This window comes from Streptomyces sp. RKAG290, from assembly GCF_023701695.1.
Taxonomy (GTDB): Bacteria; Actinomycetota; Actinomycetes; order Streptomycetales; family Streptomycetaceae; genus Streptomyces.
The window spans coordinates 801699-859369 of record NZ_JAJOZC010000001.1; the positions used below are offsets into that span (position 1 = coordinate 801699).

The following is a 57671-nucleotide window of genomic DNA, read 5'->3' on the forward strand; positions in this document are numbered from 1 at the left end:
TAGATCTCGTAGGCGGTGACGGCCTTGTCGTCGGTCGCGGGCTGCCACATCACGTGCGCGGAGGTGGCGCTGCTCGCCTGCACCGTCACCCCCTGCGGCGTCGTGGGTCCGCGGGTGTCGGCCTCGGCCTGGGAGCCGCAGGCGGTGAGTGCGGCGACGAGCAGGGCGGCTGAGCAGGCCAACGCGGCAGGTGCGTGGGGGCGTTGCACGGTCTTGCCTTCCGTCCGGCAGCAATGGTCCAGACCTGTATCGCACGGTGCGGGGGTCGCCGACAAGAGGACGGAGCCGAACGTTCCGCAATGTGCCGGTGTGCACCGCGCCCCGACCGGGGCCGCCTGCCCCGGTCCCTGCTCCTGCCCCTGCCCCTGTCCCTTTCCCTGTCCCGCCAGGGCGGGCTGACGTACGGTCGGCTGATGCGGTGCGTACGAGGTGTGGTGCTCCCGGAGCGTGAGGAACGTTCGTTCTGGATCGACGGGGAAGTCCTGCGGGCCGGGGCGCCGCCGGGCGGTTTCGCGGGCCGGGACGCCGAGACCCTCGTCGACGGCGGCTGGCTGCTGCCCGGCCTGGTCGACGTGCATACGCATCCGGGGACCGAGAGCCCGGACAGCCCGTTCGACGAGGGGCTGTTGCGGCAGCACCTGGGCCGGCACCGGGACGCCGGGGTGCTCGCGGTGCGCACGCCGGGAACGGCCGCGCGGATGCCGGCGTGGGTGGACGAGGACCCCGAGCTGCCGCGGGTGACGTCGGCGGGGCGGTGGCTGGCCACACCCGGCCGGTTCTTCCCCGGGTTCGGGCGCGACGTCGGCGAGGACGAGCTCGTCCTCGCCGCGGTGGAGGAGGCGGCCGCCTCCTCCGGCTGGTGCAAGGTCGTCGGTGACTGGCGCGCGGACGAACCCGCGCTGCCGCTCGGGCTGCTCACCTCGGTGGTGGCGGCGGTTCACACGGCCGGCGGCAAGGTGGCGGTGCACTGCCAGACCGCCGAAGGCAGCCGCAACGCCGTGCTGGCGGGCGCCGACAGCCTGGAGCACGGGATGCACCTGGATCCGGCGCTGCTGGACCGGATGGCCGCTCAGGGCACGGCGTTCGTGCCGACGCTGGCCGTCTTCGGCCGGGGCGTGGACGCGATGCGGGCGCGGGAGCCCAGCATGCGCCGCGATCTGTGGCTGGCCGGCTGGGACACCATGTTCAGCAATGTGCGGGCCGCCCACGAGTCGGGCGTCACCGTGCTCGCCGGCACCGACTCGTTCCCGTGCGGCACCGTGGCGGACGAGGCCTCCTGGCTGGCCCGGGCCGGGCTGTCCGCCGAGGCGGCACTGGGTGCCGCGTCCTGGACGGCGCGGGCCTGGCTGGGGCTGCCCGGCCTCGTGGACGGGGCTCCGGCCGACCTCGTCGCGTACGACAGCGACCCGACCCTCGACCCTTCGGTGGCGGCCCACCCGAGCCGGATCGTCCTGCGGGGGCGCGTGGTGCGCTGAGGGTCCGCGGCCTCTCGCACGGATCATGCCGGGCTCGCGCGTCATGCCGGGCTCGCGTGCCCTGCCGCCTCGCGGGGCTGTCGCCGGTCGCCCGCCGGTCGCCGCACTCCGCGTCGCGGGAACGCGCGGCGCGCCCGACCGATGAGTCCGGGGCTCGCAGGCAGTCTGCACAGTATGGATACCGAGACGAGCACCGCTCCCCTGCAGGATCTGGAACCCGCGGCCAAGCAGATCGCCGGCTTGCTGGACGGCGTCGACGACACGTCCCTGTCCGCCCCGACCCCCTGTCCGGGCGTCACGGTGGGCGCCCTGCTCGCGCACCTCGGCGGACTCGCCGTGGCCTTCCGCGACGCCGCGCACAAGGAGATCGGGCCGACGACGGGCACGGCTCCCGAGGTGGCGGACATGGTGCTCGAAGCGGACTGGCGCAGCACCCTGCCCCGGTCGCTCGACGAGATGGTGGCTGCCTGGCGCTCCCCCGACGCCTGGCAGGGCATGACGCAGGCGGGCAGCGTGGACCTGCCAGGTGAGGTGGCGGGGATGGTCGCGCTGAACGAGCTGGTGCTGCACGGCTGGGACCTCGCGCGGTCGACCGGGCAGCCGTTCCGGGCCGAGGAGCCGCACCTGCACTCCACGCTGGCCCTGCTGGCCGACCTGGGCGACAACCCGCCGGCCACCTCGCCGTTCGGCCCGCCCGTCCCGGTGCCGGACCGGGCGCCGCTGCTGGACCGGGCGGTCGCCCGGAGCGGCCGGCGCCCCGACTGGCAGCCGGGCGACTGATCGGCCGAATCCCGCGGACAACGGCTCCGGCGGAGCCGGCCGGCCGGCCGACGGTCCGCGGGACCAGGTGGTGGTCCGCGGGATCAGCCGGCGGATCAGCTGGTGAAGAACTCCGTGATCTGCTGGGCGACCTGGTCGGCGTGGACCTGGTGCAGCCGGTGGCCGCCGCCGAGGGTGATCAGATGGCAGTCCGGGATCAGCGAGGCCATGTCCTGCAGCCGCCCCTGGGGCATCGTGCTGGCCGGACCGCCGGCGAGGATGAGCGTCGGAGCGACGATCTCGCCGAGCCCCTCCTCCCACGCCGGGTCGGGGTCGTCCACCTGGTTCCGTACGGCCGCGAGCACGGCCTCGTCGTAGTCCACCGGCCCGTCGGGCCGGACGTCGGGGCCGGCCGCACCGGGGAACGGCGGCGGGGTCTCCACCAGCACCAGCCGCTCCACCCGGTCCGCGTGCTGCTGGGCGAACAGGTGGGCGACGACGCCGCCCATGTCGTGGCCCACCAGGCCGACGCGGTCGAGCTCGCACTCGTCCAGGAAGCCGAAGAGGTCCTCGAGCATCAGCTCGAAGTCGTACTCGTCCGGCCAGTCGCTCTCCCCGTGGCCGCGCAGGTCGAGTGCGTACACCCGCCACTGCTCGCCGAGCAGACTCCCGGCCGCCTCCCAGCTGGCAGCGGAATCGGCGAGACCGTGCAGCAGCACGACGGGCGAGCCGAACGGGTCGCCCCAGGTCCGGTACGCCAGACGCACATCGCCGACATCCACAACAGACTGATCATCCATACCCCTGACGCTACAGCCGAATGAGCGAAGATCACTCCCGCGGCCTGGCAGGCTGGGGAGGTGAAGCTCACCAAGCGTTCCCTGACCGCGTCCGCCGCGGCCCTCCTCCTGGCGGTGGCCGTGCTGTCCGGCTGTTCGGGAGCGGGGCCGGACACCGCGTACGGCAAGGGATCGGCGGGTACGGGGCTGGCGGATCCGGCGAAGAAGGACATCGCCATGCAGCTGGTCTCCAGCGCGGAGAACTCGACCCTGGACTGGAAGTCCCAGTACAAGTACATCCAGGACATCGGCGACGGCCGCGGATACACCGGGGGCATCATCGGCTTCTGCTCCGGCACCGGCGACATGCGGGAGGTCGTCGAGCGGTACGCGAGGGCCCGCCCCGGCAATCCGCTGGAACGATTCCTGCCGGCGCTGCGTGCGGTGGAGGGCACCGACGCGCACACCGGCCTCGGCCGCCCGTTCGCCGGGGCGTGGGCGAAGGCGGCCGGTGACGCGGCCTTCCGTTCGGCGCAGGACGCCGAACGGGACGCCGCGTACTTCGGCCCCGCCGTCGGACAGGCCAGGAAGGACGGGCTCGGGGCGCTCGGCCAGTTCATCTACTACGACGCCTACGTCATGCACGGGGCGGGCGACACGGACGGCACGGTCGGCTTCCGCACGATGCGCCGCCAGGCGCTCGCCGAGGCCCACGCTCCCTCGCAGGGCGGCGACGAGGTCGACTATCTCGACGCCTTCCTGGACGCCCGGGTCGCGGCGATCCGGAAGGAGCCCTCGCACACCGACACCAGCCGCGTCGAGACGGCTCAGCGGGTGTTCCTGCGCGAGGGCAAGCTCGGTCTGGAGACGCCGCTGAGCTGGAAGGTGTACGGAGACAGCTACCGGATCGGGGGCGGTAGCCCCTCGGCCCACCCGTTGCGGCAGGGCCTCGGGACGGCCCCGCACCAGGCGCCCACGCGTCCGGTGCGGGGCCGTCCGCGTGTGCCGTGGCGCCGCCAACTCGCTTGCGTCGAAGGGGTGTACGACAGTCGTTCGACTCTGATAGGAAAGCTTCCTAACAGAGCAATCGGAACGACGAACTCCCTTGGAGGACTGGTGCACGCTCCCCACAAGCGCACCGCACGTCGCAACACCCGGGCCCTGCGCGTCGCGCTCGTCGCGCTCGGGCTGACGCTCACGGCGGTGCCCGCCACCGCCTTCGCCGGCACCGGCCACGCACCCTCGGCCGTTCACCACCAGGAGGCTGCCGCGACCGGGCTCGACGATCCGGCGAAGAAGGACATCGCGATGCAGCTGGTCTCCAGTGCGGAGAACTCCTCGCTCGACTGGAAGTCCCAGTACCGCTACATCGAGGACATCGGCGACGGCCGCGGCTACACGGCGGGCATCATCGGCTTCTGCTCCGGCACCGGCGACATGCTCGACCTGGTGGAGCTGTACACCCAGCGGGAGCCGGGCAACGCGCTCGCGGAGTACCTGCCGGCGCTGCGGGAGGTGGACGGCACCGACTCGCACGAGGGACTCGACCCGGGCTTCTCCGAGGCCTGGGAGACGGCGGCGGACGACCCGGCGTTCCAGCAGGCGCAGAACGACGAGCGCGACCGGGTGTACTTCGATCCGGCGGTCAGCCGCGGCAGGAGCGACGGACTCGGCACACTCGGCCAGTTCGCCTACTACGACGCCATCGTCATGCACGGCAACGGCGGCGACAGCACGAGCTTCGGCTCCATCCGCGAGCGCGCCCTCGCCCAGGCGAAGCCGCCGGCCCAGGGCGGCGACGAGGTCACCTACCTCAACGCCTTCCTGGACGCGCGGGTCTGGGCCATGAAGCAGGAGGAGGCCCACTCGGACACCAGCCGGGTGGACACCGCCCAGCGGGTCTTCCTGGAGAACGGCAATCTGAACCTGGATCCGCCGCTCGACTGGAAGGTGTACGGCGACAGCTTCCACATCGGCTGACGTCGCCGAAAGCGGCTGTGGCGCGCAGGGCCGCCCTCGCGGGCGAAGCCTTACGCGCCACAGTACGGTGACGGGCCGTCAGTGCGCCCCGACCGAAGCCGCCTTGACCGGATCGCTGGCCTCCGGCTCCACGTCAGGCTCGGTGTCCGGCTGCCGGCCCAGGTGGTTGAAGGCCAGGTTGAGGACGATCGCCACGACGCACCCGGTGGAGATCCCGGAGTCCAGGACGACGAGCAGGTCCTTGGGGAACGCGTGGTAGAACTCCGGCGCGGCGATCGGGATCAGGCCGATGCCGACGGCGGCGGCCACGATCAGCGCGTTCTCGCCCTTCTCCAGTGCCGCACTCGCCAGCGTCTGGATGCCGCTCGCGGCGACCGAACCGAAGAGCACGATGCCCGCGCCGCCGAGCACCGGCAGCGGTACCAGCGCGATGACGGAGGCGGCCACCGGGAACAGGCCGAGCAGGATGAGGATGCCGCCGCCCGCGGCGACCACGAAGCGGCTGCGGACCTTGGTCATCGCGACCAGACCGATGTTCTGGGCGAAGGCGCTGCACATGAAGCCGTTGAAGAGCGGGCTGATGGCGCTGCCCAGCGTGTCGGCGCGCAGACCGCCCTCGATGGTCCGCTCGTCGGCGGGACGGTCCACTATCTTGCCGAGCGCCAGCATGTCGGCGGTCGACTCGGTCATGCAGACCAGCATGACGATGCACATCGAGACGATCGCGGCGACCTCGAACTGCGGCGCCCCGAAGTGGAACGGGGTGGGGAAGCCGACCATGTCGGCGTCCTTGATGGCGCCGAAGTCGGTGATGCCGACCGGGATGGCGATCAGGGTGCCGATGACGAGTCCGAGCAGGATCGCGATCTGCTGGAGGAAGCCGCGCAGCAGCTTGCGCAGGGCGAGGACGATCACCAGGGTGACCGCGGCCATGATGATGTTGGTGGTCGAACCGTAGTCGTCGGCAGTGGCGTTGCCGCCCTGGGACCAGTTGAAGGCGACCGGGAGCAGCGAGACACCGATCAGGGTGATGACCGTGCCGGTGACGACGGGCGGGAAGAACCGCACCAGTTTGCAGAAATAGGGGGCGAGGACGAAGCCGAGAAGGCTCGCGACGATGATCGCGCCGAAGATGACGGCGATGCCGTCGTGTCCGCGGTCCTTGCCGATGGCCACCATCGGGGTCACTCCGGCGAACGAGACGCCGTTGACGAACGGCAGCCGAGCGCCTATTCGCCAGAACCCGAGGGTCTGGAGCAGGGTGGCTATCCCCGCGGTGAACAGGCTCGCCCCCATCAGGAAGGCGGTCTCCTTGGGCGTGAGGCCCACGGCGGGTCCCACGATCATGGGCGGGGCCACCACGCCCGCGTACATCGCGGCCACGTGCTGCAGGCCGCTGGTGAACATCTTCAGTGGGGGGAGGGTCTCGTCGACCGGGTGGGTCCGGTCTTCCGAGGCCGGATCCGGCTCGGTGCCGGGGTCGGGTGCTGCGACTGCGTCGTTGCGAAACCTGGGCGTAGCTGCCACGGCGGTTCCTCCGGTCGGGTGCACATCTGAGGCGACGTGGGTGTCAGGGAGGTGGTGCGTTGGTGCAGGTGGGGCAGGTTGTGCAGCTGGTGCGGGCAGCTTGGGTCCGCCGGTACGGGGAGGCACGTACGTATGGGTACGTGCCCCCCGCACCGGTTGCCGTGGGCCCCGCTCGGGTCCACGGCGGCCGGCCGAGGGCCGTCCCCCTCGGTCGGCCAGTAGGGGGGTGCCGGGCCGTCAGGCTCCGGCGGCGATCTGCGCGAGGCGGCGGGCCTCGTCGCGGGTGGCGCGGGCGATGGTGTCCTCGTCCACGGTGATCAGGTGGTTGGACTCGACGACCGGCTTGCCGTCGACGAGCGAGAGGGTGACCGGGGCCGCGGCGCCGAAGACCAGGGCGGTCACCGGGTCGGAGATGGAGGCGTGGGCGAGGGTGTCCAGCTTCCAGAGCACCAGGTCCGCGAGCTTGCCGGGCTCCAGCGAGCCGATCTGCTCGGCACGGCCGAGGACCTGCGCGCCCCCGTACGTGCCCAGGCGCAGGGCCTGACGGGCGTTCAGCGCGCGTTCCCGGTGCGGGCCGAGGCGGTTGATGAGGAGGGCGTTGCGCAGCTCGGTGTGGAGCTCACCGGACTCGTTGGACGCGGTGCCGTCGACGCCGAGGCCGACGGGGACGCCCGCGGCGAGCATGTCCGGGACCCGGGCGATGCCCGCGGCCAGCCGGGCGTTGGAGGACGGGCAGTGCGCGACACCGGTGCCGGTGCGGGCGAACGCGGCGATGTCGGAGTCGTTCATGTGGACGCAGTGCGCCATCCACACGTCCTCGCCGAGCCAGCCGGTCGACTCGAAGTAGTCGGTCGGCCCCATGCCGAACAGCTCGTGGCAGAACTTCTCCTCCTCCACGGTCTCCGAGCCGTGGGTGTGCAGCCGTACCCCGCGACGGCGCGCCAACTCGGCTCCCTGTCGCATCAGTTCGGTGGACACGGAGAAGGGGGAGCAGGGGGCGACGGCGATCTGGGTCATCGCGTCGAAGGAGGCGTCGTGGTGTGCGTCGATGGTCGCCTCGGTGCCGGCCAGTGCGCCTTCGAGGCTCTCCACGGCGAAGTCCGGCGGCAGTCCGCCGTCCTTCTCGCTGCGGTCCATGGAACCGCGGGCCAGCGTGAACCGTACGCCCATGTCGCGGGCCGCGCCGATGATGGCGCCGGACAGGTCGCCGGAGCCCCGCGGGTAGACGTAGTGGTGGTCCATGGCGGTGGTGACACCGCCGCGGGCCATCATGGCGAGCGAGCCCTGCGCGGCGACGCGGGCCATCGACTCGTCGATGCGCGCCCAGGTCGGGTACAGCGCGACCAGCCACTCGAACAGGCTGTGGTCGGTGGCCAGACCGCGGGTGATCCACTGGTAGAAGTGGTGGTGCGTGTTGACCAGGCCGGGCGTGACGAGATGCCCGGTGCCGTCGATCCGGCGTACGACGTTCTCCAGGCCCTCCGGTGCCCGGCCGGCGCCGACCGACTCGATGCGATTGCCCGCGACGACGACGTGGCCCGAGGCGTACTCGGTGTCGTCGGCGTCGACGGTCGCGATCGAGCAGTTCTCGATGACGATGCGTTCCACACCGTCGGGGGCTGCCGGTGCTGCCATGGTGCTTCCTTCTCTCATCAGCGTGTCGGGCACGGCAGGACCCTAGGAGGATTTGAGTGCCACGGCCGCAGGCCTGTGGGTGCCGAGATGGTGGAAGAAGAGGTTGAGCAGGACCGCGACGAGCGCGCCGGCGCTGATCCCGGAGCCCAGCACGGTCTGCGCCCAGGGCGGGAACTGCGCGTAGAAGCCGGGCGCGGCGAGCGGGATGATGCCGGCCCCGAGTGCCACGGCGACCAGGATGATGTTGGAGCTGTCGTCGAGTCCGGCCTCGGAGAGGGTGCGGATCCCGCTGACCGCGATCGAGCCGAACAGGACGATGCCTGCACCGCCGAGCACGGGCATCGGGACGAGCGAGACGACGGCGCCGAGCACCGGGAAGACACCGAGGACCAGCAGGGCGCCGCCGGCTGCCGCGACGACGTAGCGGCTGCGCACCTTCGTCAGCGAGACCACACCGACGTTCTGCGCGAAGGCGCTCGTCGGGAAGCCGCCGAAGACCGGGCCGAGGAGGGTGGCGATGCCGTCGGTGCGCAGTCCGCGGGTGATGGTCCGGCCGTCGGTTTCCCGGTCGCAGATCTCACCCAGCGCCAGCATCCCGGCGGACGACTCGGTCATCAGGACGAGCATCACGATGCAGAGCGAGAGGATCGCGGCGGGCTGGAACTCCGGTGCGCCGAAGGCGAAGGGGGCGGGCAGCGCGGCCAGCGGCGCGGACCTGAGCGCGGAGAAGTCGGCGAGCCCGAACGGAACGGCTGCCAGGGTGCCGATCACCAGCCCCATGAGCAGAGCTACTTGACGCAGGAAGCCGCGTCCGAACCGCTGGATCAGCAGGATGACGGCCAGGGTGAAGGCGGCCAGCGCGAGGTACTTCATCGCGCCGAAGTCGGTGGCGGTCTTGTCGCCGCCCTGCGCCCAGGAGACCGGGACCGGCATCAGCGTGACACCGATGAGGGTGATGACGACGCCGGTGACGAGCGGCGGGAAGAACCGCAGCAGTCTGCCGAAGAACGGGCCGACGAGCAGGCAGAACACACCTGCCACGAGCACCGCCCCGTAGATCGCGGGGAGTTGGTGGCCCGGGGCGCTGGTCTCGGCGATGGCGAGCATCGGAGCGATTCCGGCGGAGGAGGCGGCGTTGACGAAGGGCAGCCGGTTGCCGGCGAACCCTCCGATGCCGAGCGTCTGCAGGATGGTGGCGCAGCCGGCGATCAGGAGGCTCGCCGCGATCAGCCGGGTCATGCCCGCCTGGTCGAGGCCGACGGCCTGGCCGATGATGAGCGGAGGGGTGACGACGCCCGCGTACATGGCGGCGATGTGCTGCAGCGCGGCGGGCAGGAGCCGCGACGGGGAAAGCTTCTCGTCCACCGGATGGACCGAACCGTCCGGTGGGGTGGGACATGGACCTGTCGATTCTGCCGGCTCGAGTGCAGGCTTTGCCATGGGAGTTCCCTCCGGTCCGGCCGGCCCCCGTCCGCTGTGGACGGACGGGGACCGGCGCGGCGCCGCGTCAGAGGTTGGTCATGTCGACCGGGATCTGCGGCTCGATGCCGTCCCGCAGCACGGTGGCCTCGATGAGCCCGTACGGACGGTCGGCCGCGAAGTAGACCTCGTTGTCGTTCTTGAGACCGAACGGCTCCAGGTCCACCAGGAAGTGGTGGTTGTTCGGCAGCGAGAAGCGGATCTCGTCGATCTCGCTACGGCTGTTGATGACCCGCGAACCCATCTGGTACAGGGTCTGCTGAAGCGAGAGCGAGTACGTCTCGGCGAAGGCCTGCAGGATGTGCTTCTTGGCCTGCTCGTACGACTTCTCCCAGTTGGGCATCCGGTCGTCGTCGCTGGTCCAGTTGTAGCGCCAGGCGGCGGCGACGTCGGTGCACAGGATGCGGTCGTACGCCTCCTTGAGCGTCGTGTACTTGTCCTTGACGTAGCCCCAGAACTCCGAGTTGGTGGAGTTCATGACCGTGAGGTCCTTCAGGCCGGAGATGATCTCCCACTTCTCACCGTCGTAGGTGATCTGCGTGGTGCGCAGTTCCTGGCCCTTGCGGGCGAAGGAGTGGTTGACCTCGTCCGATCCGATGAACCTGGAGTTGTTGTCCGAGGTCGCGATGCGCTCCCAGGAGTACTCCTGGATGCGGATGCGGGCGACCTTGATCGGCTCCTGCGTCGTCACGAAGTGACGGGCGAGGTGGATGCCGAACTGCTCGGCGGACTCGATTCCGTACTCCTTGGCGAACGCGAACACCGTGTTCTTGGTGGTGTCCGTCGGCAGGACGTTCGCGTTGGAGCCGGAGTAGTGGACGTCGTCCATGTCGCCGGACAGGGCGACCGAGACGTTCAGGTCCTTGATGTGGTGCGTGTCGCCGTCCCGCGTGATCTTGACGACGCGGTTCTCTGCTTTGCCGTACTGGTTCTGGCCGAGAATCGTGGGCATGTGTCTGCTAGCTCCCTCGGTATACGGAGTAGCCGAACGGGTTGAGCAGCAGCGGTACGTGATAGTGCTCGCCCGGGGTGACGGCGAATGTGATCGTCACCTCGGGGAAAAACGCACCGCTGTCCCTTACGCGGGGGGCGTCCTGCTGCGCCTCGGCTTGCTTCTTGCTGGCGAAGTACGACTCGGTCTCGAAGTCGAGCCGTACGTGGGTGGTGCCTTCCGGCAGGGCCGGCAGGTCCTTGCAGCGCCCGTCCGCGTCGGTCGCCGATCCGCCGAGCGTCACCCACTGCGCGTCGCTGCCCGTGCGGGCGGCGAGCGAGATGGCGACGGCCGCGGCGGGGCGGCCGATGCTGGTGTCCAGGATGTGGGTGGACACCGATGCGGTGGCGAAGGTGCTCAAGACCTTCACTCTCCTTCTGTGACGAGACGGGTCAGCCTGATGCGGTTGATCTTGCCCAGTTCGGTGCGCACGTGTCCGCGCTCCTGCTCGGGCGAGTTCCCGGTCCGGGCCTTCACCGCGTCGCGCATCTGCTCACCGGTGGCACCGGTGGCGCAGATCAGGAAGACATGTCCGAACCGCTCCTGGTAGGCCAGGTTCAGTTCGAGCATCTCGGCCTTGAGCTCCTCGGTGGCACCGTCCATCCCCCGCTGTTCGCGGGAGGAGGTCGGGTCCCCGGGCTTCGGGCGGCCGATCGGCGGGTGACCGGCCATCGCTTCGGCCAGGTCCTCCGCGTCGAGAGCCGCGGTGGCGGCGTCGCTCGCGGCGAACAGGGCTTCTGCGGTGGCGTACGGGCGACGGGAGAGGATCGCTCTTCCCCAGGCCGCACTGGCACACACCTCGTGCAGTGCGGTGGCCGCCTCGCGGTCCGCCAGGGTGTTGAACCGGGCGAGGCCCGGTGTGGAGCTCGAAGTCACGGGAGCCTCCGTGGCTGTTTTTCGCTGTGCGTTGTTCGGGCTGCGGATAGCTAACGCCCTCCACAACACCACGTCAACACTTTGTTGAAATTACGTTCATGTAAAAGGCCGTCGCCCGACGATCCGGACGACGGCCTTCCCCGACGCTGCGCGGCGCGCACCCGTCCGCGGGCCCGGCTACTCGGCCTTGGGCCGTTGTCCCTGTTCAGGTAGTTGTAGACGGTGAACCGGCTGACTCCCAGGGCGCCGGCCACCGTCTCGACCCCGTGCCGCACCGAGAAGGCACCGCGTGCCTCCAGGGTCCGCACGACCTCCTGCTTGGTCCTGCGGTCCAGCTCGGCGAGCGGCATGCCGTGCCGGCGCTCCATCGCGGCCAGGATGTGATCCAGCGAGTCCGAGAGCTGCGGCAGCCGGACGGCTATGACGTCCTTCCCCTCCCACGCCAGCACCACGTCGTCCGGCTGCGCCTGGTCCGGTCCGAGCAACTCGGCGCCCATGGCGTCGACGAGCGGCTTGACCGCGGTGACGAGGGGTGGTCCGCGGGCTCGGTCACTTGGAGGCCTCCCCGATGACATTGACCTGCAGGGAGACGCGGGTGGCACCCGATGCCAGGGCCTTGCGCAACAGCGAGTCCACCGCGGTGAGCACCTCGTCGGCGCCGCCTTCGGCCGTGTTGCCGAAGGGGCCGACGTCCACGCCGTCCAGCTCGGCGGACTGGATGACCTCACGGGCCACGACCGCGTGGTCGGGTGCCTCGTCGAGATCGAAGGGCTCGGTGGTGAACTCCACTCTCAAGCGCACTGTTCCTCCATGATGCGTCGCACCGCGTCCAGGAGAAACCCGCGGCTCGGGCACGACCCTAACGGACGGGCACCGCACCGTCCGGGCCCCGCGCTACAGCGGCAGCACGCAGACCGCGGCCGGGGCCGCGAAGGGGGTCCCCACGGACTCCAGGGCACCGCTCTGCGCGTCGACCCGGAACACCGTGACCGTGCCGGACTTCTGGTTGGCGGCGAGGAGCAGCGCACCGTCCGGCGAGAAGGCGATGTGCCGGGGGAAGTCGCCGCCCACCGGCACCGTGTCCAGCAGCCGCAGCGTGGCCCGCCGTCCTCGACGGCGTACCGGGTGAGGCTGTTGTGCCCCCGGTTGGCCAGGTAGGCGAAGCGGCCGTCAGCGGTGACCAGCAGCTGGGCGGGGTAGCTGGTGCCGCTGCCCGTTCCGGTGGGCTGCGGGGAGCCGGGGGTCAGGACGCCGGTGGCGGGGTCGTAGCCGCAGACCACGACCGTGTTGTCGAGCTCGCACGCCAGGTAGGCGTGGCGGCCGCCCGGATGGAAGGTGAGGTGGCGCGGTCCGGCGCCGGGGCGCAGGGCGGCGTACGAGAGCTGCTCCAGGGTGCCGTGCTCCTCGTCCAGCCGGTAGGTGTACACCGTGTCGTTGCCGAGGTCGGCGGCCAGGAGGTGGCCGCCGTCGGGGGCGGTGATGATCTGGTGGGCGTGCGGCCCGTCCTGGCCAGGACCGGGAGCGGGGGTGGTGTGGGCGACCAGGTCGGTGCGCTCCCCCAGCGAGCCGTCGGCGGCGACGGGGTGCACGGCGATGCTGCCGGAGGTGTAGTTCGCACTGAACAGCCACTGCCCGCCCGGGTGGACCGAGAGGTGGCAGGGACCGGCGCCGCCGGTGCCCCGCGTCCCCAGCACCCGGAAGGTCCCGTCGGCGGCGAGCGCCACCGCGGTCACACCGCCCTGCTCCTGCTCGTCGACGGCGTAGAGCGTGCCGCCGGTGGGGTGCAGCGCGAGGTAGGAGGGGTTCTCCACCCCGGTGACGACGGTGCCGGCGGCGATCGTCCCGTCCTCCGGGTCGTACGAGGCCACGCCGATCCCGGTTCCTCCCGGGGTGGTCGAGGTGTAGGTGCCGAGGAAGAGCGAACCGGCCTTCACCGGCGCCCCGTGCGGGGTGAGCGGCGCCCGGCTCGGGTGAACGGCGCGGGGAAGCGTGGGGGCGGCGGCCAGGGCACCGCCCGCCAGGAGTGCTCCGAGAAGCGTGCGGCGGCTTGTGGGGGTGGTCATGCGAGGCACCTCGTGGGGTCGGCGGCGTCGAATGTGTCAGTCACAGTGGCCTTCCCCGGCGGCCGCCGCAAGAGTCGCACCGGTCATTGCGTCCGGTGCAACGGCGGTTCATCCGGCGGACTGGATGTCACCGCGGGTGGACGAGGTGATGGGATCCCGCTGCGCGAAGTCGCCCGGCGGGATTCCCGGGTGATGTCCGCCCGCCACCGGCGCCACGGCGGCAGTCGGCCCGAGGGCGAGCCGGGAGACGATCCGGTAGCGGTCGCCCCGGTACAGGGAGTGCACGTACTCCACGGGGCTGCCGGTGGTGTCGGAGGTCAGCCGCTCGAAGAGCAGCGCCGGAGAGAGCTCCGGCACGTCCAGCAGCCGGGCCTCGGCCCGGGTCACCACGGTCGGCTCGATCGCCTGAACCGCCTCGTGCACGTGCACGTCGTGGCGCTCGCGCAGGTGCTCGTACAGATCGCCGTTCTCCAGCTCCTGGGCCGAGAGCCCGGGGACGAGTCCGGCCCTGATGTGCAGGTGCTCGATCGCCATCGGGGCGCCGTCGACGAGCCGGAGGCGCGCGACGTACACGATCTCCGCCGCGGGCGACATGCGCAGCTTGCGGCCGACCCGGGCGCCGGCCTGCAGGGTGGTGAACTCCAGCAGCCGGCTCGACCAGGCCCCGGCCGCCTGCGGGACCGTCAGGGCGAGGTCGGCGGAGATCAGCTCCTGGGTGATCTTCGCGGGTGCGACGAACATGCCCCGGCCGTGCTCGCGCACCAGCAGCCCGGCGGCCACCAGCTCGTCGATCGCGGCGCGCAGGGTGGGCCGCGAGACGCCGAGCAGGGCGCAGAGGGAACGCTCCGAGGGAATCGCGTCGCCGGGCCTGCGTGACTCGATCAGCTCCAGTACGGCGTCGCGGGCCCGTTCCCGTTTGAGCACCGTCCCCGATGCGTCCGCGTGCATGCGCTGCCCCTCCTGACGTTTCACTGTTTACCAGTTGAGCGACCAGTGGCCTCAACTGCGTTACTGGTCAGACGAAGTGTAGCGGCATCCACGGGTATCAGGCGTGGTCGGATTTCTTCGAGATCACGAAAACCCAGTCACACCAAGGGGGTTGACGACCTCATTGGTCTATGCCACCTTCATCCACCATCAAGAGGTGAGCTGTCCAGTGGGCTTCACTGGTCAGGTGGTCAGGTCCTGTCTCTCAGAGGTGAACCGTGAAGTACCGCTTGCTTGCCGGTGGGTCCGCGCTCGTGATGGCCGCCGTACTGAGTGCCTGCAGCTCGTCCTCCGACTCCGCCGGTGCGTCCGGTGACGGGCGGACGGACATCGACGTGTGGCTGATGCGCGACAGCGTCTCGGCCGAGTTCCAGAAGGAGTTCGTCAAGGGGTTCGAGGCCCAGCACCCCGACATCGGGGTGCGGATCCAGATCCAGGAGTGGGACGGCATCGGGGAGAAGATCACCGCCGCACTGGCCAGCAACGACGCACCGGATGTGATCGAGAGCGGCAACACCCAGGTGGCCCAGTTCGCGCAGAGCGGCGGGCTGCTCGACCTGAGCGACAAGGTCGACGAGCTGAACGGCAAGGACTGGCTCAAGGGCCTCGCCGAGCCGGGAGCCTACGAGGGCAAGCAGTACGGCATCCCGTACTACGCCGCCAACCGCGTCGTCATCTACCGCACCGACCTGTTCGAGAAGGCCGGCGTCGACGCGTCCGCGGTCAGGACCCGCGAACAGTGGGTCGCGGCCACCACGAAGCTCAACAAGGGCGGCACCCAGGGGATCTACCTGCCGGGACAGATGTGGTACGCGCTGGCCGGCTTCGTCTGGGACGAGGGCGGCGACCTGGCCACCGAGTCCGGCGGGAAGTGGAAGGGCGCCCTGGACACCCCGGCGGCGCTGCGCGGGATGGAGTTCTACGGGAAGCTCCAGGCGCTCGGCAACGGCCCGAAGGACTCCGACGAGGACGATCCGCCGCAGGCCGATGTGATGGCCCAGGGGAAGGTGGCCCAGGTGATCGCGACCCCGGGCGGCGCCAACGTCGTCGTGGAGAAGAACCCGGACCTGAAGGGCAAGCTCGGCTTCTTCCCGATCCCGGGCAAGACCGCGGACACCCCGGGGGCGGTCTTCACCGGCGGCTCCGACCTGGTCATCCCCACGGCGTCCGGCAAGCAGGACGCCGCGCTGACCTTCGTCAAGGAGCTCACCGGTGACGCCTGGCAGAAGAAGCTGGCCGTGGCCATGAGCTACGTGCCGAACCGGACCACGCTCGCCTCGGCGGTGGCCGGCGATCCGGGCGCGGCGGCGATGGCGGCCGGTGCGGCGAACGGGCACGCGACGCCGAACACCCCCGGCTGGGCGGCCGTCGAGGCCGAGAACCCGATCAAGGACTACATGGCGGCGGTCCTGACCGGTGACGACCCGGCGAAGGAGGCCGGCAAGGCCTCGCAGGACATCACCCGGGCGATGAACACCGGATCCTGACCGCGCTCCCGCCCGGTTCGCAGAACCGCCGGCCGACGGAACCACCGGCCGACGGAGCTACCGGTCCGCAGAACCGCCGGTCGACCGAACCACCGGTCCACAGCACCCCCGCTCCACATCACCACCGGTCCACGGTGCCGGCGACTCGCAGGGCCACCGATCCGCAGCACCCACCGAGAGGAGACGTGCCGTGCCGGTCATCCGGGAACGGACCGCACCCCCCAGCCCCGTGCGCCGGCCACCCCGGACCGCCGTCACCGCCGGACGGCCGCGCCGCCGGCGGTCCGGGGAGCCGCGCGGCCTGTGGCCGTACGTCCTGATCGCACCGGCGGTCGGCGGGATGCTCTACCTGCTGCTCTACCCGCTCCTGCGGGCCGTGCTGATCTCGCTCCAGGACTTCCGGCTGCGCCAGCTGATCATGGGCGACGCCGAGTTCGTCGGGCTGCGGAACTACCGGACGCTGCTGTCCGACCCGCGGTTCTGGGAGGTGGTCCGGCGCACCTTCCTGTTCATGGCGGTCAACGTCGTCCTGATCATGGTGATCGCGACGCTGGTCGCGCTGATGACCGAGCGGCTCGGCAGGTTCGGGCGTACGACGGTGCTCAGTGCGCTCGTGCTCGCCTGGGCGATGCCGGTGGTCGCGGCCACCACGGTCTTCCAGTGGCTGTTCCACTCGGAGTTCGGCATCGTCAACCGGCTGCTGACCGAGGCCGGCTTCTCCTCGTTCGACCGCTATCCATGGTTCGCGCACGGCACCGCGGCCTTCTCGATCCTGGTCCTGCTGATCGTCTGGCAGTCGGTGCCGTTCGCGGCGATCACCGTGTACTCGGCGCTCACCACCGTCCCGGCCGAGCTGTACGAGTCGGCCCGGCTGGACGGTGCGTCCGGCTCCCGGATCTTCCGCTCGGTCACTTTCCCGATGCTCCGGCCGATCTTCCTGCTGGTCTTCTCCCTCGAAGTCATCTGGACGTTCAAGGCGTTCGTCCAGATCTGGGTGATGACCCGCGGCGGTCCGGGGGACGCCACCACGATCCTGCCCGTGTACGCCGTGCAGACCGCACTCGCCGGACAGCGCTACGACCTGGGCTCGGCCGCCTCGATGGTCACGGTGGTCCTGATGTCCGGGGTGCTCGTCCTCTACTTCCGCCAGATGTTCCGTCAGGAGGACGAATCCCGATGAGCCTGCTGCGCCCGCGGCTCCGGCGGATCCCGCTGAACGCCGCCGCCGTACTGACCGTCCTGGTCTGTCTGTTCCCCGTCTACTGGATGATCTCGACGGCGTTCAAACCGTCCCGTGACATCCAGTCCGCCGACCCGAAGCTCTTCCCCCGCACCTGGACGCTCGACCACTTCCGCACGGCCGTGCAGGCCGACGGGTTCGAGCTGTTCTGGCGCAACAGCCTCCTGGTGACGCTCAGCTCGATCCTGCTGGCCCTGCTGGTCGCCATCGGCTCGGCGTACGCCGTGGCCAGGATGCGGTGGAAGGGGCGGCGGCAGTTCATGCTCATGGTCTTCATCGCCCAGATGGCGCCCTGGGAGTCGTTGATCATCCCGTTCTACATCATCTCCCGCGACACGGACATGCTGGACCGGCTGCCGACGCTCACCCTCGTCTACTTCATGGTCACGCTGCCGTTCTCGATCGTGGTGCTGCGCGGCTTCATCGCCACCATTCCGCCAGAACTGGAGGAGGCCGCGCAGGTCGACGGGTGCACCCGGACCGGCGCCTTCCGACGGGTGGCGCTGCCGCTGCTCGCACCGGGGCTGATGGCGACCTCGCTGTTCGGCTTCATCACCGCGTGGAACGAGTTCGCGTACGCCAACTTCCTGATCATCAAGCACCAGGACAGCCGCACGCTGCCGGTCTGGCTGTCGTCCTTCCAGAACACCTTCGGCACCGACTGGGGCGCCACCATGGCCGCCTCGACCCTCTTCGCCCTGCCCGCGCTGGTGGTCTTCCTGGTGCTCCAGCGCCGTGTCACCTCCGGCTTCGCGGCCGGCGCCGTCAAGGGCTGACCGCCCGAGATCCGAAACCGGAGGCCACCCGTGCCCGCATCACGCCCCGAACTCTCGCTCGTCCCCCGCCCCGCAAGGTCTCGACCCGGCCCGGCCGCTTCACCCTCGACCAGCACACCGCCGTACGGGCCTACCCCGGGGCGGAGGGCGCCGCCGACCTGTTGCGCACCCTGCTCACGCCCGCCACCGGGCTGCCGCTCAGGCCCTGCGGCACCGGCCGGATCGTGCTGGCCCTCGACCCGCAGCTGGGCGGTCTCGGCGAGGAGGGCTACGGGCTCACCATCGGCCCGGACACCCTGTTGCTGCGTGCCGCGCGCCTCCCCGGCCTGCTCTGCGGCGTCCAGACGATCCGTCAGCTGCTGCCGGCCGAGGCCCTGTCGGGCACGGCGCGGCGGGACGCGCCGTGGACGCTGCCCTGCGTCGAGATCAGCGACGTCCCCGCGCACCCCTGGCGAGGCACCATGCTGGATGTCGCCCGGCACTTCCAGCCGGTCTCCTACCTGCGGCGTTACGTGGACCTGATGGCGCTGCACAAGCTCAACACCCTCCACCTGCACCTCACCGACGACCAGGGCTGGCGGATGCCGGTCGCCGCCTACCCGAGACTCACCGGGATCGGCGGCCACCGCACGCAGTCGATGTCCGGACCGCCGGGAAGCGGCCCGGAGACGTACGACGGGATTCCGCACTCGGGGGCGTACACCCGGCAGGAACTGCGGGACCTGGTCCGCCACGCGGCGGCGCGCGGGGTGCGGATCGTGCCCGAGGTCGAGATGCCCGGCCATGTGCGCGCGGCTCTCGCCGCCCATCCCGAGCTGGGCAACGATCCCTCCCGGCGGCTGGACGTGTGGACCCGCTGGGGCGTCTGCGACACGATCTTCGGCGTCCACGAGGGGGTCTTCGACTTCTGCCGGACGGTGCTGGAGGAGGTCATGGACGTCTTTCCGTCCCCCTACATCCACATCGGTGGCGAGGAGTGCCCGACCACCGAATGGGAGACCAGCCCCGCGGCGGTGGCCAAGGCCGCTGCCGAGGGACTGCCCGACGCGGCGGCGCTGCACGGCTGGTTCATGGGCCGGATCGGATCGTTCCTGGCGGAACAGGGCCGGCGACCCATCGGCTGGGCCGAGACCGGCTCCGAACTCCCCCTCGAATTCACGGTGATGACCTGGCGGGACCCGGTCCATGCGCGGGCAGCCGCCCGCCGCGGCCACCAGGTGGTCACCGCGCACCACCGGGCCACGTACCTCGACTACGCCCAGTCGGCGGACTCCGGCGAACCGCCCGCGCAGCCGGGCCCCCTGGTGGACCTGCGGGCGGTGCACGGTCACCGGCCGGTGCCGGACGACTGGGAGCCGGCCGAGGCGGACCGGATCCTGGGCACCCAGGCCCAGTTGTGGACCGAGTACGCGAGCACGCCGGAGCGGATCGAGTACCTGACCTACCCGCGGCTGTGCGCCCTCGCGGACCGCGCCTGGTCCGGCAGCCGGAGCGACTGGGGCGGGTTCCGCTCCCGCCTCGGCGGCCACACCGCACGGCTGGACGCCCTCGGCGTGCGCTACCGCCCCCTGACCCCGGAGCCGTTCACGACCGCCTCCACCGCAGGAACAGCGCCATCCCGCTAGCGAGACATCCCCCGGCACCACTCCCCCACGACCGTTCCGGAGAGGAACAGGTTCATGAAATCACTCGCGAAGAGCCGGATCCGTGCGGCGGCCGCTGCCGCCACCACCCTGGTACTCGGCTGCGCCGCGCTCGCCGCCGTACCGTCCACGGCGAGCGCCGCCGCCGGCACGCTCGCCGTGCAGTACCGCACGAGCGCGGCGGGGGCCACCGCCGACCAGAGCGAACCCTGGCTGAAGGTGCGCAACACCGGCGGCGAAGCCGTACGGCTCAGCGACGTCAAGATCCGCTACTACTTCAAGGGCGAGGCGGCGGGCGAGGCGTACCGGTTCGCCTGCTCCTGGGCGGTGAAGGGCTGCGCGAACATCACCGGGACCTTCGGCACGCTCGCCTCACCCACCGCAACCGCCGACCGGTATCTGGAGATCGGTTTCACCGCCGGGGCGGGATCGCTCGCCCCCGGCGCCGACACCGGTGACATGCAGTTGCGCTTCTACCGGTCGAACTGGCAGCCGCTGCTGCAGAGCGACGACTACTCCTTCGCGGCCGGGCGCAGCACGTACGGCGACTGGTCGAAGGTGACCGCGCAGCTCGGCGGCGCGACGGTCTGGGGAGAGGCCCCGCAGGGCAACGACCCGACCGATCCCACGGACCCGACGGACCCCACGGATCCGCCGGACGGGGCACCCACGCTGTTCGACGACTTCAACTACAGCGGTCACACCGACCCGCAGATCGCCGCCCACGGCTGGAACGTCCGCTCCAACTCCGGCGGTCCGGGCGTACCCGGCGCCACCTGGGCCCCGGAGAACGTCACCTTCGCCACCCAGAACGGCAATTCGGTGATGAACCTGGAGACGTCGACCGCGGGCAGCGGTGAGTCGACGAAGCAGACCGAGGTGCTGACCAAGTCGATGAAGTTCCGGAACGGGACCTACGCGGCGCGGGTGAAGTTCAGCGACGCGCCCGTCTCCGGTCCCGACGGCGACCATCTCGTGCAGACCTTCTTCACCATCAACGACCTCAAGGCGCCGATGGCGGACGACTACGCGGAGTACGACTTCGAGTACCTGCCGAACGGCGGCTGGGGCGAGAGCGGCAACATCCTCTACACGACCTCGTGGGAGACCTACCGGCCCGATCCCTGGGAGGCGGTCAACCAGCACAGCGAGGCCCGGCAGAGCTATGCCGGCTGGCACGACCTGGTCGTGACCATCGACGACAGCGCGATCACGTACTACATCGACGGCCAGGTGTTCGGCACGCACGGAGCGGCGTATCTGCCGGAGCGGACGATGTCGATCAACTTCAACCAGTGGCTGATCGATCTGGCAGGTCAGACGAGCACGACACCCCGCGCGTACGACCAGCAGGTGGACTACGTCCTGCACGTGAAGGACCAGGTCCTCACCCCCGCGCAGGTGACTGCCCGGGTGAGCGCCTACCGGGCGGCGGGGACGGCCTTCCAGGACACGGTGCCCGCCGGGTAGTGCCGTGAGGGACGGCGGGAGGCGGGGCGGAGCGGCCGCAAGGCGTCCGCCCCGCCTTCCGTGTGTCCGCGGGCGCTCCGGGCCGGTCGTGACCGCCCGTGACCGGCCGAATTCCGGGCACCCCCTTGACATCCCACCCACCCGCCGGGCAATCTTCCGTTAAGCAGAAACTAACTTCCGCAATACGGAAGGAGCGCCGAAACCCTCATGGGCTACCCGGACCAGCGCTTCGATGTAAACCTTTCGATCCTCTACACGGAACTCCCGCTCCTGGAGCGACCCGCGGCAGCAGCCGCGGCAGGCTTCACGGCGGTCGAGCTGTGGTGGCCTTGGGTCGAGACCCCCACCCCTGCGCAGGCAGAGCTCGACGCCCTCAAGAAGGCGCTCGACGACGCCGGCACCCAGCTGGTGGGGCTGAACTTCTACGCCGGACAGCTGCCCGGCCCGGACCGCGGGGCACTCTCCGTGCCCGGCACGGAGTCGGACCGCTTCCGCGCCAACATCGACGTGGCGGCCGACTTCGCCGCCTCGGTGGGCTGCAAGGCGCTCAACGCGCTCTACGGCAACCGCGTCGACGGCGTGGACCCCGCGGTGCAGGACGAGCTCGCCCTGGAGAACCTGGTCGTCGCCGCCCGCGCGGCCGACCGGGTCGGGGCGATCCTGCTGATCGAGACCCTGAACGCGCCGGAGTCGCCGCGCTACCCGCTGGTGAGCGCACCGGCCGGTATCGAGGTCGTCGACCGGATCAACGCGGCGACGGGACTCGGCAACGCGAAGTTCCTCCTCGACCTGTACCACCTGTCGATGAACGGCGAGGACCTCAGTCAGGTCATCGCCGCATACGCCGACAAGACAGGTCACGTCCAGATCGCGGACAACCCCGGACGCGGCGCACCCGGCACCGGCTCGCTCCCGCTGGAGCAGCTCCTCGACGAGCTGACCAAGGCCGGTTACGACGGCTGGGTCGGCCTGGAGTACAAGCCGGGCGACCGGCCGAGCGCCGAGTCCTTCGAGTGGCTTCCGGCCACCGCGCGGGCCGCCCGCTGAGGGCGGCGGACTCCCCCTCGTACACACGCTTATCGGAAGGCACCCTCATGAGCAACAACCTCCCCAAGGTTGCGTGGATCGGTCTCGGCATCATGGGCTCGCCCATGTCCGAGAACCTGATCAAGGCCGGTTACGACGTCACCGGCTACACCCTGGAGCAGGACAAGGTCGACCGGCTGGTCGCGGCCGGCGGCACCGGCGCGTCCTCGATCGCGGAGGCGGTGAAGGACGCCGACGTGATCGTGACGATGGTGCCCGCCTCCCCGCAGGTCGAGGCCATCGCGTACGGCTCCGAGGGCATCCTGGAGAACGCCAAGCGCGGCGCGCTGCTGGTCGACATGTCCTCGATCACCCCGCAGACCTCCGTCGACCTGGCCAAGAACGCCCAGGACAAGGGCATCCGGGTACTGGACGCCCCCGTGTCCGGCGGCGAGGCCGGCGCCATCGAGGCCGTGCTGTCCATCATGGTCGGCGGCGAGCAGGCCGACTTCGACGCCGCCAAGCCGGTGCTCGACGCACTGGGCAAGACCATCGTGCTCTGCGGTCCGCACGGCTCCGGCCAGACGGTGAAGGCCGCCAACCAGCTGATCGTCGCGGTCAACATCCAGGCCTGCGCCGAGGCCGTCGTCTTCCTGGAGAAGTCCGGGGTCGACCTCGCCGCCGCGCTCGACGTCCTCAACGGCGGACTGGCCGGCTCGACCGTGCTGACCCGCAAGAAGAACAACTTCCTGAACCGGGACTTCGCCCCGGGCTTCCGGATCGACCTGCACCACAAGGACATGGGCATCGTCACGGACGCCGCCCGCAATGTCGGTGCCGCGCTGCCCGTCGGCGGCGTGGTCGCCCAGCTCGTCGCCTCGCTGCGTGCGCAGGGTGACGGCGGCTTGGACCACTCGGCGCTGCTGCGCTCGGTCGAGCGCCTGTCCGGCCAGCCCGTCAAGGACTGATCCGATGCGGCCGGGCCCCACCGCGGGCCCGGCCGGCACCACCTCCGCCGGGTGCCCACACCCCGGCCCCACAGACTTCCGGACGGCGTCGGCGCTGACACCTGTCCTGTCGCGCCCAGGCGTCGACGCCGTCCGGAACACCTCTTCACCACGAATTTCAACAAACTGTTGACGTCGGGTTCGGGGCGTACTTACGCTCCTGGAGCCAAAGGGACGTGGCAGTTCAGCAGCTCCAGTACGGAAGGTCGCCCCGACACCATGACGCAGCGTGTGCTTACGACCGAGTCAGGCGCCCCGGTCGCCGACAACCAGAATTCCGCCACCGCCGGCGTCGGTGGCCCGATCCTCCTCCAGGACGGTCACCTCCTGGAGAAGCTCGCCCGTTTCAACCGGGAGCGCATCCCGGAGCGCGTGGTGCACGCCCGGGGCTCCGGCGCGCACGGCTACTTCGAGGTGACCGACGACGTCACGGGCTTCACCCGCGCCGACTTCCTCTCCGAGGTGGGCCGCCGCACCGAGACGTTCATCCGGTTCTCCACGGTCGCCGACTCGCTCGGCGGCGCGGACGCGGTACGTGACCCGCGCGGCTTCGCCCTCAAGTTCTACACGGACGAGGGCAACTACGACCTGGTCGGCAACAACACCCCGGTGTTCTTCATCAAGGACCCGATCAAGTTCCCCGACTTCATCCACTCGCAGAAGCGCGACCCGTTCACGGGCCGTCAGGAGCCGGACAACGTCTGGGACTTCTGGGCGCACGCCCCCGAGGCGACGCACCAGGTCACCTGGCTGATGGGCGACCGCGGCATCCCCGCCTCGTACCGCCACATGAACGGCTACGGCTCGCACACCTACCAGTGGACGAACGCCGCGGGCGAGGCCTTCTTCGTCAAGTACCACTTCAAGACGAACCAGGGCGTGCGCTCGCTCTCCGCCGACCAGGCCGCCGAGCTCGTCGGCAAGGACGCCAGCTCGCACCAGACGGACCTGCTGCAGTCGATCGAGCGCGGCATGAACCCGTCCTGGACGCTGCACGTGCAGGTCATGCCGGCCGCCGAGGCCGCGGACTACCGGTTCAACCCGTTCGACCTGACCAAGGTGTGGCCGCACAGCGACTACCCGCTGCAGCGGGTGGGCCGGCTCGTCCTGGACCGCAACCCGGACAACGTCTTCGCCGAGGTCGAGCAGGCCGCGTTCTCCCCGAACAACTTCGTGCCCGGCATCGGTCCGTCCCCGGACAAGATGCTGCAGGGCCGGCTGTTCGCCTACGCGGACGCGCACCGCTACCGGCTGGGCGTCAACCACACCCAGCTGCCGGTGAACGCGCCGCGCACGGCCGTCGTCGACAACTACGGCCGCGACGGTCTGCACGCCACGCGCTACGGTGCGCGGCACGACAAGAACTACGAGCCCAACTCGTACGCCGGTCCGTCCCAGACGGACGAGGCCTTCTCCGCACCGCTGCCCGTCCAGGGCTGGACCGGGACGCACGAGGCGCCCGCCCACACCAAGGACGACGACTTCTTCCAGGCGGGCGAGCTGTACCGGCTGATGTCGGACGAGGAGCAGGGCCGGCTGATCGCCAACATCGCAGGCGGCCTGTCGCAGGTCACCCGGGACGACGTGATCGAGAAGAACCTCGCCCACTTCCACGCCGCGGATGCCGAGTACGGCAAGCGCGTGGAGGAGGCCGTCCGCGCCCTGCGCGAGGACTGAGCCTCCCACCAAGCCCTGCTCGCACCGCCGTGCCCGCCCGGATGAGGGGTCGCACGGAGGCGCGGGCAGGACGAGGCCGCGGCGGTTGTGCGATGCCAGTGCGGTGGTGTGGGCGGGGTCCCGTCTCCTGACCTGAAGGAGCCGGGGCCGTCCGCCCCCTCGCGCGCCGCCGCGGCCCCTGTCATTCCCTGAACCAGGGCGTGGAGTACGGATACGTTCCCGTACCCCACGCCCTTTTTCGCGCGCCCGGACGCGGGGGTCCTCAATCGCCGGACGGGCTGGGTGGGGGGTTCCGGCGCGGCCCGCACGTTGATTCGGAGCCTCCGCCTCGACGGTTCCGTCCTCAATCGCCGGACGGGCTGGAGTGGCCGGTCGGCAAAATCCAGCCCGTCCGGCGATTGAGGACATCGGTTCAGCCCGTCGGCGTTTGAGAACGTCCGTTCAGCCCGTCCGGCGCTTGAGGACATCGGTTCAGCCCGTCCGGCGCTTGAGGACATCGGTTCAGCCCGTCCGGCGCTTGAGGACACGGCACGGGCCGTCCGGCGCTTGAGGGCACGGCACGGGCCACACGTCGCGCACGGCCTCGCGGCACACGACCGCGGCCCCCGCCCCCCGGTGAGCGGGGAACGGGGGCCGCAGGGCCTCGCTCGGGTCAGGCGGTCGTGAGGGGGCGGATCGCCGTCGGCGCGTGGCCCGGCTCCGACGCGATGTCCTCGAACTCGTTGACCGACGCGATGTCCGAACCGCTCATCGAGATGTTCGTGACGCGCTCCAGGATCGCCTCGACCACCACCGGCACCCGGAACTCCGCCGCCAGCTTCTTGGCCTCCTCGAAGGCCGGCAGCAGCTGGTCCGGCTCGGTGACCCGGATCGCCTTGCAGCCCAGGCCCTCGACGACCTTGACGTGGTCCACGCCGTAGACGCCGAGCTCCGGGGAGTTGATGTTCTCGAACTCCAGGTTGACCTGGAAGTCGATGTCGAAGTTGCGCTGCGCCTGGCGGATCAGCCCCAGGTAGGAGTTGTTCACCAGGACGTGCACGTACGGGATGCGGTGCTGCGCACCGACCGCGAGCTCCTCCAGCATGAACTGGAAGTCGTAGTCGCCGGAGAGCGCGACGACGGAGCCCTCGGGGTCGGCCGTGGCGACACCCAGCGCGGCCGGGATGGTCCAGCCGAGCGGGCCCGCCTGGCCGGCGTTGATCCAGTGCCGCGGGCGGTAGACGTGCAGCATCTGCGCGCCGGCGATCTGGGAGAGGCCGATCGTGGTGACGTACCGGGTCTCCGGACCGAAGGCCCGGTTCATCTCCTCGTACACGCGCTGCGGCTTCAGCGGCACGTTGTCGAAGTGCGTGCGCCGCTGCAGGGTCGCCTTGCGCTCCTGCGTGGAGGCCGCCCACTGTGCGCGGTCCTTCAGCTTGCCGGCCGCCTTCAGCTCGCGCGCCACCTCGACGAACAGCTCCAGCGCCGCCTTGGCGTCGGAGGCGATGCCGAGGTCGGGGGCGAAGATCTTGCCCAGCTGGGTGGGCTCGATGTCGACGTGGACGAACTTCCGGCCCTTGGTGTAGACGTCCAGCTTGCCGGTGTGCCGGTTGGCCCAGCGGTTGCCGATGCCGAGGACGAAGTCGGACTCCAGGAAGGTCGCGTTGCCGTAGCGGTGCGAGGTCTGGAGGCCCACCATGCCGGCGTTCAGCTCGTGGTCGTCGGCGAGGATGCCCCAGCCCATCAGGGTGGGGACGACCGGGACGCCGGTCAGCTCGGCGAACTCCACCAGGAGATCGGACGCGTCGGCGTTCAGGATGCCGCCGCCCGCGACGAGCAGCGGCCGCTCGGAGGCGTTCAGCATCTCGACGGCCCGCTCGATCTGCTTACGGGTCGCGGCGGGCTTGTGCACCGGCAGCGGCTCGTACAGGTCGGGGTCGAACTCGATCTCCGTGAGCTGCACGTCGATCGGCAGGTCGATGAGGACCGGGCCGGGACGGCCGGTGCGCATCAGGTGGAAGGCCTGCTGGAAGACGCCGGGGACCTGCGCGGCCTCCAGGACGGTGGTGGCCGCCTTGGTGACCGGCTTGGCGATCGACGCGATGTCGACGGCCTGGAAGTCCTCCTTGTGGAGGGCCGCGGTCGGCGCCTGGCCGGTGATGCACAGGATCGGGATGGAGTCGGCGGTGGCGGAGTAGAGGCCGGTGATCATGTCGGTGCCGGCCGGTCCCGACGTACCGATGCAGACGCCGATGTTCCCCGGGGTGGCCCGGGTGTACCCCTCCGCCATGTGGGAGGCGCCCTCGACGTGGCGGGCGAGCGTGTGATGAACCCCGCCGGCGGCCTTGAGTGCGGCGTAGAAGGGGTTGATCGCCGCGCCCGGCACGCCGAACGCGTTGCTGACACCTTCGCGCTTGAGGATCTCAACTGCCGCTCGGGCAGCGGTCATACGAGGCATTGAGTGCTCCTGCTCGGACCTGGGCGGAGTCGGGCTCTGTCGCGCCACCTGAGAGCACCAATTCCGTATTACGGAAGTTTGATTCTGCTATACGGAAGCAAATCTAAAGCGCGTCCGCACAGCCGTCAAGGGAGGGGGCCTGGGGCACCCCCGGGGCAGACGGAACGGACGCGCTCGTGCGAAGTGGGCCAACTCTCTCCCCAGGAGCTCGCTCTTGGTGGAGCATGGGGGTACGGAGCGCAGTCGGCCCGGATTCCGGGGCGCTCACGGTCCGTGGGGCGGAAGGGGCCGCCCGCGGTCCGCGGGCCGGAGGGAGAACATGGTGGAGTCAGTGCCGGTGCGGTGCCCTGCCTGCCGCCGCGATCACGCGTACCTCACGCCCGTCTATCCGTGCCCGTGCGGCACCCCGACCGCCCCGCCGCTGCTGCGCGGCGCCCCCGTCACGACGATCACCCACCGCACCTGGAACGACGACTGGGTGACGGTGCGCTGCCGCGGCTGCGGGCGGCACGACCAGTGGCCGCAGCCCGAGCTGTGCTGCCCGTGCGGGCCGTGCTGCGGATCCCGGTGCGTCCGGTGACGGCTTCCGGCCGCGCCCAGGGTCACGCGTCCCGGCCGTCACACATCCCGCTGCCGCGCACCGCCGCGGCCCCGAGACCGACGTTCCGGCCGCTGACCATCCGTACCGCACGCGACGCGGTCGGCGCCGCGGCCCTGTACCTGAAGTGGCTGGGGTACCGGGATGTGGTGCAGCCCGCCGAACGCCCCTCGTCCAGGATCGACCTGCGGGCGGCCGGGCTGATCGCCCAGGTCGACTCCACCACCCGGCCGACCGCCCTGCGCGAGGTCGAATGCCTGTGGCTCAACGCGCTGAACACCTCGGTGTCCGGGGTGCTCTTCTCGCTCGCCGGCTACGCGCCCGACGCCCGTGAGCGCGCGGACGGTCTCGGCATCCCGCTGTTCGTCATGGATCTCACCGGGACCCCGCAGCCGGTGAACAGCCCGGCGGACGAGCTGGTCAGCACCGGCGCCTGAGCTCCGTCCGGGCACCGCGGCGCCGGCACCGCTCGGCATGCTGAGGCATGCGCATCCGTCCCGCCCGCCGCTCGGATCTCCCGCTGCTTCGGGCCATCGAGCGCGCCGCAGACGAACCGTTCCCGGAACTCACCGACGGCTGCGGAAGATCCGGGCCGAGGAGGCGGAACACGGCCTGGACCGGTGGCCCAGGTCTGGATACGCCGCGACGTGCCGCACCTCACAGAAACCACCCGGCCACAGTGAGTGCTATCGGTCACGTTCGAGCCAGGGGCCACAGATGTTCGGTCTGTTGTCGGTGGCGGGCTCTACAGTGGGCGCATGGTCTTAACTCCACGGCTTTCTCCACCCACGGATCCGCCGCACCCCGCACCTCCGGCGCAGCCGGCCCACCCCGCCGCCGTCGAGGCGAACGAGGCGATCCGCGCGCTCGTGGAGGCACGGGCAGGCCAGGACTGGTCCCCCGTGGAGTCCGCGGCCTACGAGGTGCTCCTGATCGAATGGGCGGCAGCGACCAAGGACAGCGCCGCGGGCGAGATCATCGAAGCCGCCTGACAGCGCGCCGGCCCCGGGTCACCGGAGCCAGGCCGCCCGGCGCGGTCCATGATCTAGCATGACGGCATGACCTCGGCACCTGTTCCCGGGAGCCCGGCCGACTGCCCCGCGCAGCGCCGCTCCGGCGGAATCCGCAGAAGCGTCGGGATGAAGGACGTGGCGGCGCTCGCCGGAGTCTCCCCCAAGACCGTCTCCAATGTGATCAACGGGGTCGTGCCGGTCGCGACCGCCACCCGTGAGCGGGTCCGTGAGGCGATCCGGCTGCTCGACTACCGGCCCAACACCAGTGCCCGCAACCTGCGTCGTGGCCGTACGGGCATGGTCGGGCTGATCCTTCCCGAACTCGACGTCCCCTACTTCGCCGAGCTGGCCCGCTGCTTCCTGGAGGCCGCCGAGGGCCGCTTCACCCTGCTCATCGAGCAGACCCTCGGCGAACGCGCGCGCGAGGAGGCGGTGCTCGACGCGCTCGGCGCGCAGGTGGTCGACGGCATCGTGCTCAGTCCGCTGAATCTCCGGGCCTCGGAGCTCGCCGTCCGGCTGCGGGACATGCCGGTCGTCCTCATCGGGGAGCGCCCCAGCGAGGGCCTCACCGATCATGTGGCGGTCGACAACGTGCGGGCGGCGCGGGACGCCGTGGAGCATCTGCTCGGCCTCGGCCGTCGCCGCGTCGCGGCCATCGGCGCACAGCCCGACGCGGGGGTGGGCACACCGCTGCTGCGTCTCACGGGATACCGGGAGGCGCTGCGCGCCGCGGGGCTCCCCGAGCAGCCGGAGCTGGAGTGCGAGACCCCCGGTTACCACCGGCAGGACGGCGCGAGCGCCATGGCGGCGCTGCTGGACGGCGGCGAGCCGTTCGACGCGGTGTTCTGCTTCAACGACGCGCTCGCGCTGGGCGCCCAGCGGGTGCTTCACGAACGGGGAATCCGCGTCCCCGAGGACGTCGCGGTGGTCGGGTTCGACGATGTGGACGAGAGCCGGTTCAGCGTGCCGAGCCTGAGCAGCGTCAGCCCCGACAAGGACGCCATCGCCCGGGAGGCGCTGTCGCTCCTGCAGCGGCGCATCGAGGATCCCGCCGCCCCGGTCCGCGAGGCCGTCATCGGTCACCGGCTGCGGGTGCGCGAGAGCACATCTGGCCGCACGGTACGCGGGGGCCGCTGAGCCGGCCCCCGCGTACCGCCGGCGCGGACGCTGCGGCTACTGCCCGCCGAGCCCCGTGGTCGCCACCGACTTCACGATCTGCCGTTGGAAGACCATGAAGACCACGACCAGCGGGATCGCGGCGAGCAGCGAGGAGGCGGCCGACTGCGCGTACTGCAGTCCGTACGAGTCCTTCACCGTGGACAGCCCCACCGGCAGGGTCATCAGATCCGGGTCGCTGGTGCTGATGAAGGGCCAGAGGAAGTTGTTCCAGGTGGTGATGAAGACGAAGATCGCGACGGCGGCGAGGATCGGCCGGGACAGCGGCAGCACGATGGTCCAGAACACCCGGAAGCCACCCGCCCCGTCGATGCGCGCCGCCTCCTCCAGTTCACGGGGGATCCCGTCGAAGAACTTCTTGAGGACGTAGACCATGGCCGGCGCGACCACCTGGGCAGGATCATCGCGGCGTAGGTGTCGGCGAGGTGCGCGGCCACCATCTGCCGGAAGAGCGGCACGATCAGGATCTGCGGCGGCACCATGATCGAGGCCAGGGTAACGGCGAGCAGCACCTTGCGCCCTCGGAAGACGGTACGGGACAGGCCGTACGCCGCCAGGGCGGAGACGGTCACGGTGATCACCGTGACCGAGACGGTCACCAGCAGGCTGTTCAGCGCCCACAGGGGCAGGTTCCCCTGGTCGAGGATCTTCCGGTACGCGTCGAGGGTGAAGCCGTGGGCGGGTATCCATCCGGTTCCCGCCGAAGCCGCGTCCGCCTCGGACTTGAAGGACGTGACCACGGCCGAGGCCAGCGGCAGCAGCCACATCACCGCGGTCACCACCAGGGCCAGGACGGCCACGGCCTTCGCCACCGGGCCGCTGCCGAGCACCTGTTGCGGTTTCGTGGTGCGGCTGCCGGCCGGGCGGGGGTACGGCCGGGGCCGAGCTTCGGCGGGACGCGGCGTCGCGAGTGTGTCGGTGGTCATGATCACGCCTCCCTGCGCGAGAAGAGCCTGAGCTGTCCGATGGAGAGAACGATCAGGATCGCGAAGAACACGTACGAGATCGCGGAGGCGTAGCCGAGCCGGTAGCCGGTGAAGCCGGTGTCGTAGATGTACTCCAGGACCGGCCGGGTCGATCCGTTCGGTCCACCCCTGGTGAGCAGGTAGATCTGGTCGAAGACCTTGAGCGAGGCGAGGACCTGGAGCACCGCGATCAGGCCGGTCGTGCGCCGCAGTTGCGGCAGGGTGATCGACCACAGCCGCCGCCAGGCACCGGCTCCGTCGATGGCCGCCGCCTCGTGGAGGTGATCGGGCACGGCCTGGAGGGCGGCCAGGTACAGCAGGAAGTTGAAGCCCACGGTCCACCAGACGGTGACCAGGACCACCGCCCACATGGCGTACTTCTCCTCGACCAGCCAGCCGATGCCGTCCAGCCCGATGCCCCTGAGCATGGAGTTGAGCAGGCCGAGGTCCGGCTGGAACAGCATCAGCCACACCTGCCACACGACAGCGACCGGAAGCAGGTACGGGGCGAAGAAGGCGAGCCGCCACAGCCATTGGCCCGGGAGGCCGGTGTGCACCAGCAGGGCCATGACCAGGGCGACGAGCACCAGCGGGACGGACGAGAGCAGGGTGAACACGGCCGTGTTGCCGAGGCTGGACCACATCTGGCTGTCCGCCAGCGCGTCCGCGTAATTGGCCATTCCGACGAAGGTGCCGCCGCCGTGCCCGGTGAGGCTGGAGTCCGTGAAGCTCATCCACAGGCCCCAGACCAGCGGGAGCACCAGGAAGAGAGCGAAGAGGACCAGGAACGGCAGGACGAAGAGGAACCCGGAGCGGCCGGTGCGCCGGCTGCCGGGGCTGCGCGCCGGACGCCGGACGGCCGAGGGAACTGTGCTCATGACAGATTTCCTTTCGTTCCCCGGTCAGGCCGGATTGGGCTGGGAGAGGAAGAACTCGATCTCGGACAGCATCTTCGTGACGGTCCGGTCGGCCGTCGCGGAGCCGGTCAGCGCGCTCTGCATGGCCTGGCACATCCGTGCCTGGAAGTCCGAACCGGCCCCGGTGAACCAGGCCGGCGGCTCCAGCGCGGGTGCCTCGGCGGCCGGGGCGTACGAGGACTGCGGGTCGAGGTCCGCGTACTGCCCGGACCTCACCACGGGGAGGTAGGCCGGGATGTGCCCGGCCCTGGCCCAGGTGAGGCTGCCCTTCAGCAGCTCGGCCGCCAGGCGGTGGGCGTTGCGGCGGCGCGCCGGGTCCGGGTCGTCCTGGTGCGGCAGGACGAACGTGTGGCTGTCGGCCTGGGTGGCGGGGCGGCCGAACAGGGTGGGGAACGGCGCGGCGCCCAGGTCAAGCGCGGACGCGCTGCGGAAGGCGGGCGTCTCCCACTCACCGGAGAAGATCATGGGTGAGCCGCCGGTCGTGAAGGCGGCGATGGCCGCGGGGTAGTCCATCGTGCGGCAGTCCGGCGCGGTGAGCTTCTTCATGAAATCCACCACCCGCACCATCGTGTCCCGGTCCACCTTCGGCTTGCGGCCGGTCAGCTCGAACTCCGCGCCCGTCTGGCTGTACAGCCCCCAGAACATGCGCCAGGACTGGGCCAGGTCGTTCGCATGGCCGAAGACAGGCCCCGCCTTCCTCGTGTCCCTGCGGAGCTTCTCGGCCGCTTCGAGGAAGTGGGCCGGGGAACCGAAATCGATCAGCTTGCCGTCGCTGTCCAGCAGCCCCGCCCGGTCCATCACCTTCCGGTCGTAGAAGACCACGAACGGGTGGGTGTCCAGCGGCACCGCGTACTGCTCGTCCTGGTAGCGCCCGAGGGCCAGCACCTTGGGGTTGATGTCGGGGGTCCGGACGCCGAACTCGGCCAGCAGGTCCATGTCCCAGGGGTCCAGGAGCCCGCCCGGCGCGTATCCCGCGAGCCGGGACAGGTGCAGGACCGCGATGTCGGGGGAGCGCCCTCCGGCGGAGGCCATCGCCAGCTTGGTGTAGTAGGCGGCGCCCCACTCCAGCACCGTGCTGCGAGGGTGCAACCCCGGCACGCGTTTCTCGGCCCCGGAGAGCATCTGCTTCATCAGGATGCCGTCGCCGCCGGAGAACAGGTTCCAGAACTCCACGTCGTCGCCCGAGGACACCGCACCGGCCACCGACCCGCAGGCGCTGAGCGCCGGGGCGAGAGCGGCCGCCGACGCGGCGAACAGGGAGCCGCGCAGCAGGCCGCGGCGGCTGAGCGGCGGGCGGCCGGTCATGCCGGCTCCCCGTCGTCCGGGACGGTGCCGGACTCGAAGGCGGCGAGCCGCTCCTGGGCGGCGCGCAGCCGGCCGGTGTCGAGCTTCTCGGAGCGGTCGAAGCGGTAGACGCCGTTCTGCTCCTGGAAGACGTCGGTGAGCTGGGTGTAGCAGTAGCCGAACATGTCCGGGTTGTCGAGGAGCACCCCCACCAGCCCGGCGAACCGTTCCTGGAAGTCCTCCTCGTCGCGCGGCCGTTGGCCGTATCCCCAGGAGCTGCGGCGGTTCTCACCGGCCGCGTGTGCCTCCTCGGGGTTCCACCAGATGCCGCCGAACTCGCTGACGAAGTAGGGCTGTCCCCGGTACGGCACCGACCAGCCGCCGCCGTGCGGCGCCTCCTGCCCGTTGACGAAGGGCTCGTCCTTGCCGAGCCCCGCCAGCTGGGCCCGGAAGGCGTCAGGCCGCTGCTCGTAGGAGTGGGAGTCGTAGACGTCGGTCTCGGGAACGCGGTGCGCGTAGCCGGAGGTGTCCAGGACCGGGCGGGAGGTGTCGGCCGCCTTGGTGGCCAGGAACATCGCCCGGGTGACGTCGTCCAGGACGGTCTGCCGGTCGTGCAGCAGCTGATGGGTCTCGTTCAGCGGGCACCAGCCGATGACCGACGGATGGGAGTAGTCGCGCTCCAGTGCCTCCAGCCACTGGGCGACGTACCCCGCGGTGGGCTGCTGGTTGTCGTAGCCGGTGCCTCCCGGGGTCTGGCATCCCCAGTCCCCGAACTCGCCCCAGACCAGGTAGCCGAGGCGGTCCGCGTGGTGGAGGAAGCGTTCCTCGAACACCTTCTGGTGCAGCCGCGCCCCGTTGAATCCGGCCGCGAGGGAGAGTTCGATGTCCCGGACCAGCGCCGCGTCGTCGGGCGCCGTCATCAGTCCGTCCGGGTACCAGCCCTGGTCCAGTACCAGCCGCTGGAAGACCGGGCTCCCGTTGAGCAGGATCCGCTTGCCGTCGATCGAGACGGACCGCAGTCCCGCGGTGCAGACCGCGCGGTCAACGGTCTCCCCGTCGGGCGCGACGATCTCCAGCAGCACCCGGTAGAGGTGCGGATCCTGCGGTGTCCAGGGCCTGTTGCGGTCCGGCGGCACGGGCAGGACCAGGCGCGGGGCGAGGTCGAGGTCGGCGCGGACGGAGGCCTGGGCCACGGTGCCCTCGTCGTCACTCAGCCGGGCGCGGACCCGGTGGCCGGGGCGGTTGGCGGAGAGCGGCAGTTCGAGGTGGAAGCAGCCGCCGGCGAGGTCGGGAGTGATCCGGGGGCGGCGCAGGTGGACGGGGGCGACGGGCTCCAGCCACACCGTCTGCCAGATGCCGGTGGTGCGGGTGTAGTGGCAGTCGCTGTTCGCGTACTCCGTGGCCTGCTTGCCACGGGCCTGCGGCCCCCGGGCGGTGTCCCGGGCCCGCACCACGATCACGGCGTCCTCGCCGGGCCGCGCCACGTCGCCGAGATCGGCGCTGAACGGGGTGAACCCGCCGCTGTGCCGGGCGACTTCGGTGCCGTTGACCCAGACGGTCGCGTCATGGTCGACGGCACCGAAGTGCAGCACCGGCCTGCGTCCCTCCCAGGAGGCGGGCACGGTGACGCTGCGGCGGTACCAGACGGCGTGCAGGAAGTCGGTGTCGCCGATGCCGGAGAGCTCCGACTCCGGGCAGAACGGCACCGTGATCCGGTCCGGGAACGGCTGCCGGACCAGGCCCCGTTCCAGTCCGCTGTCGCCGGGGTCACGGGCGAACTCCCAGGTGCCGTTGAGGTTCAGCCAGTCCTGCCGGGCGAAGGAGGGCCGGGGGTACTCGGGGCGGGGGACGGCCGGTTCGGCCGTGCGGGGGGACGGGTGGTCGTCACGCTGTCGTGGCATCGGGGCCCTCCTGGTGCTTGTGCGGAGAGACCACATGTCAGCACTCGATTACATCGATGTAAAGCCTTGGGACGAACTTTCGATCCGGCCGGGCAGATCACCCCGAGCGGATGAGGGGCAGCGGCAACAAGGGAATCAACTTTGTCTGCGCTAAGCGTTGACGTGGTGGCCGAGGATGCGTAGAAAGCTCTGTTACATCGATGTAATCGGCTGGATCGAGGGCGTCGGCCCCCATCGGCCCACGTCACGCTCCGAATCATGGGAGCGCTCCCGCATCCGGCTCGCCGTCTCCTCCACGAAGGGAATTCCCGTGCGCCACCCCCCACGCAGTACGGGGCGCCTGATCGTCGTCCCCCTCGCCGTGGCCCTGCTGGGAGCCACCGCCCTGCTGCCGTCCGCGCCGCCTGCCGCGGCGGCCGGTGGCGGGCCACTCACCGCCGAGGCCGAGAACGGAGTCCTGGACGGCGTGGCCGTCGGCTCCAGCCTGCCGGGACACTCCGGTTCCGGCTACGTCGAGGGCTTCGACGCCGCGACGGACAGCGTCCGGATACCACTGCCCGACACCCCTGCCGGTCTGTACGACCTGACGGTCCGCTACGCCTCCCCGAACGGCGACAAGCACACGACGGTGGACGTCAACGGGGCCGGTCCGGGCGATCTGGCGTTACCGGGCAGCTCCGGCTTCACCGACCTGCCGGCGGGCCGGGTCCTGCTCGACGACACCGGAAACGTCGTGACCGTGCACAGCAACTGGGGCTACTACGCCATCGACTCGGTCACCGTCACCCCCGCCGACGAGCGCCCTCCGCACCGGCTCGTCGGGGCCCCCGTCGATCCGGACGCCACGCCCGAGGCGCGGTCCCTGCTCTCCTACCTGGGCGACCACTACGGCACCGACACCCTCAGCGGCCAGCAGGACACCGCGAACATCGGGTGGCTGGAGCAGAACGTCGGAAAGGCCCCCGCGATCGCGGGCCTCGACCTGATGGACTACTCGCCGAGCAGGCAGGAGCACGGGGCCACCTCCCAGGAGGTGGAGCACGCCCTGGACTGGGACGCGCGCGGCGGCATCACCTCCTTCGTCTGGCACTGGAACGCCCCGTCCCACCTCGTCGACCAGCCCGGCAAGGAGTGGTGGCGCGGGTTCTACACCGACGCCACCACCTTCGACCTGGCCGCCGCCCTCGCCGATCCGCAGTCCGACGACTACCGGCTGCTGCTCAGGGACATCGACGCGATCTCGGCGCGGCTCGCCGTGCTGCAGGACGCCGGCGTGCCCGTCCTGTGGCGGCCGCTGCACGAGGCGGAGGGCGGCTGGTTCTGGTGGGGCGCCAAGGGACCGGGCCCGGCCAAGGAGCTGTACCGGCTGATGTATGACCGGATGGTCCGTCACAACGGGCTGCACCACCTGATCTGGGTGTGGAACTCCGTCGATCCCGCCTGGTACCCCGGCGACGACGTGGTGGACGTGGTGAGCGCCGACTCCTATCCCGCGGCGGGCGACCACGGGCCGGTCTCCGGGACCTACGACCGCCTGCTGTCGCTCACGGGCGACACCAAGCCGGCCGCGCTCGGCGAGGTCGGGGCCATCCCGGATCCCGCACTCATGCGGGCCTACCGCTCCGACTGGAGCTGGTTCGTCACCTGGGGCGGCGACTACCTGACGGACGGCGTCCACAACGCACCGGACTTCCTCAAGAAGGTCTACGACGACCCCCACGTCATCACCCTCGACACCGTGGGTGACTTCAAGCACCACAGCTGAGCACCGGACTCCCACCCCCCACACCACCTGGAGAACGCGATGCGTGTCTTACCCCTGCCCCGCTCCCTGCACATCCGGCGGCGCGCCGCCGCCGGGCTGTGCGTCTCGCTCGCCGCCGCCTGCGCGCTGACCCTCACCGGCGCGGTCTCCGCGCAGGCCGAGTCCAACGGCGGTCTGCGCATCATGCCGTTGGGCGACTCCATCACCGACGGCTTCAACGTGCCCGGCGGGTACCGCACGCCGTTGTGGCAGCACGCCGCGGCCGACGGGCGCGTCGACGACTTCGTCGGCTCCCAGTTCAACGGCCCCCGGAGCTGGGCGACCACGACCACGAGGGCCACTCGGGCTGGCGGATCGATGAGATCGACGCCCAGGTCACCGGCTGGGTGCGCGCCGCGCAGCCCCGCAGCGTGCTGCTCCACATCGGCACCAACGACGTGGTCCAGGACCGGGACATGCCCGGAGCACCGGCCCGGCTCTCCGCGCTGATCGACCACATCACGGCGGCCGCACCCGACGCGGACGTCTTCGTCAGCGACATCATCGTGCTCGCCGACCCCGTGCTGGAACAGCGTGCGCAGGCCTACAACGCGGCCGTGCCGGGGATAGTCGGCCAGTGGGCCGGACAGGGCCGGCACGTCCACTTCGTACCGATGCACGACGCGCTGTCCACGGCCGACCTGGCCGACGGGGTCCATCCCGACGCCGTCGGTTACGCGGCGATGGCGAACCGCTGGTACGCCGCCCTGACCGCGGGGCCCTGGATCTGACGACACCCGGGGCCGGCCGCCGGCCGGCCCCCGGCGCACCGCCAACCCCCTCCCCCACCCTGGAGGCACCTCGTGCACGCACCGCATCCCCCCACCCCGCCCCGTCCGCGCACCGCCCGCCGTCGGCTGCTGCTGCGACCGCTGTCGGCCGCGCTGCTCCTCCTGGGCGCGGCACTGTGCGTACCCGGTGGAGCGGCCGCCGCCCAGCCCGTGGCCGCCGCCGCGGGCGCGTTCACCAACCCGGTCCGTGAGGGCGCCGCCGATCCGTACCTCACCTGGTCGGACGGGCAGTACTACCTCACGTACACGCAGGGCGACCATGTGGGCATCGTCGCCTCACCCACTCTCGCCGGGCTGCACGACGCCCCGGAGCATGAGGTGTTCCGGGACGCGGCGCCGGACCGCTGCTGCAACGTCTGGGCGCCGGAGCTCCACAGGTCGGGGGGCCGCTGGTACCTGTACTACGGCGCCGACAACGGGGACATCGGACAGCACCGCATCCACGTCCTGGAGGGCGGGGCGAACCCGCTCGACCCGTACACCTACAAGGGCGAGCTGAATCCCGGTGACTACAACCCGGGCATCGACTCGGACGTGCTGGAGATCAACGGCGCCTCCTACCTCCTCTGGTCGGGCTGGGACCCGGACGGCCAGGACCTGTTCATCGCCAGGATGGCGAGTCCCTGGGAGCTGACGGGACCGCGCAGCAAGATCTCGGTGCCCACGCACGACTGGGAGGTCGTCGGCGGCGCCGTGAACGAGGGCCCCGCCGTCCTCCAGCACGACGGCCGCACCTTCGTGGCCTTCTCCGCGAGCCAGTGCCACACCCCGGACTACAAGCTGGGGCTGCTGACGCTGGCCGGAGGCGACCCGCTCGACCCGGCGGCCTGGTCCAAGTCGGAGCAGCCCGTCTTCACCAGGAACGACGCGGCCGGCGTGTTCGGGCCCGGCCACAACAGCTTCTTCACCTCGCCGGACGGCAGCGAGACGTACAACGCGTACCACGCCACCGCCGATCCGGCCGGAAGCTGCGGCGGCGACCGCTCGCTGCGCGTGCAGAAGGTGGACTGGCGGGCCGACGGCACACCGGACTTCGGTGTGCCGTCGGCCCCCGGCGCCGCGCTGCCCGCGCCTGCCGGGGAGTAGCGGGCGGGCCCGGTACTCGACGGGGGGGTGTCCGGCCGGTGGCCGCCGGGCACTCCTCAGGACGGGCGGAAGTTCTCCCGCAGTTCGATCTTCCGGACCTTGCCGCTGACCGTCATCGGGAAGGCGTCGAGAATCCGCAGCAGGCGCGGGACCTTGTAGTGCGACAGCTGCCCGCGGCAGAACTCCGTGATCTCCTCCAGCGCCGGCGGGTCCGCCGGGTCGGCGGGAATGACGCAGGCCAGGATCTCCTCGCCGTACCTCTCGTCCGGCACCCCCACCACCTGCACGTCCGCGATCTTGGGGTGGCCGTAGAGGAACTCCTCGATCTCGCGCGGGTAGACGTTCTCACCACCGCGGATGATCATGTCCTTGATCCGGCCGACGATCTGCACGTAGCCGTCCTCCCGCATCACCGCGAGGTCGCCGGTGTGCATCCAGCGGCCCGCGTCGATCACTTCGGCGGTCCGCTCGGGCTGTTCCCAGTAGCCGAGCATCACGCTGTAGCCGCGGGTGCAGAGCTCGCCCGACGCACCGCGCTCCAGCGTCACCCCGGTCGCCGGGTCGACGACCTTGACCTCGATGTGCGGCATCACCCGGCCGACGGTGCCGGTGCGCCGCTCCAGGTCGTCGTCCCGGCGGGTCTGGGTGGAGACCGGGGAGGTCTCCGTCATCCCGTAACAGATGGACACCTCGTCCATGTGCATCTCGGCGACCACCCGCTTCATCACCTCGACCGGGCAGGGCGATCCGGCCATGATGCCGGTGCGCAGGGAGGAGAGGTCGTACGAGGCGAAGCCGGGGAGGTTCAGCTCCGCGATGAACATGGTGGGGACCCCGTAGAGCGAGGTGCAGCGCTCCTGCTGGACGGCGGCCAGCACGGCAGCGGGTTCGAACGCGGGGGCCGGGATCACGATGCAGGCGCCGTGGGAGGTGATGCCGAGGTTGCCCATGACCATGCCGAAGCAGTGGTAGAAGGGGACCGGCAGACAGACCCGGTCCAGCTCGGTGTAGGCGACCAGCTCTCCCACGAAGTAGCCGTTGTTGAGGATGTTGTGGTGGGAGAGGGTGGCTCCCTTGGGAAAGCCCGTGGTGCCCGAGGTGTACTGGATGTTGATTGGGTCGTCGCAGGACAACTCCGCCTCGCGCACGGCGAGTTGTTCGGGGGTGACCGATCCGGCGACGGCGGTCAGCTCGTCCCAGGAAGGGGCGCCGATGTAGTGCACGGCGCGCAGTGCGGGGCAGTTGGCGCGGACCTCGTCGACCAGGGCCCGGTAGTCGCTGGTGCGGTGCGAGAGCGAGGAGACCAGCAGCGAGATCCCGGCCTGCTTCAGTACGTACTCCAGCTCGTGCGCCCGGTACGCGGGGTTGATGTTGACCATGACGGCGCCGATGCGGGCGGTGGCGTACTGGACGAGCACCCACTCGGGGCAGTTGACCGCCCAGATGCCGACCCGGTCACCCTTGGCCACCCCCGACGCCATCAGCGCACGGGCCAGCTCCTCGACGTCCGCCCCGAATTCGGCGTAAGTCCAGCGCCGCCCCGAGGCCACGTCGACCAGTGCCTCGCGGTCCGCGAACGCGTCGAGCGCCCGGTCGAGGTTGCGTCCGATGGTGTCGCCGAGCAGGGCCGTGGTGCCGGTGCCGTGGGCGTAGGAGAGCCCGGTCATGTCAGGTCCCCCTCGGCGTACTCGGTGCCCGCGCCCCGGGCCGTGGCCTCGCGCAGCTCGATCCGGCGGATCTTGCCGGAGACGGTCTTGGGCAGCTCGGCGAACTCCAGCCGCCGGATCCGCTTGTACGGGGCGAGGACGGCGCGGGAGTGGGCGAAGAGCGCCTTGGCCGTCTCGGGGCCGGGCTCCCAGCCCTCGGCGAGCACGACGTACGCCTTCGGCACGGCGAGCCGTACCGGGTCCGGGGCCGGCACGACCGCGGCCTCGGCGACGGCCTCGTGCTCCAGCAGGGCGCTCTCCAGCTCGAACGGCGAGATCTTGTAGTCGGAGGCCTTGAAGACGTCGTCGGCGCGGCCGATGTAGGTGATGTAGCCCTCCTCGTCGCGCGAGCCGATGTCCCCGGTGCGGTAGTAGCCGCCGGCCATGGCCTCGGCCGTACGGTCCGGGTCGCCGTGGTAGCCGGTCATCAGACCGACCGGGTGGGCCGACAGGTCGAGGGAGATCTCTCCCTCGACGGCGCCGGGCTCCCCGCTGACCGGGTCGAGCAGGACGACCTTGAAGCCGGGGCTGGGACGCCCCATGGAGCCGGGCTTCAGCACCTGGCCGGGGGTGTTGGCGACCTGGACGGCCGTCTCCGTCTGGCCGAAGCCGTCCCGGATGGTGACGCCCCAGGCGCGCCGGACCGTCTCGATGACCTCCGGGTTGAGCGGTTCGCCCGCCGCGACGACCTCGCGCGGCGGGGTCTTCAGCTGGGAGAGGTCGGCCTGGATGAGCATCCGCCAGACGGTGGGCGGCGCGCAGAAGCTGGTGATGGCGGAGCGGTCCATCTCGGCCATCAGCCGGGCCGCGTCGAAGCGGGTGTAGTTGAAGATGAAGACGGTCGCCTCGGCGCTCCACGGGGCGAAGAGGTTGGACCAGGCGTGCTTGGCCCAGCCGGGCGAGGAGATGTTGAGGTGGACGTCGCCTGGCTTCAGCCCGATCCAGTACATCGTCGACAAGTGGCCCACGGGGTAGGAGACATGGGTGTGCTCGACGAGTTTGGGACTGGCGGTCGTGCCCGAGGTGAAGTAGAGCATCAGAGGTTCGTCGGCGTCGGTCTCGCGGTCCGCCGTGAAGGTCTTCGGCTGCTCGTCCGCGCCGGTGTAGGAGAGCCAGCCGGCGGTGTCCGCCCCGACGCAGATCCGGGTGTAGCCGCCGGGCACCTCGTCGAACTTGGCGGTGTCGGCGTCCCGGACCAGCACATGGCGGACCCGGCCGCGCTCGACCCGGTCGCGCAGGTCGGCCGGGCCCAGCAGCGGGGTCGCCGGGATGACGACGGCGCGCAGCTTCATCGCGGCGAGGGCGGTCTCCCACAGCTCGGCCTGGTTGCCGAGCATGACGAGGATCCGGTCGCCCTCCCGTACGCCCTGCGCGCGCAGCCAGTTCGCGGCCTGGTTGGAGCGGGCCGACATCTCGGCGAAGGACATCTCTGTGCGTGCGCCGTCCTCCTCCACGATGTGCAGGGCGGTGCGGTCGTTGTCCTGCGCGATGACGTCGAACCAGTCCAGCGCCCAGTTGAAGTGGTCGCTGCGGGGCCAGCGGAAACCCTCGTAGGCCGCGCCGTAGTCCTCGCGGTGCCGCAGCAGAAAGTCCCGGGCGGCCCGGAACGTCTCCGTCGCACTGGTTGCCGACATGTGCCCTCCTCATTGCGGACCGGACCGGTCTCTTAACATGATGTAAACAGTGACCCAGGTCTCACCACCCCCGAACGGGGGTGCTGCGGGGAGGGCTGAACCCGCGGGGCCGGGCAGAGAGGCGTCATCGTGCCGGAATCCGTCGATGCGGTCGAGATGCAAGCCGCGCTGCTGCGGCTGCGCCGGACGAGCGGACTGCCCGTGGCGTTCGGAGGGCTGCTCTCCGACACCCGCCACGCCAGGATCGCCGAGCTGAACGGGGCGCACACCACGGCTCTGCGCGGGCTCGTGATCTCGGCGGGCAGCGGACTCGGCGGCAAGTCCATCGCACTGTCCCGGCCCTGCGCGGTGACCGACTACCACTCCTCGCGCCACATCAGCCACGAGTACGACACGGCCGTGGCCGCCGAGGGCCTGCGCTCGGTGGTCGCCGTTCCCGTCGTCGTCCGGCGCAAGGTGCGGGGCGTGCTGTACGGGGCGCTGCGCGAGCCCCTCACGCTCGGGGACCGCACCTTCGACGCGGCTGTCGCGGCGGCCCGCGACGTGGAGCAGGCGCTGGCCGTCCGGGACGAGGTGCAGCAGCTGCTCTCCGTGACCCGCGAGGAGGTGACCGACCCGCGGACCGCCCCCGGGGCCTGGGAGGACGTCCGCGAGGCGCACCGCGAACTGCGCGCCCTGGTGCCCAAGGTCCTCGACCCGGCGCTGCGCGACGAGCTGCTCACGGTGTGCGGGCGGCTCGCGTCCGCGGCGGGCACCCGGGTGCCCAGGGAGCGGGAGGTCCAGCTGGCGCCGCGCGAGGTCGACGTCCTCGCCTGTGTCGCGGCGGGCGCGACGAACGCGGTGGCGGCGGACCGGCTCGGGCTGCGGCCGGAGACGGTGAAGGGGTATCTGCGCGCGGCGATGCGCAAGCTCGGTGCGCACACCCGGCTGGAGGCGGTCGTCGCGGCCCGGCGGGCGGGGCTGCTGCCGTAGGGTCTTTCGATCCGAACGAGAGGCCCTGGTCAGGGCGGCGGCCGTCAGCCGAAGTCGAGGAACTCGGCGAAGCGGATGTCGTATCCGCTGCCGTCGGTGGTGGCCCGCGTCATCACCCGGAGCATGGCCACGGCCTCCTCGGTGACGGCGTCGCGCTCGGCCGCGCCGAGCCGGCGCAGCCCCTGCACGGTGACAACCGTCGGCGCGCCGCCCCGTCCCGCGTCCAGCCGCCAGAGCGCGGCGAGGAAGCCGTCGACCAGCACGCTCCCGTAGGTCTGGTTGCCCACGCCGTTGCGCCCCTTGAACCGTGGCGGGATGACGCGGGTGCGGTCCGCGTGGCCGAGCAGCACGTTGTCGAACTCCGGCAGGAGGCGCGGCGGGGCGGGGGTGTCCTCGTCGGGGCGCGGGGCGTCGGGCAGGTCGAAGAGCTCGACGCCGTTCTCGTCCCTGAAGGTGACCAGTTGCGGGCGGAGCCGTTCGAAGACCTCCCGCAGCCGGGTCAGGCCGGCCCACATCTGCATGTCCTTCACCGAAGCGGGCCCGAAGGCGCCGAGGTAGCGCAGCACGGTGGCGTCGGGCGCGGGCACCGGCCCGGAGGTCCGGCCGAGCCAGTGCTCGGCGGTGGTCAGTGCGACCTGGCCGCTCTTTCCCCACACCCCCGCGGGGTGACCTGGACCAGTGGCAGCACACAGCGGGCGGCCACGGTCAGCGCCTGCGGGTCCGCCTCCGGCCACTCGGTGAGCAGCGTCTCGCGGATCTCCTTCGGAGTGCGGGGCGCCTCCTCCAGGTACGCCCTGGCGAGGTCCCGCAGCCGGTCCAGGTCCACGCCCACGAGCCGCTTCCGGAACATCCTCAGCTCCCGGTCGCGGGCCGCCTGGACGAGGGGGCGCAGGCTGAGGGCGTCGTCCGCGGTGTGGGTGTGGATGGTGGAGCGCAGCGTGACGATGCGGACCACCTCGCGGGACTCCATCAGCGCGGCGAGCTCGGCCGGGTCGAACCCCTCCAGCCTGGCCAGGAGCTGGTAGTACGGCGGCTTGGTGTTCTGCGCCTGGAGTCCGACGAGGTGCGCCACCGCGTCCCTGGCGGACATCGCGCCGCGGCGCAGCAGCAGTTGGCGCTCCAGGGTCGCGCGCCCGAGGGCCCGCGGCGAGAGCACTGCGGGGACGGCAGCTGCGGAGGTCTTCTTCTTCACGGCCATGGTAGGCACGCTACGCGGCCATGCGGCCGGATCCTGTCCTGATTGCGCAGCCCCGCTCGCACCTGTCGTGGGCCGCCATGCCGCAGGGCGGCGGGACCCGGGTTCGGGCGGCCGCCGCCCGCATCATGGACCGGTGATCAGCGTCCTGTTCGCCGTCCTGACCGCCCTCAGCAACGGCGCCGCCTCCGTCCTGCAGCGCCGCGCCGCCCTCAACGTCCCCGACAGCGAAGCGATGCGGGTGTCGCTGATCGGCCATCTGCTGCGCCAGAAGGTGTGGCTCGCGGGGATCGCCCTGGTGGTCGTCGCGGCCGTCTGCCAGGCGGTGGCGCTGGCCACCGGGCCGATCGCGGTGGTCCAGCCGATCTTCGTGATCGAACTGCCCGCGACGCTGCTCATGGCGGGGTTCGTGATGCGGGTGCGGCTGCCCCGGGCGGTCTGGTTCTCGGTGGCCGCCGTGACGGCCGGGCTGGCCCTCGGCATGGCCTCGGCCGCACCGGGCGGCGGCACCGCGACGGTGCACGGGGCGGCCTGGATTCCGGCACTGCTCCTGACCGGCCTCTTCGAGGCGGCCCTGATCGCGGGGGCGCTCGCCACCCGCGGCAACCCCCGGGCCGCCCTGCTCGGCCTGGCCGCCGCCGCCGGGTACGCGCTCACCGCGGCGCTCATGAAGGACGCCATGGCGCGGCTCAGCGACGGTGACGGGGTGGTGGCGCTCCTCGGGTCCTGGCAGCTCTACGCCACCGCCACGGCGGGCGTCGGCGCGCTCTTCCTCCTCCAGAACGCCCTCCAGGCGGGCACGCTGGTGGCGGTCCAGCCGTGCCTGACCCTGGGCGACGCCATGATCAGCGTCCTGTACGGGGTGACCCTGTTCGGCGAGGAGCTGCGCACCGGCTGGTGGCTGGTCCCCGAACTGCTGGCGCTCGCCCTGATCGCCGCGGGCTGTGTCGAACTGGCGCGTTCACCGCTGGCCTCCGGCAACGCCACGGCCCCGTCCCGTGTGCGCCGGGTGAAGTGACCACTGGGCGTACAGGACGGGGCCGGGTCAAGGAACTCGCTTCCGGCTGCCGCCTACTTGCTCACGGCGAAACGCATCAGGGCCTGCTCGTCGCCCTGCTTGATCTTGCCGGTCTCGTTGATCACCTCGAGCTTCCAGCTCCCGCCGACGCGGAACGCCTTGGCCACGGCGCAGCCGTTGTCGTTGCTGAGCAGGCTCGGCCAGATGTCGGCGACCTGCTGGGTGGTGCCGCCCGTCGCGTCGTAGACCTTGAAGCTGATGTTGCGCGCGCTCTGGAAGGAGCTGTGCTTCTTGTACGCGGCGGCGATGAAGACGATGGAGGTGATGTTGGTCGGCACCCGGCCGAAGTCGACGGTCACGGTCTCGTCGTCGCCGTCACCACGCCCGGTCTGGTTGTCGCCGCTGTGCGCCAGCGAGCCGTTGCCCAGCGGGTCCAGGGAGTCCAGCCCGGCCAGTCGCACCGGCTCCGCGCCCTGCATCGCGATGGCGATGAGGTCGAGGTCGGTGCCCTTCTTCTGGCGGAGCTTCCCGATCAGGCCGCCACTGGCGCCGACAGTCGGATCCCAGGACACCCCGATGGACAGATGGGTCACCCCGTCCAGATCCGCCGGGCCGTCTTCCTTCTTCAACGTGATCATGCGTGATCCTCTTCGTGGCGAGATTCCTACAGCTTGAGTGTGCCTGGTGTCCTCCGCATCCAGCCCACCAGGGGCAAAATTTCGACCAAGTGTTTGACGCCTCAAGATGAATTGTCCTGCCCCGGCACGATGTCTCCGGACGTGTCCACGTGATACGGGTCCGGGCGGTCCACGACTCCCCGGGCGCACAGGCGCTCGATGTCGGCGGGGCCGCGGCCCAGGCCGGCGAGGATCTGCGCGGTGTGCCGGCCCGCCGCCGGGACCGGGTCCATGCGCGGGGTGACCCCGCCGAGGTCCACCGGCGGCAGGAGCGCCTGCACCGGGCCCGGGGCGCCGGGCACGGAGATATCGCGCCAGCGCTCGCGCTCCGCGAGTGCCGGATGCTCAAGGAACTCCGCGACGGAGTTCACGCCGGCGTGGGCGATGCCCGCCGCCTCCAGGAGCTCCATGCCCTCCTCGCTGCCGAGGCGGGCGAACCGTGCGGCGACGATCGCGTTGAGCTCCTCGCGGTGGGCGACCCGGTCCGGGCCGGTGGCGAACCGGGGCTCGTCGACGAGTTCCGGCCGGCCGAGGACGGTGGCGCACAGGGCGGCCCACTCCCGTTCGTTCTGGACGGAGAGCATCACGTCCTTGCCGTCCGCGGCGGTGAACGGGCCGTACGGGGCGATGGTGGCGTGCTGTGCGCCGACCCGCGGCGGCTGGGTGCCGCCGTAGCGCGTGTAGTACGCGGGCTGGCTCATCCACTCGGCGAGCGCGTCGAAGAGGGAGATCTCCACGGTGGGGGCCCGGCCGGTGGTGGCCCGGGTGAAGAGGGCGGACAGGATGCCGCTGTAGGCGTACATCCCGCCGGCGATGTCCGCGACGGAGATGCCCGAGCGGGCGGGTTCGTCGGGCGAGCCGGTGAGGGAGAGCAGCCCGGTCTGGCACTGGATCAGGAGGTCGTACGCCTTGCGTCCGGACCACGAACCGCTGGTGCCGTAGCCGCTGACCGTGCAGGGGATGAGGGAGGGGTGACGGGCCTGGAGCTCGGCCGCGCCCAGTCCCATCCGGTCGGCCGCGCCCGGGGCGAGGTTCTGCACGAACACATCGGCGCCGGCGAGGAGTTCGTCGAGGATCTCGCGCCCCTCGGGTGCTTTGAGATCCAGCGTCAGCGACTCCTTGGAGCGGTTGAGCCAGACGAAATAGCTCGCCTGGCCGTGCACGGTGGTGTCGTAGCGGCGGGCGAAGTCACCGCCGCCGGGACGCTCGACCTTGATGACGCGGGCGCCGAGGTCGGCCAGCTGACGGGTGGCGAAGGGCGCCGCGACAGCCTGTTCCAGGCTGACGACGGTGATGCCCGCGAGCGGAAGCGGAAACGGTGGGGTCATGGCCACATCCTCCCGGGGCGTTCCTGCCGGGAGGATGCCGGTTCACCCGCGGGCGCGGCGGCTCACGGGCCCTTCGACGGGCCGCGGGCTCACACGGTCGGTTCCCGCACCACCAGCGGGGTGCCGAGGAGCTGGTGCCCGCCGCTGGCGAGCATGCGTACCTCGCCCCGCTCGCTGATCTCCGCGCGGACGATCCCGGTCTCGTCCTCGTATACCGGGTATCCGCCGGCGCCGGACCTGGCCGTCCGCCGGACGGTCACCGTGTCGTCCTGCACCGCGGACGACTGAAACACCAGCTGGTAGCTCTCCGGGTATTCCATGACGCCTCTCCCTGCCGGTCTCCCTGCGTGTGCGCTCTGCTTTGGCCAGCACCTTCCATCGTCTCTCAGACCGGCCGCACCCGCCCGCCGGAGCCGCACGGCTGCAGGCCCGCCCTCCGGCCACCTATCCTGAAGGGGTACGGGAAGTTCGAAGGCACTTGGGCTGTTATGCCGCCTTCTCCCGCGTCGTACGGTAGGCATGACCGGGATCCCCGACATCGGGAAGGGACTCATCATGAAGGATGCCGACCGGGGCGACGACGTCTACCAGCCCCAGCAGCCGGAGGCCTCTGACCCCGCCGACCTGCTCGACGTGGAAGACACCCTGGACAACCGCCGCCTCACCGACGCCCTCGACGAGGGGTACTCCCCGCCCGAGCGGCCGTGGGCGGTGGAGGACCGGGGCACCACCGCGTCCGAGCAGCACAGCGGGGAGACGCTGGACAGCCGGCTGGCCCGGGAGCTGCCCGAGGCCGCCGACCCGGCCGGCGACGGCGTGGGCGACAAGTCCGACGGGGACGGCGAGCCCTGGGACGCCGAGGTCGGGACCGTGCGCGCCGGACGGCTCACCCGGGAGCTGGACCTGGACGAGCCGGACAGCATGGCGGGCGAGGACGTCGGCGTCGACGGAGCCGCGGCATCCGCCGAGGAAGCGGCCATGCACGTCATCGCGGACCCCCAGGCGTAGCCGTCAGCGTGGTCAGGGGACCCGCCGCGCGCCCCCGGCCGCCCCCGGCCCGTCCGCGCGGCACCACCGGACCTTGGGAGAGCGACATGCCGTACATCACCGTCGGCCGGGAGAACTCCGCCGACATCGAGCTGTACTACGAGGACCACGGGGCGGGCAGGCCCGTCGTCCTGATCCACGGGTTCCCGCTGAGCGGGGCGTCGTGGGAGAAGCAGCTCCCGGTCCTGCTCGGCGCCGGGTACCGCGTGATCACCTACGACCGGCGCGGCTTCGGCCGGTCGAGCAGGCCCACCACCGGATACGACTACGACACGTTCGCCGCGGACCTGAGCGCCGTACTGGAGACGCTCGACCTGGAGGACGTGGTGCTGACCGGGTTCTCCATGGGGACCGGGGAGGTCACCCGCTACCTCGGCAACCACGGCTCCCGGCGGGTCGGCCTGGCGGTGCTGGTGGCCCCCGTGCCGCCGTTCCTGCTGAAGGCGGACGACAACCCCGAAGGCGTCGACCAAAGCGTCTTCGACGGGATCATGAGCGCCATCGAGCGGGACCGGCCCGGCTATCTGACGGACTTCCTCGACGCCTTCAACAACACCGACAAGCTCGGCGGCACCAGGATCAGCGACCAGGCGCTGCGGCTCCAGTGGAACGTCGCGGCGGACGCCTCGGCCCACGCCACGCTGGCGTGCGTACCGACGTGGCTGACCGACTTCCGCGACGACCTGCCGAAGAACGACGTACCGACGCTGGTCGTGCAGGGCGACGAGGACCGCATCCTGCCCATCGACTCCACCGGGCGGCGGCTGCCGGACCTCATCCGCGACAGCCGTCTGGTGGAGATCCCGGGCGGTCCGCACAACATCAGCTGGACCCATGCCGAGGAGCTGAACACCGCGCTGCTCGGGTTCCTGGACGAGCACCGTCGCTGACCGGCCCTGATCCCCTTACCCCGGAGGTAATCGACGCCTCCGGGGTACGTCGGACATCGTGTTCCTCAGAAGGACAAGCGCACTCGGCCCCCGGCCGGGGCCGACGAGAGGACCGCACGATGACCGCATACGACGAGGCCGTCCAGCGCTACTTCGCCGCCTGGAACGCCAGCCCCGAGGAGCTGGACAAGGCCGTCGCCGCGGCGTTCACCGAGGACGCCGGCTACACCGACCCGCTGGCCGACGTACGGGGACACGAGGCGCTGGCGGCCGCCATCGGTGGCGCGCAGCAGCAGTTCCCCGGCTTCTCCTTCCAGCTGTCGGGCGCCGTCGACGGGCACCATGCCCTGGCCCGCTTCAGCTGGGAGCTGGTCGCCGCGGCCGACGGCTCGGCGCCCGTCGCCGGCTCGGACGTGATCACCCTCGCCGACGACGGACGGATCGGCTCGGTCAGCGGATTCCTGGACCGGGTCCCGACCGCCTGACCTACACGCCCGGCCGTGAACGGCGGCGCAGTGCCGGGTCGGTGAGCTCGGCCGGGTGGTAACCGGCGTCGCGGGAGGAGAGGTTGGTCCCCGGCGGCACGATCTTGTCGATCCGGTCCAGCACGTCCTGGCTCAGCCGTACCCGGTCCGCACCCAGCTGGCTCGTCAACTGCTCGAAGGTCCGCGGACCGATGATCGCGGAGGTGACGGCCGGGTGCTCCAGCACGAAGGCCAGGGCGAGCTGTACGAGGGTGAGCCCGGCCTCGTCGGCCAGCTGGGCGAGCGCCTCGGCGGCGTCGAGCTTGGCGGCGTTCTCCGTGGAGGCGATGTCGAACCGGTCGGCCTGCCGCTCTGCCCGGCTGGAGCCGGGCTGCTCGGCCCCCTTGCGGTAGCGGCCGGAGAGCCAGCCGCCGGCCAGCGGGCTCCAGGACAGCACCGCCAGACCGTACCGCCGGGCCGTCGGCAGCACCTCACGCTCGATGCCGCGGGCGAGCAGCGAGTACGGGGGCTGTTCGGCGACGACGCGTTCGCGGCCGCGGCGCTGTGCGGTCCACTGTCCCTCGACGATGGCGGACGGCTCGAAGGTGGACGTACCGATGTAGCGGATCTTGCCCTGGTGGACCAGGTCGGACAGGGCACCGAGGGTCTCGTCGAAGTCGGTGCCGGGCTCGGGGCGGTGCACCTGGTAGAGGTCGATCCAGTCGGTACCGAGCCGGCGCAGACTGTTCTCCACCTCCCGGATGATCCAACGGCGGCTGTTGCCCTGCTCGTTGGGGTCGCTGCCGAGGCTGCCGTGGAACTTGGTGGCGAGGACGACGTTGTCCCGGCGGCCGCCGGCCAGGGCCTTGCCGACGATGGTCTCGGACTCACCGGCGGAGTAGACGTCGGCGGTGTCGACGAAGTTGATGCCCGAGTCCAGGGCGTGGTGGATGATCCGGATGCTGTCGTCGTGGTCCGTGTTGCCCCGGGCACCGAACATCATGGTGCCCAGACACAGCGGGCTGACCTTCACACCCGTGCGGCCGAAATCGCGGTACTCCGTCATCCTGCGTTCTCCTTGACGAGTTCACTGACATTCAGGTGGTCGACCGGCACCGAGTGGCCGGTCTCCCGGAAGGCGTCCCACAGCCGTCGGTAGGGGCCGTGGGCGGCGAGCAGTTCGGTATGGGTGCCGGTCTCGACGACGGTCCCCGCGTCGAGCACCACCACCCGGTCGGCGCGGACCGCCGTGGTCAGCCGGTGGGCGACGACGACGGTGGTACGGCGGCGGGACAGCACCTCGGTGGCCGCGGCCACCCTGCGTTCGGTGGCGAGGTCCAGCGAGGCGGTGGCCTCGTCGAGCAACAGGACGTCCGGGTCGACGAGTTCGGCACGGGCCAGTGCGAGCAGCTGGCGTTGCCCGGCGGAGAGGTTACGGCCGCGCTCCCCCACCTGCTGGAGGTAGCCCAGCCGAAGCCCGGCGACCATCTCGTGGGCGCCGACGGCGCGGGCCGCCTGTTCCACTTCGGTGTCGGTGGCGTCGGGGCGCCCGTAGGCGATGGCGTCGCGGACGGTGCCGCTGAACAGGTGGGCCTCCTGCGGGACCACGCCGAGCCTGCGGCGGAATCCGGGCAGGTCGAGCTCGCGCAGATCGTGCCCGTCCACCCGGACGGTGCCGGCGGACGGGTCGTAGAACCGGGCGAGCAGCTTCACGACGGTCGACTTCCCCGCCCCGGTGGCACCGACCAGGGCGACGGTCTCCCCCGGTGCGATGCGCAGGGACACCCCGTGCAGGACCTGCCGGCCGCCGCCTCCCGCGTATCCGAAGGAGACCGAGTCGAACTCGACCTCGCCGCGCAGGGCGGGAACCGGCCGGGCGTCCTTCGCGGGCGGCGTGCCGGCGGGGGTGCGCATCAGGCCGCGGAGCCGGCCGAGGCCGACGACGGCCTGCTGGTAGCCGTCGAAGACCTGGGAGAGCTGCTGGATGGGTGAGAAGAACAGTTCGACGTAGAGCAGGAAGGCGATGAGTGTTCCCGCGCTCAGCTCCCCCGAGCGGACCTGACCGGCACCGACGGTGAGCACGGCCGCCGAGGAGAGCGTGCCGAGGAACTCGACGAACGGGAAGAACGTGCCCATGTAGCGCTGGGCCCGCAGCCTGGAGTCCCGGAAGGACCAGGCGAGTGCGGCGAAGTCGGCGGCGTTGCGGCTCTCGCGGCGGAAGGCCTGGGTGACCCGGATCGCGGTGACGTTCTCCTGCAGGCAGGCGTTGACGGCGCTGATCCGCTCCCGGGCCTCGCGGTAGGCGGGCACGGAGTAGTGGCGGAAGACCGCGGTGGCCACGATCAGCAGCGGCAGCGCGGCGAGCAGCACCAGGGCCAGTTCCGCGTCGATCACCAGCAGGCTGACCAGCACGCCGAGTACTGTCAGCAGGCTCACCACGGCGGTGATCAGGCCCGTCTGCAAGAAGTTCGACAGGGCGTCGACGTCGGTGGTCATCCTGGTCATGATCCGGCCGCCGAGCTCGCGCTCGTAGTAGTCGAGGCCGAGCCGCTGGAGCTGCGCGAAGGTTTTCACGCGCAGGGTGTAGAGGAGGCGTTCACCGGTGCGGCCGGTGGTGCGCACCTGGGCCACCCCGATCAGCCAGTTCGCGGCCACCACGACGGCGGCGGCCGCCGCGGCGGCCAGCAGGACGGCTCCGGCCCGGTGGGCCACTCCCTGGTCCACCCCCTGCCGGACCAGTACCGGCACGGTGATCTGGGCGGCGGCGTCGAGGGCGACGAGCAGCAGGCCCAGGAGCAGCGGCCGCCGGAAGGGCCGCAGCAGGGCGGCGAGGCCGAAGTCCGCCTCGGCGGCGACGGCCTGGCCGGTGGGGACCTCGGGGTCGGCGGCGGGCAGCGGGATCCTGGCCAGCGCGGCGATGAGTTCGGGACTGGGCGGTGCCGAGCCGAGCACTCCGCCGCCGGGGCCGGCCCGTCCGGGCCCGGCGGTCGCGGCGGCCTCGGCCAGTGCCTGGGCGGCCCGGACGGCGGTCCCCTCCGTGAGTTCTCCCCCGCTCCCCTCGGGGCGGCGCCACAGGTGCGCGGTGGTGCGCCCCGCTGCCCCACCGGGGTCGGGGAGGGGCGCGGCGCCTGGGGTTTCGTCCGTCGACAGAAGGCTGCGGAACAGCGCGGATCGCGCGCTGAGTTCGGCGGGCGTCCCGGTGTCCGTGATCCGTCCGCCGTCGAGGATGGCGACGCGGTCGGCGAGTTCCAGCGTCGAGCGGCGGTGCGCGACGATCAGGGTGGTGCGGCGGCGGTCGTCCTCCCGGAGCCGGTGGTGGATCTCGGCCTCCACCCGGGCGTCGATGGCCGACGTGGCGTCGTCCAGGACCAGCACGGCCGGGTCGCCGATCAGTGCGCGGGCCAGGGCCATGCGCTGGCGCTGGCCCCCGGAGAGGGTGAGGCCCTGCTCGCCGACCACGGTGTCGTACCCCTGCGGAAGCCGTTCGATGAACTCGTCCGCGCGGGCGATCCGGGCGGCCGCGCGGATCCGCTCGTCGGTGGCGTCCGGTACGCCGTAGGCGATGTTGGCGCGCACGGTGTCGGAGAGCAGCAGGCTCTCCTCGAAGACGTAGCCGATCCGGGAGCGCAGGGAGGCGAGGGTGAGGTCGCGGACGTCGCTGCCGCCCACCCGCACCGATCCGGACGGCACGTCGTAGAACCTGGGCAGCAGGGCCGCAGCGGTGGACTTGCCCGAGCCGGCCGGGCCGATCAGGGCGAGGGTCTCGCCGGGGTGGATGTCCAGGGTGAAGTCGTCCAGGAGCGGTTCGCCGTCCCCGTAGCCGAAGGTGACGTTGCGCCAGGCGAGGGCCGGCGGCTCGTCCGGCAGTTCCCTGGCCCGGGGTGTGTCGGTGATCACCGGTGCCTCGTCGACGACCTCCAGGACCCGCTCCGCGCCGGCCCGGGCCTGCTGCCAGACGGTGAGCAGGGTCGCCACCTGGCGCACCGGGGTGACGAAGGAGCCGAGGTAGGTGGTGAAGGCGAGGAAGGTGCCCAGTGATATCCGGCCGTGCAGGGCCATCCAGCCGCCGAGTGCGAGCACGGCGACCTGGCCGAGTGCGGGGACCGCCTGGAGCGCCGGGTTGTAGCGGCTGGTGAAGCGGACGACCCGCAGCCGGGAGGCGAACAGGTGGCGGGCGCGCTGTTCGAGTCCGGCCAGCTCGCGCTGCTCCTGCCCGAAGCCCTTCACCACCCGGACGCCGGTGACGGTCGCCTCCACGGTGGAGGCGACCTCGGCGGCCTCCTGCTGGGCGTGCCAGTTGGCGGGGAAGAGGTCACGGCGGCTGCGCAGCGCGATCAGCCAGAGCAGCGGGCCGACGACCAGTGCCACGACGGTCAGCAGCGGTGACAGCACCGCCATGAAGACCAGCGAGAAGAGGAACATCAGCGCGTTGCCGGTGAGGTTGGGCAGGAACTGCAGGAGGGTCTGGATGAGGGTGATGTCGGAGATGGACCGGCTCACCACCTGTCCGGTGCGCAGGTCGTCCTGCTGGGCGCCGCCGAGCCGGAGCAGCGCGGCGAACGCGTCGTTGCGGAGGTCGTACTGCACCCCGAGGGAGAGCCGGCCTGAGCGGTAGCGGCGGGTGAAGCTCGCGCCGAAGCGGACGGCGCCGAGCGCGGCGAGCAGCACGGTCCAGGGGGCGAGTGAGGCGGTGGTGCCGGCCGCCACCCCGTCCACCACGTGCCGCAGCACGAGCGGCAGGGTGGCGGTGGCGACGGCGGCGACCACGGCGGCGCCGAAGGCCAGGAGCAGATCGGTGCGGTGCCGCAGGCAGTAGTCCAGCAGCCGCCGCGCCCATCCGGGCGGCGGCTGCGGGGGCGTACCGGTTTCCGGGTTCGGACAGTCCGTCACCGGGCCTCCGCCAGACCGATGCCGAAGTGGCCCTCGCTGCGGTCGACGGTCTCGAACAGCCGGTTGGCGGGCCGCGGCAGTCCGTAGTGCCCGCGCAGGGTGCTCGCGGTGTACTCGGTGCGGAACAGGCCGCGCTCCTGGAGGATCGGCACCACCCGGTCGACGAAGATCTCCAGGCCGGAGGGGAGGACGGCGGGCATGATGTTGAAGCCGTCGGCGGCCCCGCTGTCGTACCAGTGCTCGATGGTGTCGGCGACCTGCTCGGCGGTGCCGGCGAAGGTGCGGTGGCCGCGGCCGCCACCGAGCCGGGCGATGAGCTGGCGTACGGTCAGGCGTTCGCGCCTGGCGAGCTCCACGATGAGGGTGTAGCGGCTCTTGGCTCCCTCGATCTCGTCCTCGGTGGGGATGTCCTGGGGGAGCTCCGCGTCGAGGTCCAGGTCGTCGGGGGCGATCTTCAGCCGCTGGGCGAGCTGCCGCTTGGCGTACTCGGGGACGATGAGGTTCTCCAGCTCGGCGTCCAGCGCCAGGGCCTCGGCCTCGGTGTCGCCGATGACGGGCACGATGCCGGGGAGGATCTTGATGCCGTCTGGGTTGCGGCCGATGGCCTCGGCACGCTGCTTGACGTCCTTGTAGAAGGCGATGCCTTCCTCCAGGGTCTGCTGGGCGGTGAACACCGCCTCCGCGTACCGGGCCGCGAAGTCCTTGCCGTCCTCGCTCGACCCGGCCTGTACGAGCAGGGGATACCCCTGCGGCGGGCGTTGTACGTTCAGCGGTCCGTCGACGCGGAAGAACTCGCCGTTGTGCTCGATCCTGCGCACCCGCTCGGCCAGGGCGTGGACGCCGCGTTCCTTGTCGGCGATCACGGCGTCGTCCGCCCAGCTGTCCCAGAGCTTGGTCGACACCTCGACGAACTCACCGGCGCGCCGGTAGCGGTCGTGGTGCAGCGGGGTGTCGTCGAGGCCGAAGTTGCGGGCCGCGTCGGCGCCCGCGGTGGTGACGATGTTCCAGCCCGCCCGGCCGCCGGAGACGTGGTCCAGCGAGGCGAACCGGCGCGCCAGGTTGTACGGCTCGTTGTAGCTGGTCGACGCGGTGGCGATGAGGCCGATGCGGCTGGTGGCCCCGGCGAGCGCGGTCAGCAGGACGGTGGGCTCCAGCTTGGCGGCGGGGCGCCGGCCGGGGTCGCCCATCAGGACGGGGCTGTCGGCGAGGAACAGCGAGTCCAGCCTGCCGCGTTCGGCTATCCGGGCCAGGTTCTTGTAGTGCTCGATGTCGGAGTTGGCCTCGGCCGGGCTCTCGGGCAGCCGCCAGGAAGCCTCGTGGTGGCCGGTGGACATGAGGAACGCGTTGAGGTGCAGCTGCTTGCGGTCAGGCGTGCTGGACATGGGCTTCCTTCGCTTCGGAACGGGGCTGGGTCACGCCGAGGGCGTCGAGCAGCGTGTCGCGGTACTCCTGGAACCGGGTGTCGCGGCGGGAGCGCGGGGTGGGCAGGTCGACGATGAGGTCGACGGAGATCCGGCCGTCCTCCAGGACGAGCACCCGGTCGGCGAGTTCGATGGCCTCGTCGACGTCGTGGGTGACCAGCAGCACCGCGGGACGGTGGCGTTCGTAGAGCTCGCGCAGCAGGCCGTGCATCTTGATCCGGGTGAGGGCGTCCAGGGCGCCGAACGGCTCGTCCGCAAGCAGCAGTTCGGGTTCGCGGACCAGGGCGCGGGCCAGGGCGGCGCGCTGCTGTTCGCCGCCGGACAGCTCGTGCGGCCAGGACCGGTCGCGGCCGTCGAGACCGACCTCGGCCAGTGCGGTGAGGCCGCGTTCGCGGGCCCTGGGGCCGCGCAGGCCGAGGACGACGTTGTCGATGACCCGCAGCCAGGGCAGCAGCCGGGAGTCCTGGAAGGAGAGCGAGACCCGGTCGGGGACGGTGAGTTCGCCCGAGCCCTCGACGGTGTGATCGAGCCGGGCGACGGCCCGCAGCAGGGTGGACTTGCCGGAGCCGCTGCGGCCGAGCAGGGCGGTGAACTCCCCGGGAGCGATCGTGAGATCGAGCTCCTTGAGGATCTTCCGGTCACCGAACCTGCGCACCAGTTGCCTGGTGCGTACCGCGGGGTGTTCCGCGACGGCCGCCTTGCCGGCCCCGTCGCGGGTGTGGGTCAGCCCGCCAGAGTGCGTCGCCATGACAGGACCCTCCTCTCGACGGCGCGTACCGCCGCGTCCGATGCGAAGCCGAAGATCCCGTAGGCCACCAGGCCCACGATGATCACGTCGGACTGGGCGTACTGCTGGGCCTGGAACATCATGTAACCGATGCCGCTGGTGGCGTTGATCTGCTCCACGACGATGAGCCCGAGCCAGGACGCCGTGACACCGAGGCGCAGTCCGACGAAGAAGCCGGGCAGTGAGCCGGGGATGACGACCTTGCGGACGAACTGCTGTCGGCTCAGGTCCAGTCCCTCGGCCAGCTCGACGTAGCGGCTGTCGATGCCGGTGAGCGAGGAGTACGTGTTGATGTACATGTTCACCGCGACGCCGAGCGCGATCACGGTGACCTTCATCTGCTCGCCGATGCCGAGCCAGAGGATCAGCAGCGGGAGCATGGCGAGCGACGGGATGGCGCGCTTGATCTGGAGCGGGCCGTCCAGCAGGTACTCGCCGGTGCGGCTCAGTCCGGCGGCGACGGCGAGGACGACTCCGGCGCTCACTCCGAAGAACAGTCCCAGTCCGGCGCGCTGCAGCGAGATGAGGACGTTGTCCTGGAGGCGGCCGCTGGAGATGAGGTCCGACGCGGTGGAGATCACCGTGCCTGGCCCGGACAGGATGCGGGGGTCGAGGTAGCCGATGGCGGAGGCGAACCACCAGAGGGCGATGACCAGCACCGGGCCGATCAGCCGGCCGAAGGGAACGGCCCGGCCGGGGCCCAGCCGCCTGCGGGTGGTGCGGGGCGTGGCCGGCTTCGGCGCGGGTGCCCGCCCGTCGGGTGCCTTGCCGGCCCTCTCGGGCGCGGCGGTCG

The 57671-nt window shown here is 71.2% G+C and carries 43 protein-coding genes and 8 pseudogenes (2 of these 51 cut by a window edge); 23 read left to right on the top strand and 28 right to left on the bottom strand.

The window, feature by feature from the left end; all coding sequences use genetic code 11:
• A pseudogene (locus tag LNW71_RS03430) lies at positions 1 to 209 on the bottom strand (fibronectin type III domain-containing protein) (it extends 767 nt beyond the left edge of the window).
• Positions 210 to 413: 204 nt separating this feature from the next.
• Here LNW71_RS03430 and LNW71_RS03435 point away from each other — a divergent pair.
• On the top strand, positions 414 to 1475 hold the full coding sequence (locus LNW71_RS03435) for an amidohydrolase family protein (protein WP_250966859.1): 1062 nt from the start codon (positions 414 to 416) through the stop codon (positions 1473 to 1475).
• A 174-nt stretch (positions 1476 to 1649) separates the two neighbouring features.
• The gene (locus LNW71_RS03440) at positions 1650 to 2255 is read left to right on the top strand and encodes a TIGR03086 family metal-binding protein (RefSeq protein ID WP_250966860.1); all 606 of its coding nucleotides are present in this window, start codon (positions 1650 to 1652) and stop codon (positions 2253 to 2255) included.
• A gap of 95 nt (positions 2256 to 2350) precedes the next feature.
• Here the strand turns inward: LNW71_RS03440 and LNW71_RS03445 are convergent, their stop codons facing one another.
• Positions 2351 to 3034 (bottom strand): alpha/beta fold hydrolase, encoded by a 684-nt coding sequence (locus LNW71_RS03445; protein ID WP_250966861.1) that lies wholly within the window; start codon positions 3032 to 3034, stop codon positions 2351 to 2353.
• 60 nt (positions 3035 to 3094) lie between these two features.
• On the opposite strand from LNW71_RS03445, the pseudogene LNW71_RS03450 reads away from it, so the two are divergent.
• Positions 3095 to 3925: pseudogene (locus tag LNW71_RS03450) on the top strand (chitosanase); the annotation flags it as partial.
• A 204-nt stretch (positions 3926 to 4129) separates the two neighbouring features.
• Positions 4130 to 4993 carry a chitosanase gene (locus tag LNW71_RS03455; RefSeq protein ID WP_250971888.1) on the top strand — a complete coding sequence of 288 codons (864 nt, stop codon included), beginning with the start codon at positions 4130 to 4132 and terminating at the stop codon, positions 4991 to 4993.
• Positions 4994 to 5071: 78 nt separating this feature from the next.
• Here the strand turns inward: LNW71_RS03455 and LNW71_RS03460 are convergent, their stop codons facing one another.
• The 10 genes and pseudogenes from LNW71_RS03460 to LNW71_RS03505 form a co-directional block, all read right to left on the bottom strand.
• Complete coding sequence (locus LNW71_RS03460; RefSeq protein ID WP_250966862.1) at positions 5072 to 6520, bottom strand: nucleobase:cation symporter-2 family protein; 1449 nt, start codon at positions 6518 to 6520, stop codon at positions 5072 to 5074.
• A gap of 237 nt (positions 6521 to 6757) precedes the next feature.
• On the bottom strand, positions 6758 to 8155 hold the full coding sequence (locus LNW71_RS03465; protein WP_250966863.1) for an 8-oxoguanine deaminase: 1398 nt from the start codon (positions 8153 to 8155) through the stop codon (positions 6758 to 6760).
• Positions 8156 to 8197: 42 nt separating this feature from the next.
• Complete coding sequence (locus LNW71_RS03470; protein WP_250966864.1) at positions 8198 to 9595, bottom strand: nucleobase:cation symporter-2 family protein; 1398 nt, start codon at positions 9593 to 9595, stop codon at positions 8198 to 8200.
• A 67-nt stretch (positions 9596 to 9662) separates the two neighbouring features.
• The gene (gene pucL, locus LNW71_RS03475) at positions 9663 to 10586 is read right to left on the bottom strand and encodes a factor-independent urate hydroxylase (protein ID WP_250966865.1); all 924 of its coding nucleotides are present in this window, start codon (positions 10584 to 10586) and stop codon (positions 9663 to 9665) included.
• Between the two features lie 7 nt (positions 10587 to 10593).
• Positions 10594 to 10986: a hydroxyisourate hydrolase gene (uraH, locus tag LNW71_RS03480; RefSeq protein WP_250966866.1), complete on the bottom strand. Its 393-nt coding sequence runs from the start codon at positions 10984 to 10986 to the stop codon at positions 10594 to 10596.
• 5 nt (positions 10987 to 10991) lie between these two features.
• The gene (uraD, locus tag LNW71_RS03485) at positions 10992 to 11501 is read right to left on the bottom strand and encodes a 2-oxo-4-hydroxy-4-carboxy-5-ureidoimidazoline decarboxylase (RefSeq protein ID WP_250966867.1); all 510 of its coding nucleotides are present in this window, start codon (positions 11499 to 11501) and stop codon (positions 10992 to 10994) included.
• Between the two features lie 185 nt (positions 11502 to 11686).
• Positions 11687 to 12076, bottom strand: a pseudogene (locus tag LNW71_RS03490) (helix-turn-helix domain-containing protein); the annotation flags it as partial.
• Positions 12051 to 12302 (bottom strand): hypothetical protein, encoded by a 252-nt coding sequence (locus LNW71_RS03495; protein ID WP_250966868.1) that lies wholly within the window; start codon positions 12300 to 12302, stop codon positions 12051 to 12053. The gene LNW71_RS03495 and the pseudogene LNW71_RS03490, both read right to left, overlap by 26 nt.
• A gap of 93 nt (positions 12303 to 12395) precedes the next feature.
• Positions 12396 to 13564: pseudogene (locus LNW71_RS03500) on the bottom strand (lactonase family protein).
• Between the two features lie 108 nt (positions 13565 to 13672).
• Positions 13673 to 14512, bottom strand: a complete 840-nt coding sequence (locus LNW71_RS03505) for a GntR family transcriptional regulator (protein ID WP_250966869.1) — start codon at positions 14510 to 14512, stop codon at positions 13673 to 13675.
• A 257-nt stretch (positions 14513 to 14769) separates the two neighbouring features.
• On the opposite strand from LNW71_RS03505, the gene LNW71_RS03510 reads away from it, so the two are divergent.
• The 8 genes and pseudogenes from LNW71_RS03510 (at position 14770) to LNW71_RS03545 (ending at position 24877) form a co-directional block, all read left to right on the top strand.
• Complete coding sequence (locus LNW71_RS03510) at positions 14770 to 16038, top strand: extracellular solute-binding protein (protein WP_250966870.1); 1269 nt, start codon at positions 14770 to 14772, stop codon at positions 16036 to 16038.
• A gap of 190 nt (positions 16039 to 16228) precedes the next feature.
• On the top strand, positions 16229 to 17218 hold the full coding sequence (locus LNW71_RS03515; RefSeq protein ID WP_250966871.1) for a carbohydrate ABC transporter permease: 990 nt from the start codon (positions 16229 to 16231) through the stop codon (positions 17216 to 17218).
• Positions 17215 to 18054 carry a carbohydrate ABC transporter permease gene (locus LNW71_RS03520; RefSeq protein WP_250966872.1) on the top strand — a complete coding sequence of 280 codons (840 nt, stop codon included), beginning with the start codon at positions 17215 to 17217 and terminating at the stop codon, positions 18052 to 18054. Before LNW71_RS03515 ends, LNW71_RS03520 begins: the two co-directional genes overlap by 4 nt.
• 30 nt (positions 18055 to 18084) lie before the next feature.
• Positions 18085 to 19679: pseudogene (locus tag LNW71_RS03525) on the top strand (beta-N-acetylhexosaminidase).
• A gap of 54 nt (positions 19680 to 19733) precedes the next feature.
• Entirely contained in the window at positions 19734 to 21167 is a 1434-nt protein-coding gene (locus tag LNW71_RS03530; RefSeq protein WP_250966873.1) for a cellulose binding domain-containing protein, read from the top strand.
• 207 nt (positions 21168 to 21374) lie between these two features.
• On the top strand, positions 21375 to 22214 hold the full coding sequence (locus LNW71_RS03535) for a TIM barrel protein (protein WP_250966874.1): 840 nt from the start codon (positions 21375 to 21377) through the stop codon (positions 22212 to 22214).
• Between the two features lie 47 nt (positions 22215 to 22261).
• Positions 22262 to 23161, top strand: coding sequence for a 2-hydroxy-3-oxopropionate reductase (locus tag LNW71_RS03540; RefSeq protein ID WP_250966875.1), 900 nt, complete (start codon positions 22262 to 22264; stop codon positions 23159 to 23161).
• A gap of 258 nt (positions 23162 to 23419) precedes the next feature.
• Entirely contained in the window at positions 23420 to 24877 is a 1458-nt protein-coding gene (locus LNW71_RS03545; protein WP_250966876.1) for a catalase, read from the top strand.
• A gap of 652 nt (positions 24878 to 25529) precedes the next feature.
• On the opposite strand, the gene gcl is transcribed toward LNW71_RS03545, so the two are convergent.
• Positions 25530 to 27305, bottom strand: coding sequence for a glyoxylate carboligase (gene gcl / locus LNW71_RS03550; protein WP_250966877.1), 1776 nt, complete (start codon positions 27303 to 27305; stop codon positions 25530 to 25532).
• A 331-nt stretch (positions 27306 to 27636) separates the two neighbouring features.
• Between gcl and LNW71_RS03555 the strand changes: the two are divergent.
• From LNW71_RS03555 to LNW71_RS03565, 3 genes and pseudogenes are all read left to right on the top strand, one after another.
• A pseudogene (locus tag LNW71_RS03555) lies at positions 27637 to 28349 on the top strand (hypothetical protein).
• Between the two features lie 321 nt (positions 28350 to 28670).
• Positions 28671 to 28904: a hypothetical protein gene (locus LNW71_RS03560; protein ID WP_250966878.1), complete on the top strand. Its 234-nt coding sequence runs from the start codon at positions 28671 to 28673 to the stop codon at positions 28902 to 28904.
• A gap of 66 nt (positions 28905 to 28970) precedes the next feature.
• On the top strand, positions 28971 to 30062 hold the full coding sequence (locus LNW71_RS03565; RefSeq protein WP_250966879.1) for a LacI family DNA-binding transcriptional regulator: 1092 nt from the start codon (positions 28971 to 28973) through the stop codon (positions 30060 to 30062).
• Between the two features lie 36 nt (positions 30063 to 30098).
• Here LNW71_RS03565 and LNW71_RS03570 read toward each other — a convergent pair.
• The 4 genes and pseudogenes from LNW71_RS03570 to LNW71_RS03585 all read right to left on the bottom strand — a co-directional run bounded on the left by LNW71_RS03570 (position 30099) and on the right by LNW71_RS03585 (position 35168).
• Positions 30099 to 31027 (bottom strand): annotated as a pseudogene (locus LNW71_RS03570) (carbohydrate ABC transporter permease).
• A 2-nt stretch (positions 31028 to 31029) separates the two neighbouring features.
• Complete coding sequence (locus LNW71_RS03575; RefSeq protein WP_250966880.1) at positions 31030 to 31944, bottom strand: carbohydrate ABC transporter permease; 915 nt, start codon at positions 31942 to 31944, stop codon at positions 31030 to 31032.
• A 24-nt stretch (positions 31945 to 31968) separates the two neighbouring features.
• Positions 31969 to 33288 (bottom strand): extracellular solute-binding protein, encoded by a 1320-nt coding sequence (locus LNW71_RS03580; RefSeq protein ID WP_250966881.1) that lies wholly within the window; start codon positions 33286 to 33288, stop codon positions 31969 to 31971.
• Positions 33285 to 35168 (bottom strand): glycoside hydrolase family 2 protein, encoded by a 1884-nt coding sequence (locus LNW71_RS03585; RefSeq protein WP_250966882.1) that lies wholly within the window; start codon positions 35166 to 35168, stop codon positions 33285 to 33287. Before LNW71_RS03585 ends, LNW71_RS03580 begins: the two co-directional genes overlap by 4 nt.
• 310 nt (positions 35169 to 35478) lie before the next feature.
• Between LNW71_RS03585 and LNW71_RS03590 the strand changes: the two genes are divergently transcribed.
• The 3 genes from LNW71_RS03590 (at position 35479) to LNW71_RS03600 (ending at position 38849) form a co-directional block, all read left to right on the top strand.
• Positions 35479 to 36933 carry a glycosyl hydrolase gene (locus LNW71_RS03590; protein WP_250966883.1) on the top strand — a complete coding sequence of 485 codons (1455 nt, stop codon included), beginning with the start codon at positions 35479 to 35481 and terminating at the stop codon, positions 36931 to 36933.
• A 98-nt stretch (positions 36934 to 37031) separates the two neighbouring features.
• On the top strand, positions 37032 to 37703 hold the full coding sequence (locus LNW71_RS03595; protein ID WP_250966884.1) for an SGNH/GDSL hydrolase family protein: 672 nt from the start codon (positions 37032 to 37034) through the stop codon (positions 37701 to 37703).
• A gap of 72 nt (positions 37704 to 37775) precedes the next feature.
• Complete coding sequence (locus LNW71_RS03600) at positions 37776 to 38849, top strand: glycoside hydrolase family 43 protein (RefSeq protein ID WP_250966885.1); 1074 nt, start codon at positions 37776 to 37778, stop codon at positions 38847 to 38849.
• Between the two features lie 56 nt (positions 38850 to 38905).
• On the opposite strand, the gene LNW71_RS03605 is transcribed toward LNW71_RS03600, so the two are convergent.
• Both LNW71_RS03605 and LNW71_RS03610 read right to left on the bottom strand, forming a co-directional pair.
• A complete protein-coding gene (locus LNW71_RS03605) occupies positions 38906 to 40516 on the bottom strand; it encodes an AMP-binding protein (RefSeq protein ID WP_250966886.1) in 1611 nt (536 codons plus the stop codon).
• Positions 40513 to 42189, bottom strand: a complete 1677-nt coding sequence (locus LNW71_RS03610) for an AMP-binding protein (protein WP_250966887.1) — start codon at positions 42187 to 42189, stop codon at positions 40513 to 40515. Before LNW71_RS03610 ends, LNW71_RS03605 begins: the two co-directional genes overlap by 4 nt.
• A 129-nt stretch (positions 42190 to 42318) precedes the next feature.
• Between LNW71_RS03610 and LNW71_RS03615 the strand changes: the two genes are divergently transcribed.
• Positions 42319 to 43161 (top strand): helix-turn-helix transcriptional regulator, encoded by an 843-nt coding sequence (locus LNW71_RS03615; protein ID WP_250966888.1) that lies wholly within the window; start codon positions 42319 to 42321, stop codon positions 43159 to 43161.
• A 44-nt stretch (positions 43162 to 43205) separates the two neighbouring features.
• Here LNW71_RS03615 and LNW71_RS03620 read toward each other — a convergent pair.
• Positions 43206 to 44359 (bottom strand): annotated as a pseudogene (locus tag LNW71_RS03620) (winged helix DNA-binding domain-containing protein).
• 133 nt (positions 44360 to 44492) lie between these two features.
• Between LNW71_RS03620 and LNW71_RS03625 the strand changes: the two are divergent.
• Positions 44493 to 45374 carry a DMT family transporter gene (locus tag LNW71_RS03625; protein WP_250966889.1) on the top strand — a complete coding sequence of 294 codons (882 nt, stop codon included), beginning with the start codon at positions 44493 to 44495 and terminating at the stop codon, positions 45372 to 45374.
• A gap of 53 nt (positions 45375 to 45427) precedes the next feature.
• Here the strand turns inward: LNW71_RS03625 and LNW71_RS03630 are convergent, their stop codons facing one another.
• The 3 genes from LNW71_RS03630 to LNW71_RS03640 form a co-directional block, all read right to left on the bottom strand.
• On the bottom strand, positions 45428 to 46012 hold the full coding sequence (locus tag LNW71_RS03630) for a TerD family protein (protein ID WP_250966890.1): 585 nt from the start codon (positions 46010 to 46012) through the stop codon (positions 45428 to 45430).
• A 101-nt stretch (positions 46013 to 46113) separates the two neighbouring features.
• Positions 46114 to 47379, bottom strand: coding sequence for a CaiB/BaiF CoA-transferase family protein (locus tag LNW71_RS03635; RefSeq protein WP_250966891.1), 1266 nt, complete (start codon positions 47377 to 47379; stop codon positions 46114 to 46116).
• An 89-nt stretch (positions 47380 to 47468) separates the two neighbouring features.
• Positions 47469 to 47699, bottom strand: coding sequence for a DUF6296 family protein (locus LNW71_RS03640; protein WP_250966892.1), 231 nt, complete (start codon positions 47697 to 47699; stop codon positions 47469 to 47471).
• A 235-nt stretch (positions 47700 to 47934) separates the two neighbouring features.
• Here LNW71_RS03640 and LNW71_RS03645 point away from each other — a divergent pair, with 235 nt between their 5' ends.
• From LNW71_RS03645 to LNW71_RS03655, 3 genes are all read left to right on the top strand, one after another.
• A complete protein-coding gene (locus LNW71_RS03645; RefSeq protein WP_250971889.1) occupies positions 47935 to 48387 on the top strand; it encodes a DUF5709 domain-containing protein in 453 nt (150 codons plus the stop codon).
• Between the two features lie 86 nt (positions 48388 to 48473).
• Complete coding sequence (locus LNW71_RS03650; RefSeq protein WP_250966893.1) at positions 48474 to 49316, top strand: alpha/beta fold hydrolase; 843 nt, start codon at positions 48474 to 48476, stop codon at positions 49314 to 49316.
• 119 nt (positions 49317 to 49435) lie between these two features.
• Positions 49436 to 49801, top strand: coding sequence for a nuclear transport factor 2 family protein (locus tag LNW71_RS03655; protein ID WP_250966894.1), 366 nt, complete (start codon positions 49436 to 49438; stop codon positions 49799 to 49801).
• A 1-nt stretch (position 49802) separates the two neighbouring features.
• Here LNW71_RS03655 and LNW71_RS03660 read toward each other — a convergent pair whose 3' ends face one another.
• The 5 genes in view from LNW71_RS03660 to LNW71_RS03680 are tightly spaced (each overlapping or abutting the next) and all read right to left on the bottom strand, a layout consistent with a single transcriptional unit that may run on beyond the window.
• Entirely contained in the window at positions 49803 to 50846 is a 1044-nt protein-coding gene (locus tag LNW71_RS03660; RefSeq protein ID WP_250966895.1) for an aldo/keto reductase, read from the bottom strand.
• Positions 50843 to 54670 carry an ABC transporter ATP-binding protein gene (locus LNW71_RS03665; RefSeq protein ID WP_250966896.1) on the bottom strand — a complete coding sequence of 1276 codons (3828 nt, stop codon included), beginning with the start codon at positions 54668 to 54670 and terminating at the stop codon, positions 50843 to 50845. Before LNW71_RS03665 ends, LNW71_RS03660 begins: the two co-directional genes overlap by 4 nt.
• A complete protein-coding gene (locus tag LNW71_RS03670; protein WP_250966897.1) occupies positions 54667 to 56052 on the bottom strand; it encodes an LLM class flavin-dependent oxidoreductase in 1386 nt (461 codons plus the stop codon). The genes LNW71_RS03665 and LNW71_RS03670 overlap by 4 nt, the downstream gene beginning before the upstream one ends.
• Positions 56036 to 56839: an ABC transporter ATP-binding protein gene (locus LNW71_RS03675; protein ID WP_250966898.1), complete on the bottom strand. Its 804-nt coding sequence runs from the start codon at positions 56837 to 56839 to the stop codon at positions 56036 to 56038. The genes LNW71_RS03670 and LNW71_RS03675 overlap by 17 nt, the downstream gene beginning before the upstream one ends.
• Positions 56815 to 57671, bottom strand: the 3' portion of a protein-coding gene (locus tag LNW71_RS03680) for an ABC transporter permease (protein ID WP_250966899.1). The gene runs 43 nt beyond the window's last position; 857 of the gene's 900 nt are visible here — the last part of the coding sequence; its start codon lies off the right edge, out of view — the gene reads right to left on this strand; its stop codon occupies positions 56815 to 56817. The genes LNW71_RS03675 and LNW71_RS03680 overlap by 25 nt, the downstream gene beginning before the upstream one ends.

Excerpts from the sequence above, each read along its gene's own strand:
- LNW71_RS03655 (WP_250966894.1), top strand. The coding sequence starts at position 49,436 with ATGACCGCATACGACGAGGCCGTCCAGCGCTACTTCGCCGCCTGGAAC.
- LNW71_RS03445 (WP_250966861.1), bottom strand. The coding sequence starts at position 3,034 with ATGGATGATCAGTCTGTTGTGGATGTCGGCGATGTGCGTCTGGCGTAC.
- LNW71_RS03465 (WP_250966863.1), bottom strand. The coding sequence starts at position 8,155 with ATGGCAGCACCGGCAGCCCCCGACGGTGTGGAACGCATCGTCATCGAG.
- LNW71_RS03650 (WP_250966893.1), top strand. The coding sequence starts at position 48,474 with ATGCCGTACATCACCGTCGGCCGGGAGAACTCCGCCGACATCGAGCTG.
- LNW71_RS03565 (WP_250966879.1), top strand. The coding sequence starts at position 28,971 with ATGACCTCGGCACCTGTTCCCGGGAGCCCGGCCGACTGCCCCGCGCAG.
- LNW71_RS03535 (WP_250966874.1), top strand. The coding sequence starts at position 21,375 with ATGGGCTACCCGGACCAGCGCTTCGATGTAAACCTTTCGATCCTCTAC.
- LNW71_RS03630 (WP_250966890.1), bottom strand. The coding sequence starts at position 46,012 with ATGATCACGTTGAAGAAGGAAGACGGCCCGGCGGATCTGGACGGGGTG.
- LNW71_RS03580 (WP_250966881.1), bottom strand. The coding sequence starts at position 33,288 with ATGACCGGCCGCCCGCCGCTCAGCCGCCGCGGCCTGCTGCGCGGCTCC.
- LNW71_RS03605 (WP_250966886.1), bottom strand. The coding sequence starts at position 40,516 with ATGACCGGGCTCTCCTACGCCCACGGCACCGGCACCACGGCCCTGCTC.
- LNW71_RS03520 (WP_250966872.1), top strand. The coding sequence starts at position 17,215 with ATGAGCCTGCTGCGCCCGCGGCTCCGGCGGATCCCGCTGAACGCCGCC.
- LNW71_RS03585 (WP_250966882.1), bottom strand. The coding sequence starts at position 35,168 with ATGCCACGACAGCGTGACGACCACCCGTCCCCCCGCACGGCCGAACCG.
- LNW71_RS03640 (WP_250966892.1), bottom strand. The coding sequence starts at position 47,699 with ATGGAATACCCGGAGAGCTACCAGCTGGTGTTTCAGTCGTCCGCGGTG.
- LNW71_RS03505 (WP_250966869.1), bottom strand. The coding sequence starts at position 14,512 with ATGCACGCGGACGCATCGGGGACGGTGCTCAAACGGGAACGGGCCCGC.
- gcl (WP_250966877.1), bottom strand. The coding sequence starts at position 27,305 with ATGACCGCTGCCCGAGCGGCAGTTGAGATCCTCAAGCGCGAAGGTGTC.
- LNW71_RS03470 (WP_250966864.1), bottom strand. The coding sequence starts at position 9,595 with ATGGCAAAGCCTGCACTCGAGCCGGCAGAATCGACAGGTCCATGTCCC.
- LNW71_RS03670 (WP_250966897.1), bottom strand. The coding sequence starts at position 56,052 with ATGTCCAGCACGCCTGACCGCAAGCAGCTGCACCTCAACGCGTTCCTC.
- LNW71_RS03545 (WP_250966876.1), top strand. The coding sequence starts at position 23,420 with ATGACGCAGCGTGTGCTTACGACCGAGTCAGGCGCCCCGGTCGCCGAC.
- LNW71_RS03610 (WP_250966887.1), bottom strand. The coding sequence starts at position 42,189 with ATGTCGGCAACCAGTGCGACGGAGACGTTCCGGGCCGCCCGGGACTTT.
- LNW71_RS03675 (WP_250966898.1), bottom strand. The coding sequence starts at position 56,839 with ATGGCGACGCACTCTGGCGGGCTGACCCACACCCGCGACGGGGCCGGC.
- LNW71_RS03530 (WP_250966873.1), top strand. The coding sequence starts at position 19,734 with ATGAAATCACTCGCGAAGAGCCGGATCCGTGCGGCGGCCGCTGCCGCC.
- LNW71_RS03645 (WP_250971889.1), top strand. The coding sequence starts at position 47,935 with ATGAAGGATGCCGACCGGGGCGACGACGTCTACCAGCCCCAGCAGCCG.
- LNW71_RS03560 (WP_250966878.1), top strand. The coding sequence starts at position 28,671 with ATGGTCTTAACTCCACGGCTTTCTCCACCCACGGATCCGCCGCACCCC.
- LNW71_RS03440 (WP_250966860.1), top strand. The coding sequence starts at position 1,650 with ATGGATACCGAGACGAGCACCGCTCCCCTGCAGGATCTGGAACCCGCG.
- LNW71_RS03635 (WP_250966891.1), bottom strand. The coding sequence starts at position 47,379 with ATGACCCCACCGTTTCCGCTTCCGCTCGCGGGCATCACCGTCGTCAGC.
- LNW71_RS03575 (WP_250966880.1), bottom strand. The coding sequence starts at position 31,944 with ATGAGCACAGTTCCCTCGGCCGTCCGGCGTCCGGCGCGCAGCCCCGGC.
- LNW71_RS03435 (WP_250966859.1), top strand. The coding sequence starts at position 414 with ATGCGGTGCGTACGAGGTGTGGTGCTCCCGGAGCGTGAGGAACGTTCG.
- LNW71_RS03660 (WP_250966895.1), bottom strand. The coding sequence starts at position 50,846 with ATGACGGAGTACCGCGATTTCGGCCGCACGGGTGTGAAGGTCAGCCCG.
- pucL (WP_250966865.1), bottom strand. The coding sequence starts at position 10,586 with ATGCCCACGATTCTCGGCCAGAACCAGTACGGCAAAGCAGAGAACCGC.
- LNW71_RS03540 (WP_250966875.1), top strand. The coding sequence starts at position 22,262 with ATGAGCAACAACCTCCCCAAGGTTGCGTGGATCGGTCTCGGCATCATG.